General features: G+C 46.5%; 41 protein-coding genes (1 of these 41 cut by a window edge). 10 read left to right on the top strand and 31 right to left on the bottom strand.

From position 1 onward, the window contains the following. Positions 1 to 112 precede the first annotated feature (112 nt). Together EMM73_RS14680 and EMM73_RS14675 are read left to right on the top strand one after the other, a co-directional pair. Positions 113 to 1,003: a tyrosine-type recombinase/integrase gene (locus EMM73_RS14680; protein WP_127687549.1), complete on the top strand. Its 891-nt coding sequence runs from the start codon at positions 113 to 115 to the stop codon at positions 1,001 to 1,003. Continuing rightward, positions 1,000 to 2,112 carry an IS91 family transposase gene (locus tag EMM73_RS14675; protein WP_127687547.1) on the top strand — a complete coding sequence of 371 codons (1,113 nt, stop codon included), beginning with the start codon at positions 1,000 to 1,002 and terminating at the stop codon, positions 2,110 to 2,112. Before EMM73_RS14680 ends, EMM73_RS14675 begins: the two co-directional genes overlap by 4 nt. Before the next feature lie 234 nt (positions 2,113 to 2,346). On the opposite strand, the gene EMM73_RS14670 is transcribed toward EMM73_RS14675, so the two are convergent. Then, positions 2,347 to 2,664 carry a hypothetical protein gene (locus EMM73_RS14670; RefSeq protein ID WP_127687545.1) on the bottom strand — a complete coding sequence of 106 codons (318 nt, stop codon included), beginning with the start codon at positions 2,662 to 2,664 and terminating at the stop codon, positions 2,347 to 2,349. An 81-nt stretch (positions 2,665 to 2,745) separates the two neighbouring features. Beyond that, positions 2,746 to 3,060: a hypothetical protein gene (locus tag EMM73_RS14665; RefSeq protein WP_127687543.1), complete on the bottom strand. Its 315-nt coding sequence runs from the start codon at positions 3,058 to 3,060 to the stop codon at positions 2,746 to 2,748. A 694-nt stretch (positions 3,061 to 3,754) separates the two neighbouring features. On the opposite strand from EMM73_RS14665, the gene EMM73_RS14660 reads away from it, so the two are divergent. The 4 genes from EMM73_RS14660 (at position 3,755) to EMM73_RS14645 (ending at position 8,221) form a co-directional block, all read left to right on the top strand. After that, positions 3,755 to 4,777 (top strand): alpha/beta hydrolase, encoded by a 1,023-nt coding sequence (locus EMM73_RS14660; RefSeq protein WP_127687541.1) that lies wholly within the window; start codon positions 3,755 to 3,757, stop codon positions 4,775 to 4,777. 263 nt (positions 4,778 to 5,040) lie between these two features. Continuing rightward, complete coding sequence (locus EMM73_RS14655; RefSeq protein ID WP_127687539.1) at positions 5,041 to 5,748, top strand: 3-keto-disaccharide hydrolase; 708 nt, start codon at positions 5,041 to 5,043, stop codon at positions 5,746 to 5,748. Then, positions 5,748 to 7,427 carry a GMC family oxidoreductase gene (locus EMM73_RS14650; protein WP_127687537.1) on the top strand — a complete coding sequence of 560 codons (1,680 nt, stop codon included), beginning with the start codon at positions 5,748 to 5,750 and terminating at the stop codon, positions 7,425 to 7,427. The genes EMM73_RS14655 and EMM73_RS14650 overlap by 1 nt, the downstream gene beginning before the upstream one ends. Further along, positions 7,427 to 8,221 (top strand): gluconate 2-dehydrogenase subunit 3 family protein, encoded by a 795-nt coding sequence (locus EMM73_RS14645; RefSeq protein WP_222422673.1) that lies wholly within the window; start codon positions 7,427 to 7,429, stop codon positions 8,219 to 8,221. The genes EMM73_RS14650 and EMM73_RS14645 overlap by 1 nt, the downstream gene beginning before the upstream one ends. A gap of 174 nt (positions 8,222 to 8,395) precedes the next feature. Here EMM73_RS14645 and blaOXA read toward each other — a convergent pair whose 3' ends face one another. The 7 genes from blaOXA to EMM73_RS20475 form a co-directional block, all read right to left on the bottom strand. Continuing rightward, positions 8,396 to 9,169, bottom strand: coding sequence for a class D beta-lactamase (gene blaOXA / locus EMM73_RS14640; protein ID WP_127687555.1), 774 nt, complete (start codon positions 9,167 to 9,169; stop codon positions 8,396 to 8,398). A 72-nt stretch (positions 9,170 to 9,241) separates the two neighbouring features. Beyond that, the gene (locus tag EMM73_RS14635; RefSeq protein ID WP_127687535.1) at positions 9,242 to 9,808 is read right to left on the bottom strand and encodes a DUF4256 domain-containing protein; all 567 of its coding nucleotides are present in this window, start codon (positions 9,806 to 9,808) and stop codon (positions 9,242 to 9,244) included. A gap of 1 nt (position 9,809) precedes the next feature. After that, complete coding sequence (locus EMM73_RS14630; RefSeq protein ID WP_127687533.1) at positions 9,810 to 10,256, bottom strand: hypothetical protein; 447 nt, start codon at positions 10,254 to 10,256, stop codon at positions 9,810 to 9,812. Between the two features lie 80 nt (positions 10,257 to 10,336). Next, entirely contained in the window at positions 10,337 to 10,573 is a 237-nt protein-coding gene (locus EMM73_RS14625; RefSeq protein ID WP_127687531.1) for a hypothetical protein, read from the bottom strand. Positions 10,574 to 10,733: 160 nt separating this feature from the next. Beyond that, positions 10,734 to 12,938, bottom strand: a complete 2,205-nt coding sequence (katG, locus tag EMM73_RS14620; protein WP_127687528.1) for a catalase/peroxidase HPI — start codon at positions 12,936 to 12,938, stop codon at positions 10,734 to 10,736. A gap of 1,189 nt (positions 12,939 to 14,127) precedes the next feature. Continuing rightward, entirely contained in the window at positions 14,128 to 14,277 is a 150-nt protein-coding gene (locus tag EMM73_RS20085) for a hypothetical protein (RefSeq protein WP_186435240.1), read from the bottom strand. A gap of 357 nt (positions 14,278 to 14,634) precedes the next feature. Then, positions 14,635 to 14,997 (bottom strand): YebG family protein, encoded by a 363-nt coding sequence (locus tag EMM73_RS20475; protein ID WP_127687524.1) that lies wholly within the window; start codon positions 14,995 to 14,997, stop codon positions 14,635 to 14,637. 171 nt (positions 14,998 to 15,168) lie between these two features. Here EMM73_RS20475 and EMM73_RS14605 point away from each other — a divergent pair, with 171 nt between their 5' ends. Together EMM73_RS14605 and EMM73_RS14600 are read left to right on the top strand one after the other, a co-directional pair. Continuing rightward, a complete protein-coding gene (locus tag EMM73_RS14605) occupies positions 15,169 to 16,440 on the top strand; it encodes an anti-phage deoxyguanosine triphosphatase (RefSeq protein WP_127687522.1) in 1,272 nt (423 codons plus the stop codon). A gap of 158 nt (positions 16,441 to 16,598) precedes the next feature. Next, positions 16,599 to 17,633, top strand: a complete 1,035-nt coding sequence (locus EMM73_RS14600; RefSeq protein ID WP_127687520.1) for a patatin-like phospholipase family protein — start codon at positions 16,599 to 16,601, stop codon at positions 17,631 to 17,633. A 161-nt stretch (positions 17,634 to 17,794) separates the two neighbouring features. On the opposite strand, the gene EMM73_RS14595 is transcribed toward EMM73_RS14600, so the two are convergent. Then, positions 17,795 to 18,739, bottom strand: coding sequence for a ParB/Srx family N-terminal domain-containing protein (locus EMM73_RS14595; RefSeq protein WP_127687518.1), 945 nt, complete (start codon positions 18,737 to 18,739; stop codon positions 17,795 to 17,797). 173 nt (positions 18,740 to 18,912) lie between these two features. Here EMM73_RS14595 and EMM73_RS14590 point away from each other — a divergent pair, with 173 nt between their 5' ends. Further along, complete coding sequence (locus EMM73_RS14590) at positions 18,913 to 21,693, top strand: TonB-dependent receptor (RefSeq protein ID WP_127687516.1); 2,781 nt, start codon at positions 18,913 to 18,915, stop codon at positions 21,691 to 21,693. An 8-nt stretch (positions 21,694 to 21,701) separates the two neighbouring features. On the opposite strand, the gene EMM73_RS14585 is transcribed toward EMM73_RS14590, so the two are convergent. From EMM73_RS14585 to EMM73_RS14555, 7 genes are all read right to left on the bottom strand, one after another. After that, positions 21,702 to 22,217, bottom strand: coding sequence for a GNAT family N-acetyltransferase (locus tag EMM73_RS14585; protein ID WP_127687514.1), 516 nt, complete (start codon positions 22,215 to 22,217; stop codon positions 21,702 to 21,704). A gap of 87 nt (positions 22,218 to 22,304) precedes the next feature. Next, positions 22,305 to 22,709 carry a hypothetical protein gene (locus EMM73_RS14580; RefSeq protein ID WP_127687512.1) on the bottom strand — a complete coding sequence of 135 codons (405 nt, stop codon included), beginning with the start codon at positions 22,707 to 22,709 and terminating at the stop codon, positions 22,305 to 22,307. Between the two features lie 370 nt (positions 22,710 to 23,079). Continuing rightward, entirely contained in the window at positions 23,080 to 24,273 is a 1,194-nt protein-coding gene (gene prpF / locus EMM73_RS14575) for a 2-methylaconitate cis-trans isomerase PrpF (RefSeq protein WP_127687510.1), read from the bottom strand. Positions 24,274 to 24,289: 16 nt separating this feature from the next. Next, entirely contained in the window at positions 24,290 to 26,878 is a 2,589-nt protein-coding gene (gene acnD, locus EMM73_RS14570) for a Fe/S-dependent 2-methylisocitrate dehydratase AcnD (protein ID WP_127687508.1), read from the bottom strand. An 81-nt stretch (positions 26,879 to 26,959) separates the two neighbouring features. Continuing rightward, positions 26,960 to 28,087, bottom strand: coding sequence for a bifunctional 2-methylcitrate synthase/citrate synthase (gene prpC, locus EMM73_RS14565; RefSeq protein WP_127687506.1), 1,128 nt, complete (start codon positions 28,085 to 28,087; stop codon positions 26,960 to 26,962). Positions 28,088 to 28,144: 57 nt separating this feature from the next. Next, positions 28,145 to 29,029 carry a methylisocitrate lyase gene (gene prpB, locus EMM73_RS14560; RefSeq protein WP_127687504.1) on the bottom strand — a complete coding sequence of 295 codons (885 nt, stop codon included), beginning with the start codon at positions 29,027 to 29,029 and terminating at the stop codon, positions 28,145 to 28,147. After that, positions 29,022 to 29,708, bottom strand: a complete 687-nt coding sequence (locus EMM73_RS14555; RefSeq protein WP_127687502.1) for a GntR family transcriptional regulator — start codon at positions 29,706 to 29,708, stop codon at positions 29,022 to 29,024. Before EMM73_RS14555 ends, prpB begins: the two co-directional genes overlap by 8 nt. Before the next feature lie 1,446 nt (positions 29,709 to 31,154). Here EMM73_RS14555 and EMM73_RS14550 point away from each other — a divergent pair. Then, positions 31,155 to 32,192, top strand: a complete 1,038-nt coding sequence (locus tag EMM73_RS14550) for a CNNM domain-containing protein (protein WP_127687500.1) — start codon at positions 31,155 to 31,157, stop codon at positions 32,190 to 32,192. Between the two features lie 519 nt (positions 32,193 to 32,711). Here EMM73_RS14550 and EMM73_RS14545 read toward each other — a convergent pair. From EMM73_RS14545 to plsX, 14 genes are all read right to left on the bottom strand, one after another. Next, positions 32,712 to 33,491, bottom strand: a complete 780-nt coding sequence (locus EMM73_RS14545) for a TatD family hydrolase (RefSeq protein ID WP_127687498.1) — start codon at positions 33,489 to 33,491, stop codon at positions 32,712 to 32,714. A gap of 57 nt (positions 33,492 to 33,548) precedes the next feature. Then, positions 33,549 to 33,875 carry a PilZ domain-containing protein gene (locus EMM73_RS14540; RefSeq protein WP_127687494.1) on the bottom strand — a complete coding sequence of 109 codons (327 nt, stop codon included), beginning with the start codon at positions 33,873 to 33,875 and terminating at the stop codon, positions 33,549 to 33,551. 12 nt (positions 33,876 to 33,887) lie between these two features. Continuing rightward, a complete protein-coding gene (gene holB, locus EMM73_RS14535) occupies positions 33,888 to 34,793 on the bottom strand; it encodes a DNA polymerase III subunit delta' (RefSeq protein ID WP_127687492.1) in 906 nt (301 codons plus the stop codon). Then, positions 34,786 to 35,457 carry a dTMP kinase gene (gene tmk, locus EMM73_RS14530; RefSeq protein WP_127687490.1) on the bottom strand — a complete coding sequence of 224 codons (672 nt, stop codon included), beginning with the start codon at positions 35,455 to 35,457 and terminating at the stop codon, positions 34,786 to 34,788. The genes holB and tmk overlap by 8 nt, the downstream gene beginning before the upstream one ends. Beyond that, the gene (gene mltG, locus EMM73_RS14525) at positions 35,454 to 36,479 is read right to left on the bottom strand and encodes an endolytic transglycosylase MltG (protein WP_127687488.1); all 1,026 of its coding nucleotides are present in this window, start codon (positions 36,477 to 36,479) and stop codon (positions 35,454 to 35,456) included. The genes tmk and mltG overlap by 4 nt, the downstream gene beginning before the upstream one ends. Next, positions 36,476 to 37,240, bottom strand: coding sequence for an aminodeoxychorismate lyase (pabC, locus tag EMM73_RS14520; protein ID WP_127687486.1), 765 nt, complete (start codon positions 37,238 to 37,240; stop codon positions 36,476 to 36,478). Before pabC ends, mltG begins: the two co-directional genes overlap by 4 nt. 124 nt (positions 37,241 to 37,364) lie before the next feature. Next, positions 37,365 to 37,850 (bottom strand): DUF6702 family protein, encoded by a 486-nt coding sequence (locus EMM73_RS14515; RefSeq protein WP_127687484.1) that lies wholly within the window; start codon positions 37,848 to 37,850, stop codon positions 37,365 to 37,367. Further along, entirely contained in the window at positions 37,850 to 40,276 is a 2,427-nt protein-coding gene (locus EMM73_RS20365; RefSeq protein WP_127687482.1) for a M1 family metallopeptidase, read from the bottom strand. The genes EMM73_RS14515 and EMM73_RS20365 overlap by 1 nt, the downstream gene beginning before the upstream one ends. 182 nt (positions 40,277 to 40,458) lie before the next feature. Next, on the bottom strand, positions 40,459 to 41,697 hold the full coding sequence (gene fabF / locus EMM73_RS14505; protein ID WP_127023422.1) for a beta-ketoacyl-ACP synthase II: 1,239 nt from the start codon (positions 41,695 to 41,697) through the stop codon (positions 40,459 to 40,461). 120 nt (positions 41,698 to 41,817) lie between these two features. Then, complete coding sequence (gene acpP / locus EMM73_RS14500; RefSeq protein WP_008898948.1) at positions 41,818 to 42,054, bottom strand: acyl carrier protein; 237 nt, start codon at positions 42,052 to 42,054, stop codon at positions 41,818 to 41,820. Between the two features lie 307 nt (positions 42,055 to 42,361). Further along, positions 42,362 to 43,111 carry a 3-oxoacyl-ACP reductase FabG gene (gene fabG / locus EMM73_RS14495; RefSeq protein ID WP_186435239.1) on the bottom strand — a complete coding sequence of 250 codons (750 nt, stop codon included), beginning with the start codon at positions 43,109 to 43,111 and terminating at the stop codon, positions 42,362 to 42,364. Positions 43,112 to 43,128: 17 nt separating this feature from the next. Next, positions 43,129 to 44,064, bottom strand: a complete 936-nt coding sequence (fabD, locus tag EMM73_RS14490; RefSeq protein ID WP_127687480.1) for an ACP S-malonyltransferase — start codon at positions 44,062 to 44,064, stop codon at positions 43,129 to 43,131. Between the two features lie 29 nt (positions 44,065 to 44,093). Next, complete coding sequence (locus EMM73_RS14485) at positions 44,094 to 45,053, bottom strand: beta-ketoacyl-ACP synthase III (RefSeq protein WP_127687478.1); 960 nt, start codon at positions 45,051 to 45,053, stop codon at positions 44,094 to 44,096. A gap of 6 nt (positions 45,054 to 45,059) precedes the next feature. Next, positions 45,060 to 45,294, bottom strand: partial view of a phosphate acyltransferase PlsX gene (gene plsX, locus EMM73_RS14480; protein ID WP_186435238.1) — the end only. The gene runs 806 nt beyond the window's last position; only the last 235 of its 1,041 coding nucleotides appear in the window; the start codon falls outside the window, past its right edge — the gene reads right to left on this strand; the stop codon is at positions 45,060 to 45,062.

Below are 45,294 nucleotides of genomic sequence, written 5' to 3'. Positions count from 1 at the left end.
TTGTTGAACGAAGCCGCTTTGCGGCAGAAATAAGAGCACACCACATTATCTCCCAGCCTAAATACTTACCGGATGCAACCTGATTGGGGGTTGCTTACACCGGAGTATGATCATGAACCTGCACGAACAACAACGCTTCGATTACCTGTATCAACAACATCTTACCAACTTAACCTTGCAAGGCAAGCGGCCCGCCACTATTGATGGCTATAGCCGCGCTATACGACGTATCACGGCCTATTTTGACCGCTGCCCTGATACGCTTTCTACCGCTGATTTAAAGCGCTACTTTGCCGATTTGATTGCCTCCCACTCCTGGAGCACGGTCAAGCTCGACCGCAACGGCTTGCAGTTTTTCTATACCCATGTGCTCAATAAATCCTGGGAGTGGCTCAGTATTGTCAAACCACCGCAAGTCAACCGGCTGCCTGATATTCTCACCCCCGACGAAGTCGCCAGACTCATCAGTCAGACCCAACAACTGCGGTATCAGGTGTGCTTTCTCACCTTGTACAGTATGGGATTGCGTCTGGGAGAAGCGCTTTCGCTGCAGGCCGGAGATGTTGATGCCGCATTAATGCAGGTGCATATCCGCGATGCTAAAGGGGGGAAAGACCGGTTGGTGCCACTGCCTGAGCGTACTCTGCTGGCACTGCGGTATTACTGGCGAACCCACCGTCATCCGCAGTTGCTGTTTCCCGGTAAAGAGAACCAGCCCGATGCATGTATGGACAGAGGCGGTGTACAAAAAACCATGAAGCTGGTGCTTGCCCAGTGCAACATTCATAAAACCATCAGCCCACACAGCCTGCGACACAGCTATGCCACCCACTTGCTGGAGCAAGGTCTTGATTTACGCTCAGTCCAGACTCTGCTTGGTCATCACAGTCTCAACACCACCGCACGCTACACCCGGCTCACCGCTATCACCCGTAAAAACACGGCTGAGGCCATCAATCAACTGACCAATGGCCTGGCGCTGCACTGGGAGTGTGGGGTATGAGTTTCTTTATTGATATTCTGCGTCAGTACAAGGATGCCTTTGTGCACCACTACGCTTCGCGCATCACGCCTGATATCCACCAGGCGATACAGGCCATGCTCAGTTGTCGAACTGAGACTGCACGTGTCAGTCGCTGGGGATGCCAGAACTGCACTCATTCTGCTGAATTCCCGCTCTCCTGTGGCCACCGCAGTTGTCCGCAATGCCAGCACAGCACCACCAGCGATTGGCTCATCCGCCAGCAAGCTAAGTTGCTACCCGTTCATTATTTTATGGTGACCTTTACCTTGCCATTTGAATTAAGGACGATGGCCCAGGCTCACCCTGAGCCGGTGTATCAGGCCATGTTTGACGTAGCCGCTTCTGTACTTAAAGACTTTGCCACCCGTTCACCGAAACTCAGTGGTGACATCGGTTTTACCGGTGTGCTGCACACCCACAGCCGACGGCGGGATTATCATCCCCATCTTCATTTTATTATTCCAGCCGGCAGCTACCACACCGGTAAACACCAATGGCGTACATGCAAAAGCCATTACCTGTTTAATGCCTTTCATCTGGCGAAGGTATGGCGGGCACGATTACTGGAGTCGCTAAACGCTACACCCGGACTGACACTACCCAAGCAGTTGCCGCAGAAATGGGTGGTCGATTGCCAGCATGTCGGTAAAGGTGCGCCAGCGCTGCAGTACTTGTCCCGGTACCTGTATCGTGGTGTATTGCCGGACAGCAGTATCATTCGTCATGTCGACGGGCAGGTCAGCTTTGAGTATCAGGACAGTCAGACGCATACCAAACACATCCGCACCTTGCCTGCTCTCGAATTTCTGTGGCTGGTGTTGCAGCATGTATTGCCCAAAGGGTTTAGGCGGGTCAGAGATTACGGAGTACTGCGCGGCCATTGCCGTCCTCTGCTCAGGCGCATTCAACTGATGCTTGCTGTGGCAGGAGCCGTGTTCCCGCCGCTCTGTGAACTAAAGCGCACTTCAGCCATGCGTTATTGCCCCTGCTGTCAGCAGCCGATGCGTTTTATGGGAATAAGCACCCCTCACCGAACGACCATGGTTCAGCACCACAGTGTGCTAAACAGAGCAGGCGCTATGTTGTGAGCCTGGATACATCAACCTAAAACGAGATGGTAACGAACTGAAATACATAGAATAAATTTAGTAGCGTTGAAGCTAAGGGATCACTACATCTGCTAAAAAGTCGGCTCGTTTTTTTGAACGCAGCGACCTCAAATTTTCCATCCGCTATTTACATAATAATGTGGCACAGTCAGGCACCGGGCTTGTTCAACACTTGGGATAAGGTCGCGGCTGCGCGCGGCCTATCCTTATTTGTTATGAGCCACGCGTACCACTACTGTTGAATATAAAGGCTATAGACGCCGCACCAGCAGCGGGAGAGCCAATATAACTACCAACATTACAACCAGAGACGAATATTTTATTACCTGAAATATTACCTAACTCTTCTCCAATGATATTTAAAACATAACCATCATTTACTTTTACGATCATTAAGCCTTCATTATCATGCACAAACTCTTCGTCATACTCTCCGAGCCTTTCCTGTACCGGAGAGGACCATGCCACACCATGCCTGAATCTTCCTACCAATTCGCCCTTTAGATTGTATATTGAATTTTGCTCAGACATTTTTAGTACTCATAACGCCGTGCGCATGCGCGCGAACTTGTGAGCGTCGCAGGGGCCGCAGGCCGCGAATGACGCACTTTGTTAGGACAACACACCGATCTGCTCGCAAGTAATATGGTTTATTCCATCGGAATCACTGAGTACATACTCAATTAGCAATTCACGCCCATTATCAGCTTTGACGATATGCTCAACTATGCCATTTATCCCGATATTCGTAGGATCCATCAAACGAATCTTAAAATTGCCTATATTCCTTGGATTTAGTCTGCTGGCCTCGACAGTTTCTAAAGCAGCGTTGAAATCTGCGCTTATGGCGACAACAAGGTTGCGCCCCAAAGCCACTGCGTAACCAAATCTGTCAGCAAACTCTTCAAACTCACCTTGATGTAGCATTATCCGAGCACTCTCCAGGAGCTCTCCGATTTTGTTATTAGTCAGTTGAATCGCTGATATCTCCATAATGCCCTAACATTTGTATATCGTGCCAGCAAGCTTTGCCTGGTTCTACCAGATAACCGACCAGCTTTAAACTATTGATAAAACGCATAAACTCCAAACAACTACCGCGCAATCCTTTCAAAAGCGTGTTGGCACAGTATTACTTTTTCCTTGGCTGTTATTTTTAAACTGGACCACTTTAAGTTACTAAATTAGTGTGTTTTTCTTTCTTCAGCAACAAATAAATGTGCCTGTTTCATTGGTCAAAGCGTCCCTGTTTTATGGTTAAAGAAAATAACACTCTGTATTCGTCTATATGTGCAGCGAAAATCGGCCATTGGCACGCCACCAACATTAAGATTCACGTTTTCTAAGATAGAGATGCGGGTCGGGCAAGCCCGACCCCTACAGTATTTCTTTATTTCAGTTAGCGTCATTGGCGACCTTCAATATTTCATAGGTCAGGCCCCCAGCCCCATCAGGCGAAGCCCTTTCACAATTTATTTATCCGCTTAACGTTTTTTCGCACCAAAGCCTGTTGTGCCGAATTGCCTTGGTATCAGCTACAAATTCATGTTTCTATAAAAGCATCGGCTAACAGACCAAAGCTTGGCGATGCAAATCGCCGGCAACATAATCAGGAGTTTTTATGCGCAAGGGGCAAGTTGCTGTTTTTTATCTCGTCTTTTTTATCGCTTCACTTTTTAGCCAGCAGGTGTTGGCGCTCAATGAGGTGAAATTACATAAAGATATTGAGTGGGCTAAGGTGAAGGGTTTTTCGCTGACAACTGATATCTACAGCCCGCAAAAAGCGGCTACGCCTTTGCCTGTACTGGTGATTTTTCATGGTGGCGGTTGGCTGGTGAATAACAAAAGCATCATGAACGATATGGCCTTGTATATGGCAAGCCACGCTGATCTTGTAGTGGTGAATATGAACTACAGGCTGCTTGGCGATAATAACAACAGCACCACCATCAACGAGATAGTGGAAGATGCGTTGGGTGCGGTGCTTTGGGTGAAAGATCATATTCAAAACTACGGCGGCGACCCGGCTAAAATTGCGGTGACTGGTGACAGTGCTGGCGGTCATTTGGCGTCCATGGTGATGTTGGCAGGCCGCTCTTTGGATGCAACAGGTTTTACACCACAAAGCCAGAAGTTCACTCCAAGTTATCTGCCAAAAGCTAAAACGGCCGAGCAAGTCGCAGCAGCTGATGGTGCTAAAGTGCAGGCTGTGATTTTAAGTTACACCGCCTTTGATTTACTCGAAAGCGCAAAAGGCGGCTTTGAAACCGCGCAAAATCCGTTCTGGAAATGGGGTAACGCCAGCCCACGTGGCTTGTTTGGCGCAGGCATCAGCTACGAGAGCCATGCAGAGTATTACAAAGCTGTGTCACCTCTGTATCTGTTGCCAGAAGCGGGTTACAAACTGCCGCCTCAGTTGGTACTGGTCGGCAGTGAAGATGGCCTGACCACACCTGAAGTCGCAACTGGTTATGTCAACTTACTCAAAACGGCAGGACAGCAGGTGGAGCTCAAAATTTATCAAGGCAAAGGCCACGGCTTTCTTGATAGCGGTTGTAACGACTACACCAAGGGCTGCTTTAAAGACTTAGCCACACCCACTCTGGATGACATGATTAAGTTTTTAAATACAGTATTTCAATAAATACCGCAGCAAAAAATATCGTGCCTAACTCGTGGGCTGCAGTAACGCACTGCGGCCGCTCTTTTACCTGCGTCCCGCCATTTCAGGTTCGTTTCTGTACTTATTTCAGCGCTGGCAAAAGCGGTTGTAACTCAAAAATAAAAACAGAGCTTGCTTTCTGTGGCCGATACTTGCTTTTATAGAGCAACAATGAAACCGATTACAGCAAACTGAATCAAAAAATAATGCCAGCAGAGCATTGAACAGACGACAGGAGTGACAACTTGACTTTATCTATAAAAAATAAAGCCTTAGCAGCATTTATTGCTATTTCGGCTCTTAGCCTACCCTTATTCGCCGCCGACAATCAACTGACAGCCCAGGAAAAAACAGAAGGCTGGCAGTTGTTATTTGATGGTACTGATATGTCGCAATGGCGCAGTTTTAAACAGCCCACAGTAAACGAGAAGTGGAAAATTGAAGATGCTTCTATCACGCTGACAGCTGGCGGTGGGGGTGACTTGATCAGTAAAAAAAGTTACAAAAACTTTGAGCTGGCACTCGACTGGAAAATTGCAGAAGTGGGTAACAGCGGTATTCTTATTCTGGCTGACGAAAAAGGTAAATACATCTACTCACACGCGCCGGAAATTCAAATTCTGGATAACGAGCGCCACCCGGATAATAAACTCGACACTCATCTCTCCGGCTCCTTGTACGACATGATTGCCTCCCCTGTGGCTTCGCATAAAAAAGCCGGTGAGTGGAACACTACTAAAATTCGTCTGGAACACTCGGCCTTAACTGTCTGGCAAAACGACGTACAAACAGCAAAAGTGACCATAGGCAGCGATGAATGGAACAGCCTGGTTGCGAACAGCAAGTTTGCCAGCTGGCCTGGTTTTGCCAAAGCCAAAGCAGGCCATATAGGTTTGCAGGATCATGGCGATAAGGTCTGGTTCAAAAATATTAAAATTAAAGAGCTGAACTGATGAACAATTTTGACTTTGAAGTGCTGGTGGTTGGGTCCGGCGCTGGTGGTTCCATGGCGGCTTATGAGCTGACAAAAGCAGGACATAAAGTGCTAATGCTCGAAGCTGGGCGGGATTACGACCCAAAAACTGAAACCCCTATGTTTAAACGTAACGGTGAAGCGCCCTTGATGGGCGCGGGCAACAAAGATAAAGACTTCGGTTTTTACGACGCCACAGTAGACGGTGGCTGGCAAGTGCCAGACGAGCCTTATACAGCAGCAGAAAACTCTGAGTTTTTATGGTGGCGTGCCCGTATGTTAGGTGGCCGCACCAATCACTGGGGTCGCTATTCGTTGCGCTTTAGTGAACATGATTTTAAAGGCAAAAGCCGTGATGGTTTAGGGGCAGACTGGCCTTTTGACTATGAAGATATCGCACCCTGGTACGATAAAACCGAAGCTTTAGTCGGCGTTTGTGGTACCAATACAGGCCTTGACGATATGCCGCCTTCATCCGATGGCATATTACAACCGCCGCCTAAGCCACGTATTACTGAGCTTTTAATAGCAGCAGCGGCCAACAAACTCGGTATTCCACTAGCTCCTATGCATCGCGCCGTATTAACCCGGCCTTTGGATAACAGAGCCGCTTGTTTTTATGCCACTCCTTGTGGTCATGGCTGCTCTATTGGTGCCGCCTTTCAAACCACCACTTCGCTTATTCCTATGGCCAAAGCTACAGGCAATTTGCAGGTGATCACAGATGCGATGGTGAAATCTGTCGATACTGACGAAAATGGCAAAGTGACAGGTGTCAGTTATGTCGATAAAAAAACTGCTACTGTGTACCAACTCAAAGCCAAAGTGGTGATATTGGCGGCGAGCGCCTGCGAATCCGCCCGTTTGTTGTTAAATTCCAAATCAACACGTTTTCCAAATGGTCTGGCCAATTCCTCAGGTCAGGTCGGCAAAAACCTGATGGATTCCACTGGTGCTAATATCGGCGCTATGGTGCCGGCCCTGCAAGGTCGGCCGATTTATAACGAAGATGGTCATACCGCCAATCATTTATTTATTCCATGGTGGGGCCATAAAGCGCAGGAACGCAAAGAGCTGGATTTCCCGCGCGGTTATCACTTTGAAATTGGCGCTCGCTTTAACGAGCCAGGCGCCGGTTTGGCTGGTAACGTTCAAGGTTATGGCCTCGAGTTAAAACGTCAGGTGAAACACAACTACGGGGCTTATGTAGGTTTTGCGTTGCGGGGTGAAATGGTACCTAACGAGCATTGTTATATGGACATAGACCCGGAAGTGAAAGACAAATGGGGCATTCCTGTTGCACGTTTTCACTGGAAATGGTCAGAACATGAACTGAAACAAGTAGAACATGGCCTGAAAACCGCTCAGGCTATTTTTGCCGAGATGGGGGTTACCTTGAGTGAATTGCCAACTCCAGAGCAAGCTATTTTAAAAGGTGGCGAAATTATTCATGAAGTGGGCACCACCCGTATGGGCGCATCGCCAAAAGACTCAGTCACTAACCAATGGGGTCAAAGTTGGGACTGCCCTAACCTCTTTGTGATGGATGGCGGCGTCTTTGCATCTAACCCTCATAAAAACTGTACTCTGACCATTATGACGCTGGCCATGCGTAACTCATCCTGGCTTTCAGCTCAGTTAAAACAAGGAGCGATCTGATGGCCAAGGAGCAAAACAACACAGTGGATCAGCACCAGATGCAGTACAAATCCGGCATAACAAGACGCGATTCGTTAAAACTGATGATGGCCTTAGCAGCCAGCGCTTTGTTACCTGCAGCTTTAACAGGCTGCGACAGTGCGCCAGTCAGTAAAACGGATGTGGGAGCAGGCGTAGCAAAAGCCAGCACAGAACATTGGCCTGATCTGAAATTATCTCCAATCACTGCAACAGGCTATGGCAAAGATCCAAACTTAATTCTGCCGCCTGAATCGCCCTGGCCTTTAACTTTAACTCAGGCGCAACTGAGCTTAGTGGCTGTACTGTCGGATATTCTGGTACCGCGGGAAGGCAGTGTGCCCAGCGCTTCTGAAGTGCATGTGCCAGCTGTGGTGGATGAATGGGTCAGCGCCCCTTACGAGCGTCAGCAACAAGATAGAGTGACTATTTTGTCGGCTCTGGCCTGGATAGACGATGAAGCTCAGATGCGTTTTGACAAAACCTTTGTTGCTCTGGATAAAACCCAGAAAAAAGCCATTATGGACGATATTGCTTATGACAGAGCCGAAACTCCGGCCCAGTTTAAGCGCATAGCCACAGCCTTCAGCCGCTTTCGCTCTCTAGTTCTGGCAGCGTTTTTCTGCACACCTGAGGGGACAAAAGATATAGGCTATGTCGGCAATGTGCCTATAGGCGGCGATTATCCTGGACCAACAAAAGAAGCATACGAGCACTTAGAAAAGGTATTGGCGGATTTAGGTTTAACTGAATACGCTTATCCAATTCAGGCTTAAAAAACCAGATTGTTCCGTAATTATCGTAGGGGCGACCTTTATGGTCGCCCGCAACGGTATCGAAATGCGATATTAGACGGGCGGATACAAGACCCGCCCCTACAGTTTTAGCCGTTCTAACTGGCCTATAGGGCGGATCAGGTTCTTGTAATTCCACTGAGCATAAGATCTGCGCTAATTCACTTTCATTGGAGCTGGCAAAGCACCGATAGACTGCAGTACGTCCCGCACTATGGCTTCTCTTTTATAAAGATCAGCCATTCGATCCGGCGTGTCTATATTCAGCGCAAAAAACACCGGCCCTGTTGGCCATTCAACATAGCCCACCCACCAGCCAAAACGTCCTTCCCAGCCGGTTTTTGCCCTTAAGATCCAGTCTTTACCTGCTTCGTTCACCAGCATATCTTTCACTAACAACTGATGTTCTTTAGCAAAAGGCAATTGATTCAGATAAAGTTTTTGTAAAAACGCTATTTGTTCTTCTGCAGAAATAGCCAGCTTGCCATCTACCCAGTAGGAGCCTTTGTCTGTTGAAGGGTCGGCATTGCCATAAGCTATTTTTTGCAGATACTCACCTGCGCGCTTTTCCCCAATTTGTTTGGCGAATATCTCATAGACCCAAAGCGCTGAAGTTCGCATCGCTGAGCGTAAGTTCTGATCCTGATTATGGCCAGCAAAACTACGTTCCACTCCGTCCCAACGAAATAGCTGAAATTCATCTTTTAAAGCGCCGGCATCCAGCGCCATTAAGCTATGAGGAATTTTAAACGTAGAAGCCGGAGACATGCGCTGTTTGGCGCGCTCTGGATTAAATACCAGCAGTTTGGCAGGTTTTGCCCGCTCATCCGAAATCACCAAGGTACCTTTGGCATTGAATTTGGTGAAGGTCGCTTGCCAGTCAGCAGTTTTTGCTGACTCTGCTGCATTGCAAAGTTGGGCGCACGCCATTAAAACAAGAGTAGAAATAATTTTCAGAACAGACACTGTAATTCCTCAAGCACTTCAGCATTGAACACAAAGTTAAACACGTAACGAGCCACGAAAACCTCTAACGCCATAATAGGACTGAGCGCCGTTGTGGTAGATAAATACGCGGCCATATCGGTAGTCACCAAAAATAGCGCCATCCAAAGCACGAATTTCAGTTGGTGTTGCTAACCAACTGGAGGTTTTGCTGTCGAAGGGGCCAAACTGTTGTAAATAGCGGTATTCTTCTTCGGTCAGTAGCTGAACGCCCATAGCAGCAGCCATATCCAGCACGCTATTGGCTGGTTTATGTTCTTTTCTGGAATCTAAAGCTTCGCGGTCGTAACATAAGCTTCTGCGCCCTTTCGGGCTTTCGGCAGCGCAATCAAAAAAGATAAAGTCGCCGCTTTGTGCATCAAGCCCTACTACATCAGGTTCGCCGCCTGTCGCTTCCATTTGGGCAAGGGATTTGACTTTATCCGGATTAGCCTCAAGCCTCGCCTGAACCTTGGCCCAATCAAGCCCGGCATGACGGTTCATGTGTTTTTCAAAGCGTGTTTTTAGCAGCTGGATTAACTCAGAGTGATAAAAATCATCCGAATCATCTGACTCTGTTGTCATTTTACAAACCCAGTACAGTTTCTAGTTTTTTCGTATCAATATGTTTATGCAAACCCGCAAGAGCCTGGGCAACATTGGGATCAGCAAATAACTCTTTACCTGCAACCTGGCCAAATGCATTAAAGCCCTGCTCTACCGCCGCTGCACCTTCGTACTGAATGGCTTTTTTTGCTGGTGTCACGCAGGTTTCTGTCATCAGACGGACAAACATTTCAGCTGCGGCTTTATTCACAGTGTCACGCTGCGCTTCAGTGACATTCGACATGGACGCTACATCGGGGTGCAACGCCATCGAAGTAAACATCCATCTCACCAGCAACGTTTTATCATTTTCTGTTGAGGACTCCACCAAACAACGAGATAAGTCGTCGGAATAAACTCCAGCCTGAGAACTGACTGAAAAGCCAAGCAAAACCACTGATATCCATTTTTTCAAATTAATCTGCATTTGATTCTCCATTGTAATAAGTTCTGTTTGCCACTATGGCTATGCGCTTCTAATGCCTCAACTAATTCCGCTTCCCTAAACTATTGCTTATGCAAAGTAAAAATCGTAATACCCTGAGTTGCTGCAGCTTTTGTGGACAAAATTTTATAGTAGCCAAGCGATATGCCGTCTTGTTCAAAGGCATAACTTAAGGTGTGTGGTTTTGTCACAAAAACACGGTCCGATACGGTTTGTGACAGTCCAATATCAATTAATTCTTCATACATACGAAAGTACTCTGGTTGAACGGCTACAGCGTCAATCACTAAAAAGTCCATCTCTTATCCTGTGTTAATCCATTGTTGTATTCACTCCAAACTAAGTGGAAAAGCATTCCAGTTCAACCCCTTTTTCTAAAAGCCGCTGTTCAAAAAAGTAAAAAGGCAGCGGTTAAAAAACAGCTGCCTTTGTTTCAGATCCGACTGAAAATGCGGACTTTTAGGTTAAATCAAAGCGGTCAGCGTTCATTACTTTGTTCCAGGCGGCAACAAAGTCACGGACAAACTTCTGCTTGTTATCATGCTGAGCATAGACTTCAGCCAAAGCACGCAACTGAGAGTTAGAACCAAACACCAGATCAACCCGGGTTGCAGTCCATTTTGCAGCGCCAGTTTTGCGATCTTTGCCTTCAAACAACTCAGCTTCCGGCGACAGCGGAGTCCAGACTGTATTCATATCCAGCAGATTAACAAAAAAGTCGGTGCTTAAGGTATCTGCTTGTTTAGTAAATACACCGTGTTGAGTGTTATCCGCATTGGTATTTAACACTCGAAGGCCACCGATCAGAGCTGTCATTTGCGGCGCAGTTAAGGTTAACAGCTGAGCTTTATCCAGCAATAACTCTTCGGCTTTTACAGAGAATCTGTTTTTTTGATAGTTACGGAAACCATCAGCTGCAGGCTCCATCACAGCAAAAGACTCAGTATCTGTTTGCTCTTGTGTCGCATCAGTGCGGCCCGGAGCAAAAGGTACCTCTATAGCTACACCGGCATTTTTAGCGGCTTGTTCTATAGCTGCTGCACCTGCAAGTACAATCAAATCTGCCAGTGACACCTTACGGCTTTCTGACTGGTTATTAAAAGAAGTCTGAACTTGCTCAAGCACAGCCAACACTTTGCTTAATTGCGCAGGTTGATTTACCGCCCAGTCCTTTTGTGGGGCTAAACGAATACGGCCACCATTTGCGCCACCCCGTTTATCTGAACCACGGAAGGTTGAGGCGCTAGCCCAAGCCACTGACACCAGTTCTGAAATAGACAAACCTGAAGAGAGAATTTTGCTTTTCAGAGCTGCTATATCTGCTGAGTTCACCAACTCGTGGGTCACTGCAGGCACAGGATCTTGCCAAATTAATTCTTCAGACGGTACTTCAGGACCTAAATAACGTGCCAAAGGCCCCATATCGCGGTGAGTTAACTTAAACCATGCACGGGCGAACGCATCAGCAAATTCTTGCGGATTCTGATGAAAACGACGTGAAATCGCTTCGTATGCCGGGTCCATTTTCAGCGCGAGATCAGCAGTCGTCATCATAGGAGCATGACGTATGGCTGGATCATGAGCATCAGGCACAGCTGTTGCGGCAGACTCATCTGTTGGGATCCATTGATGAGCACCAGCCGGACTTTTCACCAGTTTCCAGTCATAACCAAATAAGGTATCAAAGTAGCTGTTATCCCACTGGGTTGGTGTTGGAGTCCATGCACCTTCGATACCGCTGGTAATGGTGTGCACACCTTTACCAGTACCAAAAGCGTTTTTCCAGCCCAGACCCATTTCTTCTAATGGTGCTGCTTCCGGTTCGGCTCCCACTAAAGAGGCATCACCAGCGCCATGGCATTTACCAAAAGTATGACCACCAGCCACTAAAGCTACTGTTTCTTCATCATTCATCGCCATACGGGCAAAAGTTTCACGAATATCACGGCCTGAAGCCACTGGATCCGGGTTGCCATTCGGGCCTTCAGGATTGACATAAATAAGCCCCATTTGCACCGCGGCTAAAGGGTTTTCCAATTCACGATCACCCTGATAACGTTTGTCGCCCAGCCATTCGGTTTCCACACCCCAGTAAATATCTTCTTCCGGAGCCCAGATATCTTCACGGCCACCGGCAAAACCAAAGGTTTTAAAGCCCATAGATTCCAGTGCACAGTTACCAGCCAAAATCATTAAATCGGCCCATGACAACTGATTACCGTACTTTTGTTTGATTGGCCATAACAAGCGGCGGGCTTTATCCAGGTTACCGTTATCCGGCCAGCTGTTTAAAGGTGCAAAACGTTGTGAACCAGAAGATGCGCCGCCCCGGCCATCTGATGTGCGGTAAGTACCGGCGCTGTGCCAGGCCATACGAATAAACAACGGACCATAATGACCATAGTCGGCAGGCCACCAGTCTTGTGAGTCGGTCATCAGCGCATATAAATCTTGCTTCACAGCGGCCAGATCGAGCTTTTTAAAGGCTTGTGCGTAATTAAACGGCTGATCCATTGGGTCAGATAAGGAAGAATGTTGATGTAAAATACTTAAATTCAGTTGGTTCGGCCACCAGTCGCGGTTAGAAGTACCGCCAGTTGCTGACTTGGTTAAAGCACCGTGCATCACAGGACATTTACCTGCGCTGTTTTCGTTGTTTCCCATCTTTTTCTCCACTTGTTGCTGTTATAAATGGAATAAATCCATCAAAAGGCGATAACTCTGCAACTGGAACCTGCACATCCACGCGGGTTATCGATAACGACCAGATTGTTTTGATCCAAAACACCGGACCAGACTAGTACTGAAAATGAGTGACATCAGTTGAACTCAGCCACTCTTAAGCTTTATGCCTGACATCAGTTTACCTGTCCCAGACCTGAGGCATAATGAAAAAATTCAATGTCTTCAATCACATTTTTAGATGTGACAATTTATGGGCACAAAACAGAGACCTGATAAAAATAGCCTAAGAGTTACAGATGACAACTAAATGAAAGCGGAAATGGCAGGCAGATCGTTCATAAAACAAGCCAGTAGCATGTTTTTGTGCAGGCAAAAAAACATCAGGAATGTTTTTCACTCACATCGTCCATGATGTTCGCCTTCGGCAGCTAAAGCTGTGCAAAACGGCTATCCTGCCGTTTTGTTAACATTGGAGCGACGATGGACCGCGAGCGCCATGGATGGCAGCGAATACAAAAATATCGGGAATATTTTTGAACGGCGCTGTTTGCCGGCCCGTAGGGTGAGCGCCATGGATGGCTGCGAATACAAAAATATCGGCAATATTTTTGGAACGGCGTNGCAAAACGGCTATCCTGCCGTTTTGTTAACATTGGAGCGACGATGGACCGCGAGCGCCATGGATGGCAGCGAATACAAAAATATCGGGAATATTTTTGAACGGCGTTGTTTGCCGGCCCGTAGGGTGAGCGCCATGGATGGCTGCGAATACAAAAATATCGGCAATATTTTTGAACGGCGTTGTTTGCCGGCCCGCAGGGTGAGCGCCATGGATGGCAGCGAATACAAAAATATCGGCAATATTTTTGAACGGCGTTGTTTGCCGGCCCGTAGGGTGAGCGCCATGGATGGCTGCGAATACAAAAATATCGGCAATATTTTTGAACGGCGTTGTTTGCCGGCCCGCAGGGTGAGCGCCATGGATGGCAGCGAATACAAAAATATCGGCAATATTTTTGAACGGCGTTGTTTGCCGGCCCTTTAGGGTGAGCGCCATGGATGGCAGCGAATAAAAAAAACGCGCTTAGCAGCAATCTAAGCGCGTTAAAGGGGTTACGTTTTTTACAACCACAAGCTCAGCAAAACCTGTGGCAAGTCTTCAGCACCATTATTTGGTGTATACAGCACCACTCAAACTTAAAGCGCGGCCAATCTGAGTTAAAAACTGATTGATGCGACGCACCAGCAGCAGAGAGGATACGCTGCGCTCTGTCGTGCTAACGTTCGATTTTTCTACTGTGGTATTGATACTGTTCATAGCCAACCTCGTTAAGTTTGAGAAAGTGTTTTTCTGAAAACAGGGTCATTATGCTGCAAATTCAATCAAATAACGAGCGAGATAAATTAGGTTTTTACATTAGATTTTTTAATGCTAATTAGTTTAATTTCGTTACCTTTATTCAGCTAGCTTTCATAGTTACTATTCATGGCAACAAATCAAACTCGTTAAAAATGGCGAAAAACCGACTAATTATGCACAACGCTTGATTTAACCCCAATAAAAAAGGCATAACCAGTTTATAGTTATGCCCTTTTCAAACTGCTTTACAAATTAGCTGATCTAATAAAAAATAAAGGTACAGCTGAGTAAAGACGTCAAAGATCTGCTGATAAATTAAGCAGCCATATCAGCTGCAACTTCCGTCACCTCTTCAAGCACAACGGCGGCTTCGCTGTTTTGTGCAGCACCTTGCTCTTTTGTCTTGTCTTTTACTTGCTCTTTGTCAGTCACCTGAGCTTTATTGTGTTTGGTTTTCTGATTTAAGGTTTGGATCACCAGCTCTTTTTGCTGAGCTAAATACAGCGCCAGATCTTCGCGTTGTTGCTCATCAGGGATCAATTCACTTTGACCCAACATTAAAAACAGTTCGTCAGCAATATCCAGCATCCGGTCATAGGCGTCTGCTTCAGGCTTTGAACTAAAGGTCATTTTTTCTACTCCAGCGCGCTCGACAATATATTTAATAATAACGGCCATACATCCTCCTGCTTTTGATACTGAATATTTATACAGCAACAACTGTTTATTTGTCCAGTGGTTTTTGCGAAAAATACGCATCGCCTCTTTTCTACTTTTGCCGTAGCATAAAGTGATGATTTAACCTCGCATCAGGTTAAGAATTTCAGGCTAGTGTCAGAAGGATTTTGTATGCAGCATCTGTGGGCTGAACGCCGTCTTGCCGAACAGAGTCAAAGACCAAACGATCACCGAACGCCATGGCAAAGAGACAGGGCCAGAATTCTGCACTCGGCCGCTTTTCGCCGTCTGCAGGCCAAAACGCAGATTATGGGCATAGGCCAGAATGACTTCTACCGAACCCGCCTGACCCACTCTTTAGAAGCTGCACAAATAGGCACGGCCTTAGTAGCCCAACTCAGTTATCAACAGGACGACCCGGCACTACAAGCTTTGTTAGCACAAGACAGCTTGATGGAAGCCTTGTGTCTGGCGCACGATTTAGGCCATCCGCCTTTTGGTCATGGTGGAGAAAAAGCTCTCAATGCCTGTATGCAGCACTTTGGCGGTTTTGAAGGCAACGGTCAGACCTTGCGAATTGTCGGAAAACTGGAACCCTACACTGCCAGTGGTGGCATGAATTTAAGCCGCCGTACTTTATTGGGTTTATTAAAGTATCCAATAGTACAGCCTGCGCTCGGTCAATTTGAACAGGGGCTCACCGTCAAACCCTGCAAAGCTATTTATGCCGCCGACAGTGATTTACTCGACTGGATCTTAAACCCTTTATCAGCAGCAGATCGCAGCGCTTTTCAAGCTACTGAAACTCTGACTAAAGCGCCTTTTTTAAAGTCTGTGTATAAATCGCTGGACGCTTCCATTATGGAGCTGGCTGACGATATCGCCTACGGTGTACACGACCTGGAAGATGCAATAGTCACAGGAACTGTCACCATTGAACACTGGCGTGGTTTAGCTGAACCAGAAATGGCGAAGTTGCCCACAGAGATAGCCAGCGCTTTAAAGCATATCAGCCAAAAATTATTTATACCCGAACATCATATTCGTAAAGATGCCATTGGTGCGCTAGTGAATTTATTGATCACCAGCATTGAGTTGTATCAGCCGCTACCAGACAGTCAAGACCCATTAATCCGCTACAATGCCAGGCTGCCGGAGCCACAACAGCAATTGCTGCAACTGTTAAAAAGTTTTGTCTATGAAGCCGTGATTTTGTCGCCCGATGTGCAACGAGGTGAATACAAAGGTCAGCAAATTGTGCGTTCGTTGTTTGAAGCTTTCAGTTCAGAAGCAGAACGTTTATTACCGGCTAATACAAAAAACCGCTGGCTTATGGCGGATAGCGAACAGAGCAAAATGCGGGTCATTTGCGATTATGTCTCAGGCATGACAGATGAATATGCACTGCGTATGCACCAGCAATTATTTACTGCATATTTGTAAGTTTTATTTTATATAGTTCTATACCCAAAGTAATTGGAGTTGCAGGGAGGCGACAAGAGCGTTAGACCCCAGGAGCATAGTTAACCTATGTGGCTGGGGCTTGAGCTCGCAGTCAACAAAGATGCGGCTTCAAGTACCAAGGGGATATGTGAGGGACAGTGTCGACATTAAGAGTTCTGGCGGGAGCCTCGGCCTTCGCGCATTTGCAACAATATGGTCTGCGCCAGCAGGATATAAATTTGGTACTTGGAGCCAGCGGTGGCCCCAAATGGTTTTGTTTATTTGGTTTGGATCAATATCTGTTTGGTGAGTTTTTTAAGGACAGAAACACGCCTTTATCTTTGGTAGGCAGCTCAGCTGGTGCCTGGCGTTTTGCTTGTGTCACGCAGCAAAACCCTGCAGCGGCCTCTGAACGTTTTGCCAAAGCGTACAGCAGTTTGTGTTTTCCGCCTAAAGCCAGTATTGACCAAATTACCTCGACGTCAGCAGCTGTGTTGGACCAAGTATTTCCTACCGATGACTGCATTCTGCAAGTGCTGAACAACCCTGTGCTGCAACTGAATTTTATAGCAGCCCGTGAAGTGAAAGTGAGGACGTCTGAACGCAAAGCGGCACAACTTCGGCGTTTATTGTTAGCCGCCGGAGCGAATTTGCTTAAACCCACATTATTGCAACGCTTCTATCAAAGAGTGGTGATGCAAAACCACTCTGATCCCAGCTTGCTGCAACAAGTGCCTCACGAAGCTTATCCGCTGACGCCTGATAATTTTAAAGCCAGTTTATTGGCTTCAGGTTCTATTCCTATGGTGATGCACCCGGTGAAAGATCCAGCTGGTTTACCTGCAGGTTTGTATATGGACGGAGGCTTGCTGGATTACCACCTTTCCCTGCCTTATCAACAGGATGGATTAATTTTATATCCACACTTTTATCCGTACCTGATCCCCGGCTGGTTTGATAAATCCTTGCCGTGGCGCCGGGCTAAAGCGACGCAGATGGATAAGATGATCCTGCTCTGTCCATCAGAGTCCTGGGTAAAATCTCTGCCTTACGGCAAAATTCCGGATCGCAAAGATTTTGATAAGTTAACAGATGCACAGCGGCTGGATTATTGGGCAACAGTGCTGGAACGTTCAAAAGAGCTGGCTGACGATTTACGCAATGCTCGCTATAAAGTAGAACTGCTGAGTTAAGCCGCTTGTTATTTGATAAGCAACAGGACTCCCGCCTTGCAAGGCATGGTGATGGCGCCAGAGCAATATTCGGCTGGCTTATCTGTTGAACGCCTGACTAGATTAGCTTAATTTCAGCAAACAAACTCATCAAAGGTACAGGGGCGTTAAGCTACTAAACCTCAGCCACAAGACAAGGCCATCCCTCTCATTTGCAGTGATAAGCCAAGACGACCTGGCTTATCAGCTGCACATAATAGCTGATCCAGCCGCTGATAATCCGCTTTGCCTGTCCAGCCCAGCTCTGCTGCGGTAAAGCCATGACTGATGCTGGTTGTAGCCTTTAGACTAAGCAGATGGGCATGAATACGTTCCAGCCATTGCAGCAATGCTGCCGCAGACTTATAGCCGGTAAAAGCCAGTTCTGGTTGTTGACGTAAATAGTCGGCCCAGTAAAACTCGACAAAAGGCAAAGCAGGTTTTGGCTTTTTCCAGACGCCCCCTTGCAGAAAATAAGCAGCACCACGATAAGGATCGTTGTGTAATGCCGCTCTGCCCAGCTGCTGTGGCCATTGTTCTGCCGACAGTGCTTCGCCATTGGCATCTTTGGGCCAGGATAAACCTTGTGCCACTAACACAGCGAAGAAGTCGTGCCTATTACCTGACGTCTGATGCTGCGGTTGATTAAATACTTCAGTCACCAGCACCGAAACTTTCAGCTCTTTGCCAACATAATCGTAAAGAGCCGAAAACCCATGATGACCATCAGTCAGATACAGCTGATTATCTGGCCCCAGCACGACAGTATTCATCTCTGATTTTTTCTGTTTTTTGCCTTTTTCTTTACCAAGGCATTGATAAGAATCAGGCCGTAGCAAAGAAGACTCTGTACTGAATTCTACTTTTTTACCCCAACCACTCATTTCACAGAAATCTTCCAGCAACTTTTTGCTGTTAGTGCGGTAGCTGGCTAATTTGTAATTCACCTGATCATGAGAAATTACTGCCTGGGTAGGTCGTAAATCAGCCAAGCTGACTTCCAACACATCCCCGGCTTGAATGGGTGCAGCCTTTAATTGAAAAGCACAACACAGCACCAGCATAAATTTTACACAGTGACGTAACACAGCCTGTCCTTTTAATAATCAACAACATCAGTTTGCTTGGTCAAAAGCAGACACTACAAGAGTAGAGCTGTCTCTGTCATCAGAAAACGTTGATGTCACAAAAAATTGATGTCACGAAAACTTCATACAGGGCTGATAGTCTGCGCAACAATTAAAACACTCAGGGAATCAGCATGTTAAATAAAGGTTTCAAAAAGAATTCGATAAAAATGGCGATGTTCGGGCTGAGTTTGCCTTTGGCCGCCTATGTGCAGGCCGCTCAGACAGTGGAAGGTGTAGTACAAAAAGCTGGCTCTGGTGTAGTACTGGCAGGTGCAGCAGTAAAGGTAAAAGAAACAGGCCAGCAGGTATTTACCGATGCATCGGGTCGCTTTGTATTACGTAACCTGACTGCCGATCAGGTGACACTGGAAATTAATTATATTGGCTTGCCCCTTGTCACTCAGACAGTGCAGACGAGCAACAACCAAAACCTGACTATTCAACTGGATGATTTGGAGCGACTGACTGTTGTGGGTCAGCGTCAGGCACAAAATAAAGCACTGAACCTGTATCGTGCCTCTGACAGTATCACTAATTTTATTGCGTCAGACGATATGGGCCAATTTGTGGATCAGAACGTTGCTGAATCCTTGCAACGTTTGGCTGGTACTTCGATCAGTCGCGATCAGGGCGAAGGTCGTTTTGTCAGTATCCGTGGTATTGCCGCAGGCTTAAGCAACGTGACAGTGAACGGTATGCGTATTGGTACTCCTGAAGGCAGTTCACGTGCCGTGCCATTGGACGTTATTCCTACAGGTTCAATTGAAGGTATTTCTGTTACCAAAGCTCCTACCCCTGATATGGCTGGTGATGCCATTGGTGGTGCTGTAGATGTGAAATCAGCCTCTGCCTTTGATCGGGATGGCGCCCAGCTGCGTTACAGAGCTGAAGGTTCTTACAATGAACTCAGTGGTGACACCAGTCCAAAATTCAGCATCAATGCCAGCGATATATTCAGCTTAAGCGGTGACAAAAAAGACTTTGGTGTGTCTTTTGGTCTGAACTACTTAGACCGCAAGCTGGAATCCGACAACCAGGAAGCAGAATACGATAGGGTTGATTTTGGTGACGATGAAGCTTTTGCTTTGCTGGAACTGCAGCAACGTAAATATTTCGTCAACCGCGAACGTATCGGTAGCAATCTGAATCTGGAATACAGACCAGATAACAATAACAAGTATTTCCTTAATACAGTGTTCAGTCGTTTCAGCGATGCCGAAACCCGTCAACGTAGTATTTATGTGTTTGAAGACGGTACTTTAACGGACTTTGACGGCGAGCAGGCAACAGTGTCTGAACTGGCACCTGATGCAGTGCGTAAACGTATTCGCTACCGCACCAAAGAGCAGGACACCCTTGCAGTCAGCTTAGGTGGCGACCATATTCAGGACAGCTTTAACCTGGATTATTACGCAGGTCTTTCCATTACTAAAGAACGTGTATTAGACGAAAACGAAGGCCGTTTTGAATTTGATGGGGATGAGCTGGAAGCCACCTACACTATAGGCCGTGGTGTACCTCGTTTTACTATCTTACGTAATGGTGTGGCAGATACCACCCATCTGGACAATGCCAACTATGTGTTAGATCGAGCTGTCATTGAACCTATCAAGGTAGACGATAACGAATACAATCTGGGTGCAAATCTGGAAATGCCTTATTTTGCCGGCAACAGCAATTTCACCTTAAAAACTGGTGTGGATTTACGCTGGAAAAACAAAGACACAGATTCGGATATCACAGAACTCCGATCTGTACCTGACGCACTGCTGTCTGAATTTACCGGCCCTAGCCCGAAATATGGCTTAGGTAATCTGGGCCAGGGTGTCAGTTCTTCACGTTATATTCAGTTTTTTAATCAAAACAGAGCGGACTTCAAAGCTCGCCCACGGGATCAGGTGGCCAATCAACTGACAGAGCTGGGTGAAGACTTTGTGGCTGATGAAAATGTACAAGCTGCTTATATGATGGGCACCTACGACGGTGACAACTGGCGCTTGATTGCAGGAGCCAGGGTTGAACGCACAGATTACTCTGCCACAGGTAACCAGTTAGAACTGGATGAAGAAGGTGATCTGACTGTTTCTACACGCAGTGCGTCCTCAGATTACACCAATGTGTTGCCGGGCCTGCATTTCCATTACGAGCTGGCAGAAGATCTGATGTTACGCACTGCCTGGACCAATACCATAGCCAGACCAAGCTTTAACGACATTTCTCCACGCGCCTCTATTGATGTGGAAGAAAACGAAGTAAGTCTGGGTAATCCAGAGCTGGATCCATACGAAGCGATGAACTACGACCTGATGTTGGATTGGTATTATGGCGAAGGTAGCTTGTTATCTGCTGGTATCTTCTATAAAGACATCGACAATTTTATTGTTGAGCAAAGCCGCAACGACGTGCCTGAGTTTGCTGGTTTTGACGTCACCATGCCAATCAATGCGTTAAGTGCTTCGGTAAAAGGTCTGGAGTTTAACGTGCAGCATAGCTTCAGCAATGAAATGCTGCGAGGCTTTTTGATTGGCGCAAACATGACTTTATTAGACACAGAACTGGCAGTGCCAGACCGTGCTGGTGAGTCATTCAGCCTGCCTGAGTCGGCAGAAAAGGCCGGTAACCTGTTTCTGGGCTATGAAAACGATGTGTTCAGCGCCAGAGCCAGCTTGTCTTACCGTGATAAGTTCTTAAGTGAAGTGGGTGATAGTGCTATGTACGATATTTATGTCGCAGAGCATACTCAGGTCGATATCACAGCGTCTTACAAACTAAGCAAAAATCTTGAACTGGTGACGGAGTTGGTGAATCTGACGGATGAACCACTGGAACTTTATCAGGGCAATAAAAACTACAACTTCCAGTATGAAGAATACGGCATGACTGTAGCTTTTGGTGTTAAAGGTAAGTTCTGATGCAAAGGTCAGAGCTTTGGCTCTGACCTGAGTACTTTCGTCATATAACAGGCTATTTGCGGTAAATAGGTCTCGAGAATAGCCTGTTGTTCTTTGGTGATATTCATCTCTTTGACAAAACCTTGTTTAGCCCAGTAATCTTCAGCGCCCTGCACCGCCACCAAAGCCAGCACTTGTAACCCCATTTTTTCAGCTTCAGCAGTCGCGTGTTTTAATAGCTTAGGCGCTAACGACTGGCCACGAAAATCACTAGAAATCGCCATATCATGCAGATAGAGACAATTAGCGTTTTGGTACAAAGGAAAGGCTGCTGCTAAAGGTGTAATGCTGCCAAGTACAGAAGGATAAGCCAGCAGATAACCAGCCATTTGCTGCTCAACAAAATAACCCCAGCAAGTTTGAGAAAACGCAAGGATACGCTCAGCCATTACAGCCGCAGATTCAACGAGCTCTTCGCTGTAGCAATCTTGCTGTACCAACATCAGTCCTGGCACATCCAAAGCAGATAAAGTAAAAACAGACATAACAAAGTCTTCCAAAAACAAAGCCACTTGCTCAATCAGAGACAAGTGGCTTAACAAAACCCAAACTGAAAAGCTATTTTTAAACTTTTAGTTCAGGCTTTTTAACATAGCTTGATCTAACCCGTCGGCGGCTAATAATTTAACAATAGCTTTGCAGTGATCCAGCGTAAAATCGCCTTCACTAATTTGCTGATTTAAAGCTTCACGACGTTTTTGCACCACGTTAGACAAAATCTTGTTGTCAGCGTCAACACCTTTTAATTTTTGTTCTAACTTAGACAACCATGGATACAACTGTTTTTCGGCATCATATGCCTGCTGACGAACTTCCGGATGATAATCCTGACAAGCGTTAATATTTAATAAATAAAAATTCAGATAACCGGCAATGGTCAGATACTGGTAGTCCACTGTTTCAGCTTTCACGGCAGTAGACAGCGTTGCTGAACTTAAACATAAAGCGGCAAACAGACTGTAACCTAACTTCTTCATCTAAGACTCCCCAAAAAAAATCGTCAATTCACTCACCAATCTACAGAGAATAACCCACCTTTTCAACAGGGCAGGTTATATAACCTGAACTTGGGATAAGCCGCGCCACTGAACGAGCATCTTTTTACGCCTCTCTGCGTTGCTATGTCTAACCATAGCTAGCTATGGCATACGACAAAGCGCCTTGATATGCGCAAAAATCTGCGCATTCAGTCACTCACGAGATCTGTTTTTAAAAAACACTTCTACTTCTTTGATTTTATTTATTAAATCAACAAATGTCGACACTCGTTACCCCGAGTTCAGGTTACATATAAACCCTAAAGTAGGCATTCGGGTTCTGTCTTATGACTTTGATATTTAAGCCCAATCAGAAACTGCCTGCTGGCACACGAACCCAGCCTTCCATCAGAACCCTCGCACTTCTGCTCATGATGGCTTTGGTCACTCGCCACTCACCAGCGACTAAAGCAGCTTCAGCACCCACTCTTAAAGTACCGGATGGATGACCAAAACGCACGGCTTTACGTTTTACGCCACCAGCCGCCAGATTGACTAAAGTGCCAGGAATGGCGGCTGCAGTGCCAATGGCTACAGCAGCAGTGCCCATCATGGCATGGTGCAGTTTGCCCATAGACAAAGCCCGTACTACTAAATCAATATCGCCTGCAGCCACAGCTTTACCGCTGGAAGAAACATACTCTGTAGCCGGTGCAACAAAAGCCACCTTAGGCGTATGCTGCCGGGTTTTGGCGTCGTCTATATGCGACATCAAGCCCATTTTGACAGCGCCATAAGCACGGATAGTTTCAAACATAGCCAAAGCTTTTGTATCGCTGTTAATAGCGTCCTGCAGCTCAGTACCTGTGTAACCAATATCTTTGGCGTTGACAAAAATAGTCGGAATACCGGCATTGATCAGCGTGGCTTTAAAAGTACCAACCCCTGGCACCTCCAAATCATCCACTAAGTTGCCTGTCGGGAACATGGAACCACCGCCCTCGCCGTCTTCATCAGCGGCTGGGTCGATAAATTCCAGTTGCACTTCAGAAGCAGGGAAAGTCACACCATCCAGTTCAAAATCACCGCTTTCCTGCACTTCGCCATTGATCATCGGTACATAGGCAATAATGGTTTTGCCTATATTGGCCTGCCAAATCCGTACTGTGGCTTTGCCGTTGGCTGGAATACGGCCGGCATCGACTAAACCTGCGCTGATGGCAAAAGAGCCGACAGCTGCAGATAAATTGCCGCAGTTACCACTCCAATCAACAAAAGCTTTATCGATGGAGACCTGGCCAAACAAGTAGTCGACATCGTGATCGTCTTTGCGGCTTTTGGATAAAATCACAGTTTTGCTGGTACTGGACGTCGCGCCGCCCATGCCATCAATTTGTTTGCCATAAGGATCCGGGCTGCCAATCACACGCAGTAATAAAGCATCGCGGGCAGCGCCTGGGATTTGTGCTGCTTCTGGTAAATCCTGCAAACGGAAAAACACACCTTTGCTGGTACCACCACGGATATAAGTGGCGGGGATTTTTAGTTGCGGTAAATAACTCATTTTTTAGCCTCTGCTCTTAGACTTTCGCTTCAAGGAAGTCTTTGGCAAAACGCTGTAACACGCCACCGGCTTCATAAATTGACACTTCTTCGGCTGTATCTAAACGACAGGTCACAGGCACTTGCAGCACTTCGCCGTTTCTACGGGTGACCACTAAAGTCAACGTCGTGCGAGGTGTACGCTCACCTAAAACGTCATAACTTTCTGTGCCATCCAAAGCTAAAGTTTTACGGTTCACGCCTGCTTTAAACTCAAGCGGTAATACCCCCATGCCGACTAAGTTAGTGCGGTGAATACGCTCGAACCCTTCGGCGACTATAGCTTCAACGCCAGCTAAACGCACCCCTTTGGCCGCCCAGTCACGGGATGAGCCCTGACCATAATCAGCACCGGCAATAATGATTAAAGGTTGCTTACGTTCCATATAAGTTTCAATGGCTTCCCACATCCGGGTCACCACACCTTCTGGCTCAATACGGGTCAAGGATCCTTGTTTGATTTTGCCATCCACCACTGCCATTTCATTAATCAGCTTGGGGTTAGCAAAAGTAGCGCGCTGCGCTGTTAAATGGTCACCGCGGTGCGTGGCGTAGGAGTTAAAATCTTCTTCCGGCAGCCCCATTTTATACAGGTATTCACCGGCAGCGCTGTCCATCATTATGGCGTTGGATGGCGACAAATGGTCCGTGGTGATGTTATCCCCCAGTACCGCCAGTGCACGCATACCTTTCATAGTGCGCTCACCAGCCAGCGCGCCTTCCCAATAAGGAGGGCGGCGGATATAAGTGGTTTGTGGACGCCAGTCATACAGCGGGCTGATTCTTTCGCCGTAGTCGACAGAGAGTGCAAACATAGGCTCATAGACTTTACGGAACTGTTCAGGTTTGACGCTGCTTGCCACTACAGCATCAATTTCAGCATCGCTTGGCCAGATATCTTTTAAGCGGATTTCGTTGCCGTCTTGATCCAGCCCCAGCACGTCTTTTTCGATATCAAATCGAATAGTACCGGCTATAGCGTAAGCCACCACCAAAGCTGGAGATGCTAAAAACGCCTGCTTGGCATAAGGGTGAATACGGCCGTCAAAGTTACGGTTACCAGATAACACAGCTGTGGCGTATAAATCACGCTCTATCAGTTCTTGTTGGATAACCGGATCTAAAGCGCCGCTCATACCGTTACAAGTGGTACAGGCAAAAGCCACTATGCCAAAACCTAAACTTTCTAAATCCTCGAGTAAGTTGGCTTCTTTTAAATACAACTCGACGGTTTTAGAACCAGGTGCTAAGGAGCTTTTTACCCATGGCTTACGGCTTAAGCCTTTAGCTTTGGCGTTACGGGCCAATAAGCCTGCAGCTATGACGTTACGTGGGTTACTGGTGTTGGTACAGCTGGTAATAGCGGCAATAATCACAGCGCCATCCGGCATCAAACCAGGCTCGTTTTCTACCACACCACTAATGCCTTTAGCGGCTAAATCGCTGGTCGACACCCGGGCATGTGGATTGGAAGGACCGGCAATAGTGCGGCCGACACTGGATAAATCAAAACCTAATACACGCTCGTATTCAGCAGTTTTTAAACTGTCGGACCATAAACCTGCGGTTTTAGCGTAAGTTTCCACCAGCTTGACTTGCGCTGGCTCGCGGCCTGTCAGGGTTAAATAATCCAGAGTTTGCTGATCGATAGAGAACATAGCGGCTGTCGCACCATATTCTGGCGTCATATTAGAGATAGTAGCGCGGTCGCCTAAACTCAGGCTGCTGGCGCCTTCGCCAAAAAACTCCAGATAGGCAGAGACCACTTTTTCTTTGCGTAAAAATTCAGTCAAGGCCAAGACTATGTCGGTTGCCATAATGCCTGGTTGTGCTTTACCGGTCAGCTCCACGCCAATAATATCCGGCAAACGCATCCATGACGCACGGCCTAACATCACACTTTCTGCTTCTAAGCCACCTACCCCAATAGCAATAACACCCAAGGCATCCACATGAGGCGTATGGCTGTCGGTGCCGACCAAGGTATCAGGGAAAGCCACGCCATCAATAGCGTGAATAACTGGTGACATCCGCTCCAAATTGATCTGGTGCATAATGCCGTTGCCTGGTGGGATCACATCGACATTTTTAAAGGCTTTTTTGGTCCAGTTGATAAAGTGGAATCTGTCGTCGTTACGTCTGTCTTCAATAGCGCGGTTTTTCTCAAAAGCATCTTTTTCAAAACCAGCATGCTCTACCGCCAAAGAGTGATCAACAATCAGCTGAGTTGGCACTACAGGATTTACTTTGGCCGGATCGCCACCTTGTAGCGCAATAGCATCACGCAGGCCAGCTAAGTCGACTAAAGCGGTTTGACCTAAAATATCGTGGCACACCACACGGGCCGGAAACCATGGAAAATCCAGATCCTGCTTGCGGTAAATCAGCTGTTTTAATGAGTCAGTTAAAGTCGCCGGATCGCAGCGGCGCACTAAGTTTTCAGCATGAACACGGGAGGTATAAGGCAATTTGGCATAAGAACCAGGTTCAATGTCGTTGCATGCAGCTGCTGCATCAAAATAATCCAGGCTAGTGCCTGGTAAGTTTTTACGGTAATTAGAATTCATGGCGTGGCCACTCAGTTAAATTGTTTACGTTAGATCCAATAAAAGCCCACTAAGGGCTTTTATTATTTGGGTGTTTTTTGCTTAACGGCTTGATAGCGGCTTAACACTACGTGGTTCTACCCCTGTATATTCAGCACTTGGGCGAATAATACGGTTGTCGGCACGTTGTTCCATCACATGAGCAGCCCAGCCTGTTAAACGTGAACAGACAAAAATAGGCGTAAACAGCTTGGTTGGAATACCCATGTAGTTGTAAGCCGAGGCATGGAAGAAATCTGCGTTACAGAACAGTTTTTTCTCACGCCACATCACCGCTTCACAGCGCACAGAAATGTCGTACAAGGACGTATTGCCGTTGGCGTTGCCAAGCTTTTCCGACCACTCTTTGATCACCGCATTACGTGGGTCGGACTCGGCATAAATGGCATGGCCAAAGCCCATGATTTTTTCTTTACGTTCCAGCATGCCCATTAACTTGGTTTCGGCATCATCCGGATTGTCCATCTTTTCAATCAGTTCCATCGCCGCTTCGTTCGCGCCACCATGCAGAGGGCCACGTAATGAACCAATAGCGCCTGTGATACAAGAGTGCATATCACTTAAGGTAGAAGCACAAACACGGGCCGTAAAAGTTGAGGCATTAAACTCATGCTCTGCATATAAAATCAGCGAAGAGTTCATCACATCTGTATGCAGCTGAGTTGGTTTTTCACCATGCAAAGTCCAAAGGAACTGTTCGGCAATAGAATCGGCCGCTGTTTCCACTTCAATGCGCTGGCCTTTATGGCTGAAGTTATACCAGTAGTTAATTAAACCAGGGAAAATAGCAAGTAAACGGTCGGTCGCATCCTGTTGCTCAGCAAAACTCTGTTCAGTTTCTAAGTTGCCGAGCATAGAGCAGCCAGTACGCATTACATCCATTGGATGAGCCGAAGCAGGAATGCGTTCCAGCACTTCTTTTAATGCCTGTGGCAGCTGACGCATCGCTTTTAAGCGGTTTTTGTACGCAGCCAGTTCAGCCTGATTGGGTAACTCGCCTTTTAAAATCAGATGTGCTACTTCTTCAAATTCACAGTGAGCGGCTAAGTCTTTGACGTCATAACCACGGTAGGTCAAGCCTGACCCTGTTTTGCCCACTGTGGATAAAGCGGTTTTACCTGCGATTTGACCACGTAAGCCTGCGCCTGATAACTCTTTTGCGTTCGCCATCTTGTCTCTCCGTTTTTAATTTGTTCTGTTGATTTATTGAATGCTGTTTGCTTGTGGTTATTTTTTGGCGGCAAACAGAGAGTCTAATTTCTGCTCATAACTGTGATAGTTCAGAAAGTCGTAAAGTTCAGCACGGGTTTGCATGCTGTCAACTACTGCTTTTTGATCGCCATTGGCCAGAATAGATTCATACACATTCAGTGCAGCTTTATTCATAGCTCGGAAGGCACTTAATGGATACAACACCATATCCACACCTACAGCAGCCAGCTCGGCTTTGTTAAACAGTGGCGTTTGGCCAAACTCGGTGATATTGGCCAATACAGGCACTTTCAGCGCCTTGGTAAAAGCCTGATATTGCTCCAGCGTATACACAGCTTCAGCAAAAATGGCATCGGCACCAGCAGCTTCACAAGCTAAAGCCCGTTCAATAGCAGCTTCTAAACCTTGTTGTTGCAACGCATCAGTGCGCGCCATAATAAAAAAGTTTTCGTCTGTTCTGGCATCCACTGACGCCTTAACGCGGTCTACCATTTCTTCCAAAGATACGATTTCTTTGTTGGGTCTGTGGCCACAACGTTTTTGCGCCACCTGATCTTCAATATGAAAACCTGCAGCACCGGCATTGGTCATCTCTTTGACGGCACGGGCAATATTAAAAGCGCCGCCCCAGCCAGTGTCCGCATCCACCAGCAAAGGCAGTTCAGTCGCACCAGTAATACGGCGGATATCTTCACAGACATCGTTTAACGAGGTCATGCCTAAATCCGGCAAACCAAAAGAAGCATTGGCCACACCAGCGCCTGATAAATACAAGGCTTTATGACCCACACGCTCAGCCATCAAGGCGGTGTACGCATTAATAGTACCGACCAGCTGTAATGGATGATTGTCTTTAATTGCCTGACGAAGCAGAGCGCCAGCGCTTTTTACATTAGCCATGTGAAGTCCCCTGTTGAAGTAACTGTTGTTCAATATTGCGTTTGGATGCGGCGATATGACGGCGCATCAATAAATCGGCCAATTCGCCATCACGGTTGGCAATGGCATTAATAATAGCTTTGTGTTCGTCAAAAGCCCGCGATACCCGTGGGCCATTCATGCCAAGCTGCACCCGATACATCCGCACCAGAAAATACAACTCGTCACTTAAAATATTAATCAGATAAGGATTTTTACTGCCCAAGATGACGCGGTAATGAAAATCGACATCGCCGGCCTCCTGGTAATAACTTTCACCTTCGCGCACCCGTTGTGTCGACAAATGCTGATCAAGTAGCGCCCTGACTTCGGCAATTTCCTGCTCTGTCATATGCTCTGCCGCCAAACGACACGCCAGCCCTTCCAGCTCTTCGCGCAGCTGATACAAAGAACGCAAACCTTCAATCGACAGCTTGACCACACGGGCACCAGCATTGGGAGTACGTTCTATTAAATGGCAGCGCTCTAAACGCGCCAGGGCTTCACGCAGCGGCGCACGGCTCAAATCATAACGCCGCGCCAGCTCAGGCTCACTGATCTTAGTACCAGCAGGAATTTCGCCTTCCACTATAGCGGTGCGAATTTGCACCAGCACCCGGTCGGCCGCAGTAATAGCTTCTTTAAAATCGGTAGCGAGCATCAGATTGTCGACAATAAGTAAAAAGTAATAACGTTTTAACCCTTTTAACTGCTTTGGTCAAGGATGAAGGATTAGTTATGTCGACATAAAGACTAAAGTACTAGAGGAAGTTGTATGGAATTTTGGACGGGGATTAAAAACCTGGGTTAAGGACGCTCATTGCAGACAATAATAATCGGTTCTTGATCTGTCCCTGTAACGAAGGCATAGTCTACGATGTCCGTTACACTACAGATTAGCTTTAAGTCGGAACTGTAAAGCTCACCGCAGGATACTTATTGTAAGATGAAAATACGCGTTAAACCTTCTGCCAAGCTTAGGCTCATTATGTTTAAACGAGCTGGTATTGCTGTATTGCTTGTAGCTCTTGGGGCTTTTTTGTTGATGGTGTCAGAAGACAAGTGTCGGCAGTTTGTATTTCCTTCCTGGTGCAGCATTATGGGCAAAGAGCATATACTCAGCTTATTTTTTAGCGTTGATGTTCTACTATTGCTATACGTAATGGGACCCTTTGTCCATCTGAGTTCTATACGTTTTCTTCTCCAAAGCAAAAATCCAAAAAAATAAATAACTGTTACAGCCAAGTATAAGATTATGTGCTGCTTTGCCACTGCAGAATATTCACACCTCTGACAATCATCCACAGGCTTAAAGTTAACTAGCCCGCTAATACCGTTATCATGATTTAGGCGAATACTAATAAAGTAAAAGCTGACGTCGCCAACCAAGGCTACACTATTGATAAGCTAACACCGACCCAACATCACACTTATTAAAGACGGGAATAGCCTAATTCAATAATGGTATAACCACGCAGCATAAAGGGAAAACAAAACCATTAGGCTTATGCTGAAGCCATAGAGTCCAATAGCCAGAAAAGACAAGACCACCAGTAGCTCCGTTAAAGACACTCGGATAACTGCTCCGCCACACAACAAAATTAAAGATACATTCAACAATAATTTATTGGCGACCAAGATAGCTATTTAGCTCGGGTTAAAAAAGTTTCAGCCAGACTCAAATCAAGGCCTACTCGCTTTCACAACACTCTAGTCTAAATATAACGACATTGTATTTTCAGTTTCAGAATACCCCGAGCCAAGGGTAAGATCACGAACGTTTTTTAAGCAATTCCAACTCGTGATTGGTATGTTTTTGGAGAGAAACAGGCGTGTTTAGTTTCGCCGTTTCTGTTATTAAGATCGATCACCAAACAGGCTGAACAAAAAACACAATCACGCTCTCGCCCTGACCCCCGAGCCTGAGCTGATTTCTGACAAACTTATAAACCTTAGGTTACATAGGTGATTCAGACTTAAAAAAGCCAAAGGCATACAAAGCTATGTTTAATAAAAAATGTTACACAGATTTTTCTCCTCGATTTTCTGACACAGCTGTGATTGAATATCGGCGTCGAAGCAAAATGGAGTGTTGTAATCAACCCGTATGAGTTTACTAATTGCGTTTGTGGTGTTATCAATTTCGGTATCTTTTATCTGTTCTATCCTTGAAGCAGCGTTGCTCTCTATCACGCCCAGCTACATTGCCCAGCAAAAACTGACTCAGCCCAAGCTTTACGAAAAACTGAAAGCTCTCAAAGAGAAGATTGATCAGCCTTTGGCTGCGATCCTGACATTAAACACAGTAGCTCATACTGTGGGAGCCACTGGTGTGGGTGCTCAGGTCACTGTAGTTTTTGGTGACGGTTATTTGGGTATTGCCTCAGCTATCATGACGCTGCTGATACTGCTGTTGTCTGAAATATTACCTAAAACCATTGGAGCCCGCTATTGGCCAACTTTGGCTCCGGTGTTACCTACTCTGCTCAACGGCATGATTTTTATTCTAAAACCCTTTATCTGGATGTCAGATCAGGTGATGAAGCTATTTGGAGGTGGACATCATGATCATGATTTACGTCAGGAAATAAAAGCACTGACTATATTAGGTCGTGAGCTCAACAAACTTGATGAAGATGAACAACGAGTCATAGCTAATATTCTTGATTTACACGACATTAAAGTGCGCGAAATCATGACACCACGCACTGTCTGTGAATCCGCTAAGCCAGATGAAGCCTTGTCTTCTTTGGTAGAACGCGTCAAGAAAGATCGTTTCTCACGTTATCCAGTGCTGGATAATGATGAAGCCCCTTTGGGTATAGTGTTTCGCTACGACATGCTGGAATTCAGTGAAGAGCAAACTGCTGCCGACATTATGAAACCAGTGAAAGTGATTTCAGATATGCTGAATGTGGAACAACTGATGTCACAGTTGATCCGTGAACGTCAGCATATGGCATTAGTTTATGACGAATACGGCAGTTGGATGGGCCTGGTGACCATGGAGGACGTGATTGAATCCATTATTGGTCAGCCTATTATGGATGAAACCGACGATATTCCAAACATGCGCCGTTTTGCCAAACGCCGTTGGGAACATAAACAAAAGCAGCTTAGCGACGATAAAAATCAGCAAGGATAAAACCAACCCAGTTCAAGTCGGCGCTGCTGGATCTATCCGCAGCGCCAAAACTCTGATTATGTGCCCAGATACAGTCAGCATAAACAAAAAACTTCTGCACTCATTCGGATAGCCCATTTGATAAAACAGCCACTGAATCTTTAGCTCAGCTGACGATTTTGCAGTTTTTATTAGATTAATTTTTTCTAACATTAATCAGTTGTGAACACTTTGGCTTCTATAGCAGTTTTGTGCCAAGAGTATTTTATAGCCGCCAAAGTCTTACCTGGCTTGAGCCAGACTGTATAAGTTGGGGGTAACCAGGGTATAAGCACAGGATAAGTTATGTCTTTTGGTTCGAATTGAAGTACTTAAAAGCAAAGAGGCATACAGGAAAATTTCATAGGCATTGTCTACACTCAACTCAGTTGAATAACCCGTTTGCCCTGTGTGGTTCCCTCTAGCGCACGGCTCATGTAGATGAGCCATTCCCCTAAGCCCAGAATAAATCATTTGATTCTGGGCTACTTTTCCTTCGAACTAAAACCTGTTAACTGATTGAAATAAATGATAAAAATTTTCTGTTGTTTGTTCCGCTAATTGTTCAATACTGACGTTACGTTGCTCTGCGATACAAGCTGCAACAGCGCTGACATAAGCAGGCTGGTTGGTTTTGCCACGGTAAGGTACAGGGGCTAAATAAGGCGAGTCGGTTTCGATCAGCAGTCTATCCGCTGGTATTTGTCGGGCCACAGCACGCAGCTCGTCAGCGTTGCGAAAAGTCACAATGCCAGATAACGAAATATAAAACCCTAAATCCAAAGCGGCTTTTGCTGTGTCCCAGTCTTCAGTAAAACAATGCAAAACACCACCACAGTCGGCAGCACCGCCGGAACGCAATAAATTCAAGGTATCAGCTCTGGCATCGCGGGTATGCACTATTAAAGGTTTATTTAATTCACGAGCTACTGCAATATGAGCGACAAAAGCTTCCTGTTGAATGGCTTTGCTATCCGGGCTATAAAAATAATCCAGACCTGTCTCGCCCACGGCCACAACTGCCGGATCAGCAGCATAACGACGCAACAGCTCGATGTTTATACTATCTTCCTGATGCAATGGATGTTCACCACAGGACACTGAAACTTGAGGATAAGCAGCGACTAGTTGCTTCATCGCGGGAAACTCTTTCAGACTAACAGACACACAAAGCATGTGTTCTACTTGAGCCGCAGCGGCTCCTTGTAAAACTTCAGCTAACGTCAGGGATAATTTATCCCATTCCAAACGATCAAGGTGGCAATGCGAATCAACAAACAAAAGTAATCTCCAAAAATTCAACGCGTACATACAAAAACATCAGGTCAATAATGCCGATTAAAGGCTGTATCTAGGCTCGGAGGAGTCGAGCATAGCACCCAGTAATTTTTCAATTTTTTCCTGCAACTGAAACTTATCATCAACAAAGGCTACGCCAATACCGGAAGGGGTCGCGCTTTGTGCTCCTTGGGGCGTTAGCCATACTACTTGACCAATGACCCGCACCGCTTGCTTTTCATCAGGCAAAGTAACAGTTAACGAAATTGACTGCCCAATTCGATAAGTTAGGGAGCCAGGCACAAACAAACCTCCATGTTTCAGAAATGGCATATAGCAGCGATACAACTCTTTTAACTCTGTAAAATCCAGCGCAATTTCGTTCAAAGCTTGCTCCTGTTACAACAAGGCTGAACGGAGTTGTACTAATAAAGCAGACAAGTTCAGCACTGCATTTTGCCCAGTGATCAGTTGACGATCACGCCCCCATTGCTGCAAAGATATCAGCAACTGATGATGTTTCAGCTGCATATCTGCACCTTTATGCCATAACTCCTGTCGTACAAACCAGAATAAAGTTGATGGCAGTTGTTCCGTATCAGGTAAATGAGCCAACAGCTCGTACAAATCCAATTGAGCTGATACGAACTTCTTCAGCATAACCAATTGCGCAGAAATTGCCGCTGCTTCGTCGTTTTCCAATAACTTCAGCGCCAATAAGGGTGCACCGCCAACATAGTGCAGTAAAAAATCAGGGACTGGCCTGCTGCTGTGTTCCTGCAGCCAGTGCTCAATTTGCTCACCATAAACAGGAGCTAAAGCCCAGCTTTGACAACGACTTAAAATAGTAGGTAACAGCTGCGCCGGATGGGCACTTTGTAAAAGCAAAAAACTGTTTTGTGGCGGCTCTTCCAGCGTTTTTAACAGCGCATTAGCCGCAGCTTCTGTCATCAGTTCGGCGTGCGGAATTAGTGCCAGCTTAACGCCCCCCTGCTGTGCTGCGCCATGCATAAACTGACCCAGAGCTCTTATCGGATCCACGCCAATACTGCTACCGCCTTCTGTGGGCAATTGCCACAGATCCGGATGATGGCCAGAGGCCATCAACTGGCAACTTTTACATAAACCACAGGGATTCAGTTGCAGTGGAGATTTACAAAGCAAGTAGGCCGCTATACGTTTAGCCAGAGCCAATTTGCCAATACCTGCAGGGCCTGTCAGCAATAAGGCATGATGCAACTGCCCTTTCGCCGCCAGTTCAGTCAGTTTGTATTGGTAGGAGTCCAGCCAGGGGAAATCAGACATGGCTCTGTAGATCCGGGCTTAAACCAGGGTTTAAAGGTCCGTTTTGCCAGGCCTGTTGCAGTGCATTCAGGATCTGCTGCTGCACCTGCTGCATCGACTGGCTGGCATCAATGGTGACAATATTGGCTTCAGTTGCAGCTATTTGCAGATACTTAGCCCGGGTGCGCTGGAAAAACGCCAGTTGCTCCAGCTCAATACGATCCAATTCACCACGAGCCTGAGCACGCTGTAAGCCGATAGCCGGGTCTATATCTAAATACAGCGTTAAATCCGGCTTTAAATCACCCAATACAACCTGACGAATACTGTTGATCAGGCTTTCATCCAGTTGACGGCCTCCCCCCTGATAAGCACGGGAGGAGAGATCGTGACGGTCACCCAGCACCCATGTACCTTGCTGCAAGGCGGGTTGGATCACAGTTTTGACCAGTTGCACACGGGAGGCATACATCAGTAATAATTCAGTTTCTGGCGCAACGATTTCATCCTGCACTTGTTTGACTAGCGTGCGGATCTGTTCGGCTAAAGGTGTGCCGCCAGGCTCTCGGGTGCTGATAAATTGAATCTGTTGTTCGTTCAGCCATTGCTGGATAGTTCGGATAGCACTGGTTTTTCCGGCGCCTTCCAGGCCTTCCACTACAATAAAACGACCTGAAGTTGTCATGGTTTTTTCTTTCCAAAAATGTATTGCTGCACTGCGGCATTATGCTCTTTGAGAGTACGGGAAAACTGATGCGTGCCATCCCCTTTCGAGACAAAATACAACCAGTCACTTTGCGCTGGCTGGGCTGCAGCTATGATAGAACTGCCACTTGGTGCTGCTATTGGGCCTGGTGGTAAACCAAAATGCTGATAGGTATTATAGGGGTGTGGATTGCGTAAATCAGCCCTTGTGATATCGCCATTAAAACTATCGCCTAAACCATAGATCACAGTTGGGTCTGTTTGTAATCTCATACCAAGTGCTAAACGATTCACAAACACCGAACTGACTAAAGTTTTTTCAGGCTCATGGCCACTTTCTTTTTCGATTATAGAAGCCATAATCAGCAACTCATAGGGAGTTTTGTAAGGTAAATTGGCTTGTCGACTGTCCCATGCCTGCTGCACTCTTTGGATCAAAAGCTCGTTAGCCCGTTTTAATAATTCAGTGCTGGTGCTGTTGGCGGTGTAATTGTAGGTTTCAGCAAAAAATAGCGCTTCGGCGTTGCCAGGTTTGTTGCCCCAGGCATCAGGCCACTTTGCCAGTTCTACCAATGCAGCTTTATCAGTCAAATCATGCTTTAGAAATTCAGCTTGCGCTAAACGCTTAAAACTCTGGCTTAAGGTTTCACCTTCTTTGATGCTAAAGGAAAATTGCGCCACTTTGCCGCTGGCAAATAACTGCAAGATTTGTAATAAAGCGAATGACTTTTGCTCTGTTGGTACTCTGTAGACACCCTGCTGTAATTTTGCAAGCTCTGGGTGTACACGCAGATAAATAGACAACCACCGACACTGAGCACTGCTCAGCAATTCTTGCTGCTGCCACTGTCGGCAAAGTTTCATCGCGCTGTCGCCCGCTTTTACTTTGATATAAGTATCAGTCAGAGCTAAGCGACTTTGGCTGTATTGTTGCCACATATTGGTTAAGCCAAATAAACATACGAGTGAAACCAGCAGCACTACAAAAAAAGTTCGGATCAAAGCTCAACTCCGCTGATAAACTGACGCACCAGTTCAATATTTTTAGTTTTACCAGCAAATTGTTTTACCGGCACTACACCCATCAGGGCATTACAAATCAATAGCGCTTCTGCCTGTTGCAGATCATCCAGGCAAAACTGACCTTCGCGGATTGTTCGATGAGCCATCAGATGTTGACGCATCACCCCATTCACCCCAGCCTGATCGAGCGCAGGAGTGAACCACAGGCCCTCTTTATAAAACATCAAATTAGCCGCAGACACTTCAATCACAGCGCCGCTCTGGTCCAGTACAACCAGCTCATCAGCATCTGTCTGAGCTAATTCGGCTTTAATCAGCACTTGTTCCAGCCTGTTGTTATGTTTCAGACCAGCCAATGCGGGTTGCTGCGCCAGTTTAAAATCCGCCAGGTCCAGACGAATGCCCTGCTGCTGCCAGGCACGGTAATCAGGTAAGGCTGCAGTACTGATATAACAACAAGGAGATTCTATACCTTGCGGGCTATAACCCCGCCCCGCCATGCCGCGACTAATGAGTACCTTCATGACTTGATGCGGCGCAGATACAGCCTGCTGGACTTTAGCAGTCAGCTCGTCTGTATCAAAAGGGTGGATCAGCAAACGTTTAGTCCCTTCGACTAAACGCTGCAGATGCAAATCCCACAGCATCACTTTGCCGTCTTTTACCCTGATTGTGGTAAAAAGCCCGTCACCATAGTGAAAGCTACGATCTGTGCTGTTGGGTGCCTGCGGATAAAGCATCAGTACCAGTCCAAACCATCTGAAAAATTCTGGCGGAAAGTATGCCTGAAATCCATGATTTTAAAAATGGGGTCAAATCACATTGTTAACAGTTAACACTATGAGCTGACCCTATTTCCAGCAGCTATTTACTCAGTTGCACCTGCTGCCATTGCTGTTCTGGGGTGAATTTGAGGGTTTTCACTTTGCCACGGCCTTCAATATTGACCACATTCACCTGATCCGGCCATAGGCTTTGCAATGAATCATGGCGCAACTCCAGCTGTGTCAGTTGTTGTGGTATGGTCACTTCCTGATAGACCCAGAAGAAACGACCGTCCAGCTCACTCCCTACCAGCGTTAGCTTCAGATCCTGCCCTGAAGTTCTCAGTTGAAAATGGCTGGAGACATACAAAGCAAAACTGTCGCGAGTGGACTGTTTTGCCAGTAAATCAGCCGATTTATCCAGTAGCTTTTTCACCGCATGCTCAGCGTCATGCAGATAAAACCTGTGCATGATTTCAATAGTGCCGGTGCGTTGATTAAACAGTACTTTGGTCACAGCTGATTTCATTTCGTGTGCTGACAACTGTAAACTGATCACACAACACAGAATTATAAGTAGCCGCATCAATCGTTTTTATCCTTAGACTTGGGATCCTTCAGCTTGGTTTTGCTGTCCTGCATAATGTCACGTTCCACCAGCTCTTTGCTTTTCTCCCGTTTAAACGCCTCGATGCGAGATGGAATAATCTGACGTGGGTAATGGTTATTTTCCACATCGACGTCGGCAGTTAACCATTTGGGATCGACAACCACCTGCTTTAGCACTTTGTCTGTCACAATCAGCTTGCTCACAGCATCGGGAGTTTTGCGCCAGATTTCAGCCGGAATATACAAATCTTGCACACTGTCATCTTCAAAAGTCAGCTGCAGTAAGATAGGCATAACTAAACCACCTAAGTTACTGAAATTCAGCACATAGTAGTTTTTGTTCTCTTCGATAGCGCGTTCAAACACCTGACGTTCCCATGGCTCTAAATCGGCCAGGAATTGCTGGTAGCTGTTGCGCTCTTTGTTGGTGACAGTAAACCTGTCGTTCTTGTCGTAAAAATCGCTCACATCTTTATTGCGCTCAACCCAGGTGGTTTTGCCTTCGGCTTCATTCAGCTCAACAAAAATGGGCATGGGTTTGTCTTGCTCTTCTTTACGGCGACGCTCGAAGTCAATATCTGGGTCTTTGGTATCCAATTGCAGTTTGTAGACTTTATCCAGCGAAATATCGACATGGTCTGTGCTGTAAAACCAACCGCGCCAGAACCAATCCAGATCGACACCACTAGCTTCTTCCATAGTGCGGAAGAAGTCTGAGGGCGTTGGGCGTTTAAACTTCCAACGGGTGGCGTATTCTTTAAAAGCAAAATCAAACAGCTCACGGCCTAAAATCACATCACGCAGAATATTCAGTGCAACTGCAGGTTTGGTGTAGGCATTAGGTCCTAAGCGTGTCACGCTGTCCGACTGAGTCATGATAGGTTCTTGCTGCTCGCTTTTCATGTAGTCAGTAATATCGCGAGCTTCAACCCCCCATGGAATTTGTGGGTCCCATTCACGACCGGCGATACCATCTAAAAAGCTGTTTAAACCCTCGTCCATCCAGGTCCACTGGCGTTCATCCGAGTTCACCACCATAGGAAAATAAATATGCCCTATTTCATGGATAACAACACCAATCAAAAAGCGTTTTTCTGCCTGCGAATAAGTACGACTGCCATCTTTTTGCAACTCGGTGCGAGGGCCGTTAAAAGTGATCATCGGATATTCCATGCCACCTACAGGACCGTTGACCGACTGAGCGACCGAATAGGGATAATCAAAAGAGAAGCGAGAATAGACTTCCAGGGTGTGGACTACTGATTCAGTGGAGTATTTTTTCCATAAATCACCGCCTTCTTTTGGATAAAACGACATCGCCATCACAAAAGGCTGCTCTGCGCCACCTTGTTGATAGCCTTTGGCATCCCAAATAAATTTACGTGACGAAGCCCAGGCAAAATCACGCACATTATTTGCTTTAAAACGCCAGGTTTTGCTGTCATCCGTATCATCTTTTTCGTTTTCCAGCGCTTCTTGTTCAGTCACAATAAACACAGGGCGTTTCGCTGTTTTAGCTTGTTCTAAACGCTGTTGCTGCTCTTTGGTCAGTACTTCCGGAGCGTTGGTCAAATCACCTGTGGAGGAAACAATATGATCGGCTGGTACCGTCATCTCGACCTCATAATCACCAAACTCCAGGGTAAATTCACCAGAGCCTAAAAATTCTTTATTGGTCCAGGCTTCATAATCTGTGTACGCCACTAAACGCGGAAACCACTGCGCGAACAAGAAGATATCGTTGCCACCTTTGCGAGCGTCTTTAGGAAAATGCTCGTAACCAGAGCGGGCAGATACAGCGTCTTCTTCGACGATGTTAAACGCAAAATCCATAGAAAATTGCAGCGACTCTTTGGGCTTGAGTGGTTTTGGTAAATCAATCCGCATCTGAGTGCCCACAACAACAAACTTAAGGGCAGTTCCGTCGGCTAGTTTGATGTTGTCCAGCTGATAGCCTAATTCATGATCAGCTAAAAACTGCAGATTACGTAACTCGTCCAGGCTAATTTTGGCAGGCTGATCATTGCTTGGTCTAGAGCCTCCGCCAAAAGTGCTGGTGACTTCGGCCATCGAATCTGACTTAAATATATTCTGATCCAACTGCAACCATAAATACTTCAGCGTGTAAGGCGAATTGTTTTTGTAATTGATGCTTTGACTCGCGGACAAACGGCGTTTTTCTTCATCCAGACTGGCTTTGATCTTATAGTCGACCTGCTGCTGCCAGTACTGCTGCCCTGGTTCACCAGCCGCATTGCGGTAAATATTAGGGGTAGGCAAAGACTCATCCAATTGACGAAATTTATCTTCAAACTTCCCTTTAGTTTGGGCTATGGGATCAGCGAAAGAGACCTGAGCACAAAGCATCAGAGCCAGAGCAACACAGCTTTTTTTATAGGACATTGTTTATATGCTTCTGTTGGTTAAAGAAATGGGGGTGTTACCCAGTGTTTACTTTTAATAACAGATCTAGCGAGGAATTACGAGAACAAGTAGGAAAAAAAGAAAGGAAATCAAAGGGTCAAAGAAACGATGGGGTCAGGCCTTGAATGTTGATTCAACTTTCAAGGCCTGACCCCAAGGCTTTAGATTTTCTTAAACAGAATAGAACCGTTGGTGCCACCAAAACCAAAAGAATTACATAAAGCGTATTCCATTTTGGCATCGCGGGCTGTGTGCGGTACGTAGTCTAAGTCACAACCTTCATCCGGATTATCCAAGTTGATGGTTGGAGATACCTTCTGATCGATCAGAGACAAAATAGTGATAATAGATTCAACAGAACCTGCAGCACCTAATAAGTGTCCCATCATCGACTTGCTGGAACTAACCATTAAACCTTCTGGTTTTGCGCCAAAAATAGATTTAATCGCCATAGTTTCAGCTATATCACCTGCTGGCGTGGATGTGCCGTGAGCGTTGATGTATTGCACCTGATCGGCATTAACGCCTGCATCACGTAAAGCATTTTTCATCGCCAAAGCTGCACCACGACCATTTTCTGGTGGTGATGTCATATGATAGGCGTCGCCACTCATGCCAAAACCTACCAGTTCAGCGTAGATTTTCGCACCACGGGCTTTGGCATGTTCGTACTCTTCCAGCACCACAACACCAGCTCCATCGCCTAATACAAAACCATCACGGTCTTTATCCCATGGACGACTGGCCTGTTGTGGCGCATCGTTACGGGTTGATAAGGCACGGGCAGCACCAAAGCCACCCATACCTAAAGTCGTAGAAGCTTTTTCTGCACCACCTGCAATCATGGCATCCGCATCACCATAAGCAATCATACGGGCAGCCTGACCAATGTTATGCACACCTGTAGTACAAGCTGTGACAATACTGATATTCGGACCTTGCAGACCTAACATGATGGATAAATGGCCAGAAATCATGTTGATAATGGTAGAAGGCACAAAAAACGGCGATAAACGACGTGGGCCGCTGTTCAGTAATTTGGTGTGGTTTTCTTCGATTAAACCTAAACCACCTATGCCTGAACCTACAGCAACACCAATACGTTCGGCGTTTTCTTCGTTAATTTCCAGTCCGGAATCTTTAAATGCCTGCACACCTGCAGCCACACCGTACTGGATAAATAAATCCATTTTCTTGGCTTCTTTGGCCGGGAAAAACTGTTCGACGTCAAAATTTTTGACTAAACCAGCAAATTTCGTGGTGTAAGCCTCTGGATCAATATGATCAAACAGCGCTATTCCACTTTGACCTTGTAATAAAGCCTGCCAGGTCGACGTTACATCGTTCCCCAGGGGCGTTAGCATACCTAAGCCCGTCACAACCACTCGACGTTTTGCCACAGAATCCTCCGCAGTCGAAATTATTCTCTATTGCTGATCCGCTTCAGCGTAGCGCGCGTAGCGGACAGCTTCAGAAACAAAAACGGGTAGCAGAGGCTACCCGTTTTGTCAGCTTAACGCTTACTCAGCGTGGGCTTTGATATAGTCGATAGCAGACTGTACCGTTGTAATTTTTTCAGCTTCTTCGTCAGGGATCTCTGTGTCGAATTCTTCTTCCAGAGCCATAACTAATTCTACCGTGTCCAGAGAGTCAGCGCCTAAATCGTCAACGAAAGAAGATTCGTGCTTCACTTCTTCTTCTTTAACGCCTAACTGCTCGATGATAATTTTTTTAACGCGTTCTTCGATGTTGCTCATCTTTTCTTCCTTTTTCTCATGTAAATCGCAACAATTGGTGCAATTTTGTGTGGCGGCTAGTTTATGCGTAAGCCCGGTTTGTTGCAAGCAAAGGCATTCGCTTTTCCTGCTGGTCAAACCATTTGCCTTTGTCCTTGAAGCCGCAGCTTTGTTGACTGCGCTCTGTCGCCCCAATCACATAGAATACTATCTTCATGGGGACTATTCGCTTGTCGTCGCGCTGCACCACCAATGACGTTGGCAAACTTGCCTTAGTTCCTGAAACTGCAGTTTTATGGACTGCTACTTCAGGCACACTGGCAAAAACTTACACCATATACATACCACCGTTGATATGGATGGTTTCACCCGTAATATATGCTGCCGGACCTGAAGCCAAAAAGGCTACAGCGGCCGCTATCTCTTCCGGCTTGCCCAGGCGATTCGCCGGGACCTGGCTGAAAATTGCTTCTTTTTGCTCTTCTGACAATTCTTTGGTCATATCGGTGTCGATAAAACCTGGTGCAACAGCGTTCACCGTGATACCACGGGAAGCAACTTCTTTAGCCAATGACTTGGTAAAACCTAATACACCGGCTTTCGCTGCAGCATAGTTAGTTTGACCCGCATTCCCCATAGAACCTACCACTGAACCTATGCTGATGATCCGGCCGTGACGCTTTTTCATCATACTGCGCAGTACAGCTTTACTTAAACGGTACACTGATGTCAAATTGGTTTGCATGATGTCGAACCATTCTTCTTCTTTCATGCGCATCAACAGGTTATCACGGGTAATACCAGCGTTGTTCACCAGAATATCAATATCACCAAACTGAGCTTTAATAGTCTCTAAACACTGCTCTATTGAAGCTGTATCGCTGACATTTAACACCAGGCCTAAACCTTTGTCACCTAAATAAGTAGAAATAGCCGCAGCGCCTGAGTCAGTTGTTGCAGTTCCAACCACTTTAGCGCCCAAAGCAGCTAATTGCTCAGCAATAGCGCGCCCAATACCACGACTGGCGCCAGTGACTAAGGCCACCTGGCCTTCTAACGAAATAAATGGAGTCGTCATTCTAGTTAAACCTTTTATTATTCTGCAGCTAAAGCGTCTTTTAGTGACGCTACATCTGTGACTGAAGCCGTGTTCAGCTCTTTATTAATACGTTTAATTAAGCCACTTAATACCTTGCCTGCACCCAGTTCAATCACAGTGTCCACGCCTTGTGCAGCTAAAAACTCGATACTTTCAGTCCAGCGCACCGGACTATACAACTGACGCACTAACGCATCTTTGATGGCAGCAGCATCTGCTGGCGCAACAACGTCGACATTGTTCACTACAGGTATGACAGCTGTATGAAACGAAATACTGTTTAAATCATCTGCCAATTGATCAGCTGCAGGCTTCATTAAAGCGCAGTGCGACGGCACAGATACAGGTAAAGGCAGCGCACGTTTGGCACCAGCGGCTTTACAAAGTTCATTGGCGCGTTCTACCGCAGCTTTATTTCCGGCAATCACCACTTGGCCTGGTGAGTTAAAATTCACAGGAGATACTACTTCTCCTTGAGCGGCCTCAGCGCAAGCTTTGGCAATCAACGCATCGTCCAGACCAATAATAGCTGACATAGCGCCAGTACCGGCAGGCACAGCCAATTGCATATACTGACCACGTTTTTCCACAAGCTTAACAGCGTCAGACAAGGTCAAAACGCCAGCACAGACTAAAGCGGAGTATTCACCTAAAGAATGACCTGCTAAATAAGCAGGCTTGGCACCGCCCTGCTCCAGCCATACTCTATACACAGCGACTGAGGCTGTTAATAAAGCAGGCTGAGTGCGATGAGTTTCGTTTAATGCGGTATCAGGGCCATGGGCGACTAAGGCCCATAAGTCATAACCTAAAGCTGCTGAAGCTTCGGCGAAGGTATCGCGAACTGTTGCGAACTCTGCATGCAGTTCAGATAACATGCCAACGCTTTGTGAACCCTGTCCTGGAAACACTAATGCAAGTTTGTTGTTCATCATTTTTCCTGCAAATCTTCTCGTAATAGTTAGTAACGTATTAAAGCCGAAGCCCAGGCAAAACCACTGCCAAATGCTTCAAGCAATATAGTTTGTCCGCGCTGGATACGGCCGTCACGCACAGCTTCGTCTAAGGCTGTAGGTACTGTCGCAGCAGAGGTATTGCCGTATCTGTCGAGGTTGATCACCACCTGTTCCATCGACATATCCAGTTTGCGGGCCACAGCAGAGATAATGCGCAGGTTAGCCTGATGTGGTACTAACCAGTCAATTTGCGATTTATCCATATTGTTAGCGGCCAGAGTTTGCTCAACTACTTCAGATAATCGTGTGACTGCAACTTTAAAAACTTCGTTGCCTTTCATCGCGCCCCAGGAGCTGTGCACTGATGCTTCAACGCCACGTACAGGGTTATCGACATACAATAATTCGGAATGTTTACCGTCAGCATGAATATGAGTAGATAAAATACCCGGCTGCTCTGACGCTTCTAAAATAACAGCGCCTGCGGCATCACCAAATAAAATCACCATGCTGCGGTCTTCAGGGCTCATTAAACGCGATAAACAGTCTGCCCCTATCACCAGCACTCGTTTTGCCATGCCGCTTTTTACATATTGGTCTGCAATACTTAAGGCATAACAAAAGCCAGCACAGGCGGCTGCTACATCAAAAGCCGGAATACCCGGAATATCCAGTTCTCTTTGTACTTCGCAGGCTGCGCTGGGCAAAGCTCGGGAAGCGCTGGTGGTCGCCATGACAATCATATCAATGGAGTTTTTTTCGATGCCCGCTGCTTCAATAGCTTTGAGTGCAGCCTGAGCTCCCATAGTAGCGACAGTTTCATTGTCACCTATAATGCGGCGTTCTTTGATACCAGTACGTTCGATGATCCACTCGTCTGTGGTTTCAACCATGGTTTCGAGATCAGCATTGGTTCTGACCTGAGACGGAAAGTAACTTCCGGTTCCAATAATGCGTGAATACATTGGGCCCTACGCTTTGTCAATTAATACGTGTTCCAGCCTGTCTTTGATCTTCACCGGCACCTGGCGTTCAACCTCGCGCACGGCCTGACGGATGGCACTAAGAAATGCTTCTTTTGTCGCATTTCCATGACTTTTCACTACAATTCCGCGCAATCCTATCAGACTTGCCCCGTTATACTGGTCGGGGTTCACGCCTAAAGACATACTTTTCAGGAAAGGTTTGATTAACCAGCCGAAAAGT

Origin of the sequence: Rheinheimera sediminis (assembly GCF_004005375.1) — a bacterium.
GTDB lineage: Bacteria > Pseudomonadota > Gammaproteobacteria > Enterobacterales > Alteromonadaceae > Pararheinheimera.
Note: the sequence above shows the minus strand (reverse complement) of the source record. Positions and strands in the feature narration are given on the sequence as shown.

What these genes read in the sequence shown, in the direction of transcription:
- EMM73_RS14680 (WP_127687549.1), top strand. Translation starts at nt 113, where the DNA reads ATGAACCTGCACGAACAACAACGCTTCGATTACCTGTATCAACAACAT.
- EMM73_RS14675 (WP_127687547.1), top strand. Translation starts at nt 1,000, where the DNA reads ATGAGTTTCTTTATTGATATTCTGCGTCAGTACAAGGATGCCTTTGTG.
- EMM73_RS14670 (WP_127687545.1), bottom strand. Translation starts at nt 2,664, where the DNA reads ATGTCTGAGCAAAATTCAATATACAATCTAAAGGGCGAATTGGTAGGA.
- EMM73_RS14665 (WP_127687543.1), bottom strand. Translation starts at nt 3,060, where the DNA reads ATGCTACATCAAGGTGAGTTTGAAGAGTTTGCTGACAGATTTGGTTAC.
- EMM73_RS14660 (WP_127687541.1), top strand. Translation starts at nt 3,755, where the DNA reads ATGCGCAAGGGGCAAGTTGCTGTTTTTTATCTCGTCTTTTTTATCGCT.
- EMM73_RS14650 (WP_127687537.1), top strand. Translation starts at nt 5,748, where the DNA reads ATGAACAATTTTGACTTTGAAGTGCTGGTGGTTGGGTCCGGCGCTGGT.
- EMM73_RS14645 (WP_222422673.1), top strand. Translation starts at nt 7,427, where the DNA reads ATGGCCAAGGAGCAAAACAACACAGTGGATCAGCACCAGATGCAGTAC.
- blaOXA (WP_127687555.1), bottom strand. Translation starts at nt 9,169, where the DNA reads ATGGCGTGCGCCCAACTTTGCAATGCAGCAGAGTCAGCAAAAACTGCT.
- EMM73_RS14635 (WP_127687535.1), bottom strand. Translation starts at nt 9,808, where the DNA reads ATGACAACAGAGTCAGATGATTCGGATGATTTTTATCACTCTGAGTTA.
- EMM73_RS14630 (WP_127687533.1), bottom strand. Translation starts at nt 10,256, where the DNA reads ATGCAGATTAATTTGAAAAAATGGATATCAGTGGTTTTGCTTGGCTTT.
- EMM73_RS14625 (WP_127687531.1), bottom strand. Translation starts at nt 10,573, where the DNA reads ATGGACTTTTTAGTGATTGACGCTGTAGCCGTTCAACCAGAGTACTTT.
- katG (WP_127687528.1), bottom strand. Translation starts at nt 12,938, where the DNA reads ATGGGAAACAACGAAAACAGCGCAGGTAAATGTCCTGTGATGCACGGT.
- EMM73_RS20085 (WP_186435240.1), bottom strand. Translation starts at nt 14,277, where the DNA reads ATGAACAGTATCAATACCACAGTAGAAAAATCGAACGTTAGCACGACA.
- EMM73_RS20475 (WP_127687524.1), bottom strand. Translation starts at nt 14,997, where the DNA reads ATGGCCGTTATTATTAAATATATTGTCGAGCGCGCTGGAGTAGAAAAA.
- EMM73_RS14605 (WP_127687522.1), top strand. Translation starts at nt 15,169, where the DNA reads ATGCAGCATCTGTGGGCTGAACGCCGTCTTGCCGAACAGAGTCAAAGA.
- EMM73_RS14590 (WP_127687516.1), top strand. Translation starts at nt 18,913, where the DNA reads ATGTTAAATAAAGGTTTCAAAAAGAATTCGATAAAAATGGCGATGTTC.
- EMM73_RS14585 (WP_127687514.1), bottom strand. Translation starts at nt 22,217, where the DNA reads ATGTCTGTTTTTACTTTATCTGCTTTGGATGTGCCAGGACTGATGTTG.
- EMM73_RS14580 (WP_127687512.1), bottom strand. Translation starts at nt 22,709, where the DNA reads ATGAAGAAGTTAGGTTACAGTCTGTTTGCCGCTTTATGTTTAAGTTCA.
- prpF (WP_127687510.1), bottom strand. Translation starts at nt 24,273, where the DNA reads ATGAGTTATTTACCGCAACTAAAAATCCCCGCCACTTATATCCGTGGT.
- acnD (WP_127687508.1), bottom strand. Translation starts at nt 26,878, where the DNA reads ATGAATTCTAATTACCGTAAAAACTTACCAGGCACTAGCCTGGATTAT.
- prpC (WP_127687506.1), bottom strand. Translation starts at nt 28,087, where the DNA reads ATGGCGAACGCAAAAGAGTTATCAGGCGCAGGCTTACGTGGTCAAATC.
- prpB (WP_127687504.1), bottom strand. Translation starts at nt 29,029, where the DNA reads ATGGCTAATGTAAAAAGCGCTGGCGCTCTGCTTCGTCAGGCAATTAAA.
- EMM73_RS14555 (WP_127687502.1), bottom strand. Translation starts at nt 29,708, where the DNA reads ATGCTCGCTACCGATTTTAAAGAAGCTATTACTGCGGCCGACCGGGTG.
- EMM73_RS14550 (WP_127687500.1), top strand. Translation starts at nt 31,155, where the DNA reads ATGAGTTTACTAATTGCGTTTGTGGTGTTATCAATTTCGGTATCTTTT.
- holB (WP_127687492.1), bottom strand. Translation starts at nt 34,793, where the DNA reads ATGTCTGATTTCCCCTGGCTGGACTCCTACCAATACAAACTGACTGAA.
- tmk (WP_127687490.1), bottom strand. Translation starts at nt 35,457, where the DNA reads ATGACAACTTCAGGTCGTTTTATTGTAGTGGAAGGCCTGGAAGGCGCC.
- pabC (WP_127687486.1), bottom strand. Translation starts at nt 37,240, where the DNA reads ATGCTTTATCCGCAGGCACCCAACAGCACAGATCGTAGCTTTCACTAT.
- EMM73_RS14515 (WP_127687484.1), bottom strand. Translation starts at nt 37,850, where the DNA reads ATGCGGCTACTTATAATTCTGTGTTGTGTGATCAGTTTACAGTTGTCA.
- EMM73_RS20365 (WP_127687482.1), bottom strand. Translation starts at nt 40,276, where the DNA reads ATGTCCTATAAAAAAAGCTGTGTTGCTCTGGCTCTGATGCTTTGTGCT.
- acpP (WP_008898948.1), bottom strand. Translation starts at nt 42,054, where the DNA reads ATGAGCAACATCGAAGAACGCGTTAAAAAAATTATCATCGAGCAGTTA.
- fabG (WP_186435239.1), bottom strand. Translation starts at nt 43,111, where the DNA reads ATGACGACTCCATTTATTTCGTTAGAAGGCCAGGTGGCCTTAGTCACT.
- fabD (WP_127687480.1), bottom strand. Translation starts at nt 44,064, where the DNA reads ATGAACAACAAACTTGCATTAGTGTTTCCAGGACAGGGTTCACAAAGC.
- EMM73_RS14485 (WP_127687478.1), bottom strand. Translation starts at nt 45,053, where the DNA reads ATGTATTCACGCATTATTGGAACCGGAAGTTACTTTCCGTCTCAGGTC.